The sequence below is a fragment of the Chitinophaga sp. YR627 genome (genome assembly GCF_900114995.1).
Lineage (GTDB): Bacteria > Bacteroidota > Bacteroidia > Chitinophagales > Chitinophagaceae > Chitinophaga.
In genome coordinates this window covers 1-57,671 of the sequence record NZ_FOUX01000008.1, presented here as the reverse complement: position 1 = coordinate 57,671, position 57,671 = coordinate 1, and the positions used below count along the sequence as shown (strand labels likewise).

45 protein-coding genes (1 of these 45 running past the window's edge) are annotated in these 57,671 nt (G+C 45.9%); 16 read left to right on the top strand and 29 right to left on the bottom strand.

Annotated elements, in window-relative coordinates; genetic code table 11:
• The 5 genes in view from BMZ72_RS34355 to BMZ72_RS34335 are tightly spaced (at most 36 nt apart) and all read left to right on the top strand, a layout consistent with a single transcriptional unit that may run on beyond the window.
• A protein-coding gene (locus tag BMZ72_RS34355) for a RagB/SusD family nutrient uptake outer membrane protein (RefSeq protein WP_089815762.1) crosses the window boundary here: on the top strand, window positions 1-1,846 show its 3' portion. It extends 71 nt beyond the left edge of the window; only the last 1,846 of its 1,917 coding nucleotides appear in the window; its start codon lies beyond the left edge, outside the window; the stop codon is at window positions 1,844-1,846.
• 36 nt (window positions 1,847-1,882) lie between these two features.
• Window positions 1,883-3,142: a DUF4959 domain-containing protein gene (locus BMZ72_RS34350; RefSeq protein ID WP_089815759.1), complete on the top strand. Its 1,260-nt coding sequence runs from the start codon at window positions 1,883-1,885 to the stop codon at window positions 3,140-3,142.
• Between the two features lie 18 nt (window positions 3,143-3,160).
• Window positions 3,161-4,381 (top strand): DUF4998 domain-containing protein, encoded by a 1,221-nt coding sequence (locus tag BMZ72_RS34345; RefSeq protein ID WP_089815757.1) that lies wholly within the window; start codon window positions 3,161-3,163, stop codon window positions 4,379-4,381.
• Window positions 4,382-4,394: 13 nt separating this feature from the next.
• The gene (locus BMZ72_RS34340; protein WP_089815755.1) at window positions 4,395-6,728 is read left to right on the top strand and encodes a glycoside hydrolase family 95 protein; all 2,334 of its coding nucleotides are present in this window, start codon (window positions 4,395-4,397) and stop codon (window positions 6,726-6,728) included.
• A 26-nt stretch (window positions 6,729-6,754) separates the two neighbouring features.
• A complete protein-coding gene (locus BMZ72_RS34335; RefSeq protein ID WP_089815753.1) occupies window positions 6,755-7,540 on the top strand; it encodes an SDR family NAD(P)-dependent oxidoreductase in 786 nt (261 codons plus the stop codon).
• An 11-nt stretch (window positions 7,541-7,551) separates the two neighbouring features.
• Here the strand turns inward: BMZ72_RS34335 and BMZ72_RS34330 are convergent, their stop codons facing one another.
• From BMZ72_RS34330 to BMZ72_RS34280, 11 genes are all read right to left on the bottom strand, one after another.
• On the bottom strand, window positions 7,552-8,457 hold the full coding sequence (locus BMZ72_RS34330; protein WP_089815752.1) for a DUF3626 domain-containing protein: 906 nt from the start codon (window positions 8,455-8,457) through the stop codon (window positions 7,552-7,554).
• A gap of 255 nt (window positions 8,458-8,712) precedes the next feature.
• Window positions 8,713-9,033: a hypothetical protein gene (locus tag BMZ72_RS34325; RefSeq protein WP_089815749.1), complete on the bottom strand. Its 321-nt coding sequence runs from the start codon at window positions 9,031-9,033 to the stop codon at window positions 8,713-8,715.
• Between the two features lie 98 nt (window positions 9,034-9,131).
• Window positions 9,132-9,563: a c-type cytochrome gene (locus BMZ72_RS34320; RefSeq protein ID WP_089815747.1), complete on the bottom strand. Its 432-nt coding sequence runs from the start codon at window positions 9,561-9,563 to the stop codon at window positions 9,132-9,134.
• A gap of 69 nt (window positions 9,564-9,632) precedes the next feature.
• On the bottom strand, window positions 9,633-10,646 hold the full coding sequence (locus BMZ72_RS34315; RefSeq protein WP_089815745.1) for a DUF4421 domain-containing protein: 1,014 nt from the start codon (window positions 10,644-10,646) through the stop codon (window positions 9,633-9,635).
• 1 nt (window position 10,647) lies between these two features.
• A complete protein-coding gene (locus tag BMZ72_RS34310; RefSeq protein WP_089815743.1) occupies window positions 10,648-12,006 on the bottom strand; it encodes an alpha-L-fucosidase in 1,359 nt (452 codons plus the stop codon).
• 184 nt (window positions 12,007-12,190) lie between these two features.
• Window positions 12,191-13,480, bottom strand: coding sequence for a RagB/SusD family nutrient uptake outer membrane protein (locus BMZ72_RS34305; RefSeq protein WP_089815741.1), 1,290 nt, complete (start codon window positions 13,478-13,480; stop codon window positions 12,191-12,193).
• Window positions 13,481-13,499: 19 nt separating this feature from the next.
• On the bottom strand, window positions 13,500-16,622 hold the full coding sequence (locus BMZ72_RS34300) for a SusC/RagA family TonB-linked outer membrane protein (RefSeq protein ID WP_089815739.1): 3,123 nt from the start codon (window positions 16,620-16,622) through the stop codon (window positions 13,500-13,502).
• 167 nt (window positions 16,623-16,789) lie between these two features.
• Entirely contained in the window at window positions 16,790-17,536 is a 747-nt protein-coding gene (locus BMZ72_RS34295) for a DeoR/GlpR family DNA-binding transcription regulator (RefSeq protein WP_089816064.1), read from the bottom strand.
• 117 nt (window positions 17,537-17,653) lie between these two features.
• Window positions 17,654-18,847, bottom strand: a complete 1,194-nt coding sequence (locus tag BMZ72_RS34290; RefSeq protein WP_089815737.1) for an anhydro-N-acetylmuramic acid kinase — start codon at window positions 18,845-18,847, stop codon at window positions 17,654-17,656.
• A 5-nt stretch (window positions 18,848-18,852) separates the two neighbouring features.
• Entirely contained in the window at window positions 18,853-19,653 is an 801-nt protein-coding gene (murQ, locus tag BMZ72_RS34285) for an N-acetylmuramic acid 6-phosphate etherase (protein ID WP_089815736.1), read from the bottom strand.
• Between the two features lie 24 nt (window positions 19,654-19,677).
• Entirely contained in the window at window positions 19,678-21,159 is a 1,482-nt protein-coding gene (locus tag BMZ72_RS34280) for a sodium:solute symporter (RefSeq protein WP_089815734.1), read from the bottom strand.
• A 155-nt stretch (window positions 21,160-21,314) separates the two neighbouring features.
• Here BMZ72_RS34280 and BMZ72_RS34275 point away from each other — a divergent pair, with 155 nt between their 5' ends.
• Window positions 21,315-23,762 carry a glycoside hydrolase family 9 protein gene (locus BMZ72_RS34275; RefSeq protein WP_089815732.1) on the top strand — a complete coding sequence of 816 codons (2,448 nt, stop codon included), beginning with the start codon at window positions 21,315-21,317 and terminating at the stop codon, window positions 23,760-23,762.
• Here the strand turns inward: BMZ72_RS34275 and BMZ72_RS34270 are convergent.
• Both BMZ72_RS34270 and proB read right to left on the bottom strand, forming a co-directional pair.
• The gene (locus BMZ72_RS34270) at window positions 23,755-25,002 is read right to left on the bottom strand and encodes a glutamate-5-semialdehyde dehydrogenase (RefSeq protein WP_089815730.1); all 1,248 of its coding nucleotides are present in this window, start codon (window positions 25,000-25,002) and stop codon (window positions 23,755-23,757) included. The genes BMZ72_RS34275 and BMZ72_RS34270 overlap by 8 nt on opposite strands.
• Before the next feature lie 24 nt (window positions 25,003-25,026).
• Window positions 25,027-26,061 (bottom strand): glutamate 5-kinase, encoded by a 1,035-nt coding sequence (gene proB, locus BMZ72_RS34265; protein WP_089815728.1) that lies wholly within the window; start codon window positions 26,059-26,061, stop codon window positions 25,027-25,029.
• Between the two features lie 151 nt (window positions 26,062-26,212).
• On the opposite strand from proB, the gene BMZ72_RS34260 reads away from it, so the two are divergent.
• From BMZ72_RS34260 to BMZ72_RS34235, 6 genes are all read left to right on the top strand, one after another.
• A complete protein-coding gene (locus tag BMZ72_RS34260) occupies window positions 26,213-28,522 on the top strand; it encodes a GH92 family glycosyl hydrolase (protein ID WP_089815726.1) in 2,310 nt (769 codons plus the stop codon).
• Window positions 28,523-28,621: 99 nt separating this feature from the next.
• On the top strand, window positions 28,622-29,134 hold the full coding sequence (locus tag BMZ72_RS34255) for a hypothetical protein (protein ID WP_089815725.1): 513 nt from the start codon (window positions 28,622-28,624) through the stop codon (window positions 29,132-29,134).
• 750 nt (window positions 29,135-29,884) lie between these two features.
• Entirely contained in the window at window positions 29,885-30,343 is a 459-nt protein-coding gene (locus tag BMZ72_RS34250) for a hypothetical protein (RefSeq protein WP_089815723.1), read from the top strand.
• A gap of 219 nt (window positions 30,344-30,562) precedes the next feature.
• A complete protein-coding gene (locus BMZ72_RS34245; RefSeq protein WP_089815721.1) occupies window positions 30,563-31,198 on the top strand; it encodes a hypothetical protein in 636 nt (211 codons plus the stop codon).
• A gap of 53 nt (window positions 31,199-31,251) precedes the next feature.
• Window positions 31,252-32,004, top strand: coding sequence for a sensor histidine kinase (locus BMZ72_RS34240; RefSeq protein WP_177223022.1), 753 nt, complete (start codon window positions 31,252-31,254; stop codon window positions 32,002-32,004).
• Complete coding sequence (locus tag BMZ72_RS34235) at window positions 31,976-32,653, top strand: response regulator transcription factor (protein ID WP_012794385.1); 678 nt, start codon at window positions 31,976-31,978, stop codon at window positions 32,651-32,653. The genes BMZ72_RS34240 and BMZ72_RS34235 overlap by 29 nt, the downstream gene beginning before the upstream one ends.
• Here the strand turns inward: BMZ72_RS34235 and BMZ72_RS34230 are convergent.
• From BMZ72_RS34230 to kduI, 6 genes are all read right to left on the bottom strand, one after another.
• A complete protein-coding gene (locus BMZ72_RS34230) occupies window positions 32,650-33,906 on the bottom strand; it encodes a DUF2264 domain-containing protein (protein WP_089815717.1) in 1,257 nt (418 codons plus the stop codon). The genes BMZ72_RS34235 and BMZ72_RS34230 overlap by 4 nt on opposite strands.
• Entirely contained in the window at window positions 33,906-35,105 is a 1,200-nt protein-coding gene (locus BMZ72_RS34225) for a glycoside hydrolase family 88 protein (protein ID WP_089815715.1), read from the bottom strand. Before BMZ72_RS34225 ends, BMZ72_RS34230 begins: the two co-directional genes overlap by 1 nt.
• A gap of 120 nt (window positions 35,106-35,225) precedes the next feature.
• Window positions 35,226-36,293 carry a LacI family DNA-binding transcriptional regulator gene (locus tag BMZ72_RS34220; RefSeq protein ID WP_089815713.1) on the bottom strand — a complete coding sequence of 356 codons (1,068 nt, stop codon included), beginning with the start codon at window positions 36,291-36,293 and terminating at the stop codon, window positions 35,226-35,228.
• A 22-nt stretch (window positions 36,294-36,315) separates the two neighbouring features.
• Complete coding sequence (locus BMZ72_RS34215; protein WP_177223044.1) at window positions 36,316-37,080, bottom strand: SDR family oxidoreductase; 765 nt, start codon at window positions 37,078-37,080, stop codon at window positions 36,316-36,318.
• 22 nt (window positions 37,081-37,102) lie between these two features.
• Window positions 37,103-38,242: a DUF4861 family protein gene (locus tag BMZ72_RS34210; protein WP_089815709.1), complete on the bottom strand. Its 1,140-nt coding sequence runs from the start codon at window positions 38,240-38,242 to the stop codon at window positions 37,103-37,105.
• 6 nt (window positions 38,243-38,248) lie between these two features.
• On the bottom strand, window positions 38,249-39,085 hold the full coding sequence (gene kduI / locus BMZ72_RS34205) for a 5-dehydro-4-deoxy-D-glucuronate isomerase (RefSeq protein WP_089815707.1): 837 nt from the start codon (window positions 39,083-39,085) through the stop codon (window positions 38,249-38,251).
• Between the two features lie 274 nt (window positions 39,086-39,359).
• Here kduI and BMZ72_RS34200 point away from each other — a divergent pair, with 274 nt between their 5' ends.
• A complete protein-coding gene (locus BMZ72_RS34200; RefSeq protein WP_089815705.1) occupies window positions 39,360-41,006 on the top strand; it encodes a UxaA family hydrolase in 1,647 nt (548 codons plus the stop codon).
• A 160-nt stretch (window positions 41,007-41,166) separates the two neighbouring features.
• Here the strand turns inward: BMZ72_RS34200 and BMZ72_RS34195 are convergent, their stop codons facing one another.
• From BMZ72_RS34195 to BMZ72_RS34175, 5 genes are all read right to left on the bottom strand, one after another.
• Entirely contained in the window at window positions 41,167-42,522 is a 1,356-nt protein-coding gene (locus tag BMZ72_RS34195; RefSeq protein WP_177223021.1) for an MFS transporter, read from the bottom strand.
• Window positions 42,523-42,715: 193 nt separating this feature from the next.
• Complete coding sequence (locus BMZ72_RS34190) at window positions 42,716-43,378, bottom strand: beta/alpha barrel domain-containing protein (protein ID WP_089815701.1); 663 nt, start codon at window positions 43,376-43,378, stop codon at window positions 42,716-42,718.
• Window positions 43,379-43,380: 2 nt separating this feature from the next.
• The gene (locus BMZ72_RS34185; protein WP_012794395.1) at window positions 43,381-44,379 is read right to left on the bottom strand and encodes a sugar kinase; all 999 of its coding nucleotides are present in this window, start codon (window positions 44,377-44,379) and stop codon (window positions 43,381-43,383) included.
• 12 nt (window positions 44,380-44,391) lie between these two features.
• Window positions 44,392-45,786: a glucuronate isomerase gene (gene uxaC / locus BMZ72_RS34180; protein ID WP_089815699.1), complete on the bottom strand. Its 1,395-nt coding sequence runs from the start codon at window positions 45,784-45,786 to the stop codon at window positions 44,392-44,394.
• A gap of 15 nt (window positions 45,787-45,801) precedes the next feature.
• The gene (locus tag BMZ72_RS34175; RefSeq protein ID WP_089815697.1) at window positions 45,802-47,307 is read right to left on the bottom strand and encodes a tagaturonate reductase; all 1,506 of its coding nucleotides are present in this window, start codon (window positions 47,305-47,307) and stop codon (window positions 45,802-45,804) included.
• A 180-nt stretch (window positions 47,308-47,487) separates the two neighbouring features.
• Here BMZ72_RS34175 and mnmA point away from each other — a divergent pair, with 180 nt between their 5' ends.
• The gene (mnmA, locus tag BMZ72_RS34170; protein ID WP_089815695.1) at window positions 47,488-48,588 is read left to right on the top strand and encodes a tRNA 2-thiouridine(34) synthase MnmA; all 1,101 of its coding nucleotides are present in this window, start codon (window positions 47,488-47,490) and stop codon (window positions 48,586-48,588) included.
• A gap of 276 nt (window positions 48,589-48,864) precedes the next feature.
• Here mnmA and BMZ72_RS34165 read toward each other — a convergent pair whose 3' ends face one another.
• Window positions 48,865-49,185, bottom strand: a complete 321-nt coding sequence (locus BMZ72_RS34165; protein ID WP_143087860.1) for a hypothetical protein — start codon at window positions 49,183-49,185, stop codon at window positions 48,865-48,867.
• A 24-nt stretch (window positions 49,186-49,209) separates the two neighbouring features.
• Between BMZ72_RS34165 and BMZ72_RS34160 the strand changes: the two genes are divergently transcribed.
• Window positions 49,210-49,551 (top strand): DUF1801 domain-containing protein, encoded by a 342-nt coding sequence (locus tag BMZ72_RS34160; protein WP_089815691.1) that lies wholly within the window; start codon window positions 49,210-49,212, stop codon window positions 49,549-49,551.
• A gap of 9 nt (window positions 49,552-49,560) precedes the next feature.
• Here BMZ72_RS34160 and BMZ72_RS34155 read toward each other — a convergent pair whose 3' ends face one another.
• The 4 genes from BMZ72_RS34155 to BMZ72_RS34140 form a co-directional block, all read right to left on the bottom strand.
• Complete coding sequence (locus BMZ72_RS34155; protein WP_143087859.1) at window positions 49,561-50,451, bottom strand: hypothetical protein; 891 nt, start codon at window positions 50,449-50,451, stop codon at window positions 49,561-49,563.
• A gap of 17 nt (window positions 50,452-50,468) precedes the next feature.
• Window positions 50,469-51,629, bottom strand: a complete 1,161-nt coding sequence (locus BMZ72_RS34150) for an RsmB/NOP family class I SAM-dependent RNA methyltransferase (RefSeq protein ID WP_089815688.1) — start codon at window positions 51,627-51,629, stop codon at window positions 50,469-50,471.
• A gap of 106 nt (window positions 51,630-51,735) precedes the next feature.
• Window positions 51,736-53,313, bottom strand: coding sequence for a 2-oxoglutarate dehydrogenase complex dihydrolipoyllysine-residue succinyltransferase (odhB, locus tag BMZ72_RS34145; protein WP_089815686.1), 1,578 nt, complete (start codon window positions 53,311-53,313; stop codon window positions 51,736-51,738).
• Between the two features lie 67 nt (window positions 53,314-53,380).
• The gene (locus tag BMZ72_RS34140) at window positions 53,381-56,131 is read right to left on the bottom strand and encodes a 2-oxoglutarate dehydrogenase E1 component (protein ID WP_089815684.1); all 2,751 of its coding nucleotides are present in this window, start codon (window positions 56,129-56,131) and stop codon (window positions 53,381-53,383) included.
• 316 nt (window positions 56,132-56,447) lie between these two features.
• Between BMZ72_RS34140 and rpsT the strand changes: the two genes are divergently transcribed.
• The gene (gene rpsT, locus BMZ72_RS34135) at window positions 56,448-56,702 is read left to right on the top strand and encodes a 30S ribosomal protein S20 (protein ID WP_089815682.1); all 255 of its coding nucleotides are present in this window, start codon (window positions 56,448-56,450) and stop codon (window positions 56,700-56,702) included.
• Window positions 56,703-57,671 lie beyond the last annotated feature (969 nt).

The window sequence follows — 57,671 nt, the reverse complement described above, 5'->3', positions numbered from 1 at the left end:
CCTGGACGTAGTACCTGACGATGTTGCTACGCTGGAAAGTGCGTTCGCTAACGCGAATGAAACCCAGGCTTACTTATTCGGATGTTATGCGACCATGCAGGCGCTGACCGATATACGCCGTAATGCCGGCTTTACTACTTCCGGTGAAGTTATGTTCCCTTATCCATTACAGGACCAGACCACACTCGGTGGTGGCGGTGGAGATGCCGGCTTCAGTATCATGCGCGGCATACAGAACAGCGCCAATCCGCTTTTAAACTACTGGGATGGATATAACATGGGACTGAATATGTGGCAGGCCATCCGTAAATGCAATATATTCCTGGAAAATGTACACATCCCGCTTGATCTGCCTGAATTTCAAAGAAAGAGATGGGCAGCAGAAGCAAAATTCCTGAAGGCCTATTTTCACTACTGGCTGATCAGGATGTATGGTCCTATTCCTATCGTAGACGTTAACTTACCGGTGAATGCTTCTATCGAAGATGTAAGGATCAAACAACAACCGGTAGACTCCTGCTTCAGTTATGTTGTACGCTTACTGGATGAAGCGATCGTTGATCTTCCACCAGTGATACAGAACCTTGCTGCTGAACAGGGACGTATCAGTGCCACGATCGCAAAGGCTGTAAAAGCGGAAGTACTGGCAACAGCTGCCAGTCCGCTGTTCAATGGCAACCGTGACTATGTAGCCATGAAAAGAAAAGACGGTACGCTCCTCTTCTCACAGGCATACGACGAAAGCAAATGGACACTGGCGGCGACCGCCTGCCGGGAAGCTATTGATGCCGCAGCAGCTGCGGGTGCCAACCTGTACCAGCTGAGACTGAGCGGAGGTATTGTGCATATGTCAGACGAAACACGCAGAATGCTCACCATACAGGGTGCTTTTGTAGATAGCTGGAATCCTGAACAGATCTGGACACTGAACCCACAGTTTGGCTGGCAGTATATGGCTTCTCCGAGAGTCACTGCTGATGCTGCTGCGAATGTGTTTGCCGTATACTCCAACTTCTCTGTGCCTATCGGTCAGTCAGAGCTCTTCTACAGTAAAAATGGTGTTCCTATCAGCGAAGACAGGACTTTTGACTATAAGAACCGTTATAAATTACAGGCAGGCGATGACTCACATGCATATTATATCAAAAAAGGCTATACTACAGTAAAAGGTAACTTCAACCGCGAGCCCCGTTACTATGCAGATGTTGCATTTGATGGTAGCGTATGGTTTGGTTCCGGTAACCTCGATGATAATAATCCGAACTATGTGAATGCCGTTAACGGATTCGCAGCACCACCTGACCAGCTGCGTTACAATGCGACCGGCTACTGGGCGAAGAAACTGGTACCGTATCAGACGACCTTCGGACAGACCAGCGTACAACAGAACTACTCCTGGCCATTCATGCGCCTCACCGGCCTCTGGCTCTTATATGCAGAGTGTCTGAATGAAGTGAACGGACCAGGCGGTGATGCACTCCAGTGGATCGATAAGGTAAGAGAAAGAGCGGGATTGAAAGGCGTAGCGGAATCATGGTCACAGTATTCTACCAGTCCGAATAAGTACAATACCAAAGATGGATTACGTGGTATCATTCACCAGGAAAGAAGAATTGAAACCGCATTCGAAGGTCAGGCAGGATGGGATCTACGCAGATGGAAAGAATTACAGAATGTACTGAGTACGCCACTGCAGGGATGGAATGTGTTCAACAGAACAACGGAAGGTTACTATCAGCTGAGAATTGCACAGCAGACTGTTTTCGGTGTAAGGAACTATCTCTATCCTATTCAGGACTATGACCTGCTCACGAATCCGAACCTGGTACAGACCCTTTACTGGTAAAGCTTCGCATCTATTGATCAACACAACATTCACGGTATGAAATTTAAAATGCGTCATATACAACAGCTCCTGCTGTTATTCTTTATATCAGGCTTACTGCCTTTCTCCTGTAAGGAGATTGACGGTTACAACGAAATCGTATCTACTGACATGACCAGGCCTGATCCTGTCAAAGATGTAAAAGTGGTAAACTTTAATGGAGGCGCCTATATCACCTATACGTTGCCTAAATCATCCAATATCCTGTATGTACAGGCTACTTACAAGATCAATGATAAGGTGAGCAGGGAAACCAAATCCTCTTATTATTCCGACAGTGTTACCGTCAGCGGCTTTGCAAAGAGCCAGGACTATGACGTGGAATTACGGGTCGTAAGCCGGGCACAGGTATCGTCTGAACCGGTAAGTGTAAAAGTACATCCGGATACACCACCCTATCTGTTATCACGTCCTACTGTCACCATGCGCCAGGATTTTGGCGGTGTACAGATAGACGCGATCAACAAAGCGAAAGCCAATCTGGGGATCATTGTTATTGCACCGGACCAGACCAGCAAGTATCAGATCATCGCGCAGAACTATACGGATAAAGATACCATCTCGTTCAGTCTGCACGGATATGATACTATTCCACAGAAATTCGGTGTGTATGTAACTGACCAGTGGGGTAATATCTCTGATACACTGCTTTCCACTATTACACCTGTTTATGAGGCGCAAATGGACAAATCGCAGTTCCGTAGCTATCAGCTGGGTACAGACGCCAGAACAGGCTTCGGATGGTCAATAGAGAACCTCTGGAATAACAATACAGGCTCTCCTGGTTATCACACCGAACAACCAATACAACCCCTGGTATGGCCGGCAGTGATCACATTTGACATGGGCAAGGCTGCACGACTGAGCCGGTATACCATCTGGAACAGAGGTATAGATGGAAGTGGTACCTGGTTATGGCAGGCCGGCGCACCAAGGACATGGGTATTATGGGGACGTGAGGACAGTCCGGAAGATGAAACAATGCCGGATGAAAATCACCTGCCACCGGTAGGCGGCATGACGCCAAAAGGCTGGATCAATATGGGTTTCTTTACGGCGCCTGACAAACCATCCGGCTTACCAAACCCACAGTATTCCAATGCGGACCTTCAGTTCTGGAATGCAGGCTTCAGTTACAATTTCTCGCTGAACCTGCCTAAAGTGAGGTACCTGCGTTTCGAATGTGTTTCCAACATGGCGCAGACCAACAACTTCTTTAACGTTACCGAACTGTCATTCTGGGGCGATCCGAGATAACCTTCAAAAAAGCAAACAATGAAACGATATAAAATAGCGAATATATGTCTGCTCGGCGGTTTACTCACCGTCCTCGGATGCAGCAAGAAACCTACGGACTACCGTGAATTCCTGAATGGGGAAGAATTAGTGTATCCCGGTAAAGTAGCCAATCCACAGTCGATGCCGGGTAACGGAAGAATACAGCTGATATGGCAGCCAAGCCCTGATCAGAGTATCGTACAATACAGGGTTTTCTGGAACAACAGTGCGGATTCACTTACCATTCCGGCATCCACACACAACACCGTAGACACGGTAAAATGTACGATCCCTGGCCTGTCAGAATACGTATATTCCTTTACGGTTTATTCATATGATGCAAAAGGCAATCGTTCCGTAGCAACGGAGATCAGCAATGCAAGAGTGTATGGTTCGGTATATACCGCTACGCTCAATAACAGACTGACAGATGCAGACAATCCTTTCACGGTGAATGAAGACAATTCAGTAACACTGCGTTTCGTTACACCTGATACGATCAACATTAATACAACGCTGAAGTATACGAATCAGAGCAACCAGGAAGTCAGCAAATCACTGGCGCCTGCCGACAATATGCTCACACTGACCGACTATAAATTTGGCACACCTGTTCTATATCAATCTTCCTATATTCCTGTATCAAATGCACTGGATACATTCTATACACTGCGTGCTGACACCTTCCCTACTATATTCAGACTGGTGCAGTGCGACAAGAGTCTGTTCAGGGAGCGTGACATGTGGGGAGATATGGGGATCTACCAGTCAGATACCAGGGTCAGCAGACTGTGGGATGGTTCTGTCGGACCACAGGGATATCCGAATATCTTCCACGCGGATGGAAACGGATCACTGCCAAGAACACTCAGCTTTGATATGGGAAAAATCTACAACAATCTGGGTGTGATCGAGGAAACGGGAAGAGATTGCTGTAATAATCCTGATCAGTTTGAAGTATGGGGTATTGCAGATATCGACAATGCGATCCCTGAAATGAATCCGAATGAATCAGGCTGGAAAGATGCCATGGTCAATAAAGGATGGACACTGTTGAAGGAAGTCATCAGAACAGACAACGGCAACAACGCCTACAAAACAAACCTGGTCGACAATCCTCCACCAATACGTTATATCCGTATCAGGTTCCTCCATAATGCTAACGGAGAGACAAGTTATGTGAACCTGTCGGAAATTACCTTCTGGAACAAAGAATAAGCACGATAAACTGATGAAGATCTTAAAGAAACACGTTATTACCGCTATTGTCATGATGATGCCTGTTGCCCTCAAAGCGCAGCAAAATTCACTTACACTGAAATACGACAAACCGGCGGCCGTTTGGGAAGAAACAGTACCACTTGGCAATGGACGACTGGGCATGATGCCGGATGGCGGCATTCAGACAGAGAAAGTAGTACTGAATGACATTACCTTATGGTCAGGCGCTCCGCAGGACGCCAATAATTACGAAGCTTACAAGCAATTACCTAAAATCCAGGAATTGCTGAAAGCAGGCCGTAATGACGAGGCACAGTCGCTGATGGACAAAGACTTTATCTGTACCGGTAAAGGCTCAGGAGACGTCCCATTTGGCTGTTATCAGACATTGGGAGAACTACAGATCCAGTTTGCCTATGACAAGGCAGACAAAGTAGCAACAACTGTCTATGAAAGGAAATTATCCCTGCAACAGGCGATTGCTTCCTGTAGTTATAAGGTAAATAACGTGACCTATAACAGAGAGTACTTCACCAGTTTTGGCGATGACCTGTCTTTTATCCGGCTCACTGCCAGTCAGGCTGGCAAGCTGAATTTGCGTATTACCATGAGCCGTCCGGAAAAAGCAGCTACCCGTACAGAAAATGGGGAGCTGTTGCTGTACGGCCAGCTGGATAGTGGTAACGATACCAAAGGCATGCAATACCAGGCGAATGTAAAAGCGCAGCTGAAAGGCGGTACGATCACAACGGAAGAACATGCGCTGGTGATCAAAAATGCGACTGAAGTGATCCTGTATGTAGCAGCCGGTACTGATTTTCATAAAAATGATTTCAAAAAACAGATCAGCACCGTGCTGGCGACAGCTGCGAAAAAGCCTTATGAAGCGCAGAAACAGGCGCATATCCGTAATTACACAAAACTATTTAACAGGGTACAGGTTGATCTTGGTAAAGGAACTGCCAGTACACTAACGACAGACAAAAGACTGGCAGCATTTTATAACAACGCCGCGGCTGACAATGAGTTACCCGTACTCTTTTATCAGTTTGGCCGTTATCTCACTATTTGCAGTACCAGGAAAGGGTTACTGCCACCAAATTTACAGGGCCTGTGGGCCAACCAGGTACACACTCCCTGGAACGGTGACTACCATCTTGATGTCAATGTACAGATGAACCACTGGCCGGTAGAAGTATCTAACCTTTCTGAACTGAACCTGCCACTGGCAGACCTCGTAAAAGGACTGGTAGAACCGGGTCAGCGTACGGCAAAAGCATATTACAACGCACCAGGATGGGTAGCCCATGTTATTACAAACGTATGGGGCTTTACCGAACCAGGTGAAAGTGCCTCCTGGGGTGCGACTAAGTCAGGCTCCGGCTGGCTGTGTAATAACCTTTGGGAACACTACGCCTTCACCAACGATAAAAAATATCTGGCAGATATCTACCCCGTACTCAAGGGCTCTGCGGAATTTTATAACAGTCTGCTGATAAAAGATGAGAAAACCGGCTGGCTGGTTATGTCGCCTTCTTCTTCACCGGAGAATGCATTCTATCTGCCGAATGGTAAACATGCCAGCATCTGCATCGGCGCTACTATTGACAACCAGATCGTACGTGACCTGTTCAACAATATTATCACCGCATCTACTGAACTTGGCATCGATGCTGACTTCAGAAAAGAACTGCAGCAAAAGGTAACCCTGCTACCTCCTCCGGGCGTTATTTCACCGGATGGCAGGATCATGGAATGGCTGGAAGATTATAAAGAAACAGAGCCACAGCACAGACACATCTCCCATCTCTGGGGATTGTACCCTGCTTCCCTGATCTCCGCAGAAAATACACCTGAACTGGCAGCTGCAGCAAAGAAAACCCTGGAAGTAAGAGGAGATGATGGTCCTAGCTGGACGATCGCCTATAAACTGCTGTTCTGGGCGAGATTACAGGATGGCAACCGCTCTTTCAAACTGCTGAAAGAACTGCTCAAACCAACCGCCAGAACTGATATCAACTATGGTGCAGGTGGCGGCGTATACCAGAATATGTTATCTGCCGGTCCGCCGTTCCAGATAGATGGCAACTTCGGCGCAACAGCAGGTATCGCAGAGATGCTGATACAAAGCCACGCCGGATTTATCAACATACTGCCTTCTATTCCTGATCAGTGGAAAGCAACGGGATCTGTGAAAGGATTAAAAGCCAGGGGCAACTTTACAGTAGACTTTGCATGGAAAGATGGTAAGGTAACGTCTTACCGGATCATTTCTCCTAACCCACGCAAGGTGAAAGTAAAGGTCAATGGTGAAATAAAAGAAATCACAGCCATTAAAGGCTGATCATATCCTATACCCTCATTCATTATATGCAACTCCTGACCGGTAAAATAATCTTACTGACGGGCGGCTCATCCGGTATCGGATTTGAGTGTGCCCGGAAATATGCAGAAGCAGGCGCCATCGTTGTGATCATATCCAACGATGCGCCTGCCCTCGCATCGGCCATCAATATATTAGGTCATCCACATCATGCCATCTTCGCAGACATCTCACAATCGGCAGACGTTGAAGCTGCCATCCATGAAACACTGGAGAAGTATGGCAGCATAGACGTTATCCACAATAATGCCGGCATTGCTCATCCTTCCACACCATTACACGAGACCAGTGAATCAGAATGGGACCAGGTGATGAACATCAATCTGAAAAGCATCTATCTGACCACCCGGCATGGCATTTCGGCTCTGAAGGCAAGCAGGGGATGTATTATCAATACCAGTAGTCTGGTGGCCGAAATCGGGCAGGAAAATCATGCTGCGTACACAGCCAGTAAAGGTGCGATCAACACCCTTACCAAATCCATGGCACTCGACTATGCTCCTTTTCAGATCCGTGTCAATGCGGTAGCCCCAGCCGGTGTATGGACACCCATGTTACGGGAATGGGGTAAACACCAGCCCAATGCACAGGGATTTGAACAGTATATGAATGATATACATCTGCTGGGGTATTGTCCGGAAGGAGATGTTATTGCGGATGCGTGTGTATTTCTGGCGTCGGATAAGGCGCGGTTTATTACCGGGCATGTGATGAATGTGAGCGGAGGTGCGGAGTTAGGATATAGAGCCGCGATGCAGGCGGTATCAGACTAACAGGAATATTATTAAATAAACTGCACCGGTATTCCAAACTGCCTTCCAAACTTTGTGAAATATTCTCTGTACGGACGTGCATCCCGCTTACCACCATCCGACATAGATACGTTAGACACATACATACGTTTCACATCTCTGTTAAACAGGATCGGAGAATGTATCTGTGCCTCCACATAATCCAGTAGTCCGACCATATCAGCACCCGCAATCTGATTTCCTGTTGCGGCTTTATAAAGTGCCTTCAGGGTATTCTCCCGCATGTGAAGGATAATACGATCCGGATGTGCATAATTCGCCAGTTTATCTGCTGCCTGTACATCCTGTCTGTAGTTAAATGAATCCCGATCAAGCAGTGTACAATTCAGTTTAACATGATCTTTCAATACCATAAACGAAGCACCATAATCTCCCGCCGCTCCATGCTTGTTATTCTTGAAATTAACGGCGGCATACCGCGGACGCATACCGGAGGCAAATGAGGGGTTATTACCTGTCAGCTGACTGCCAAATTGCTTAATCCGGTCTATCACACTGCGCTCATTATCTTTCATTCCCAGCTTTCCCTTGGCATTTGAATAGTCAAATAATCTTTCTTCTGCCAGTTTACGTTCGGTCATATACCCAGGCCGTTGCGGTGTTTCAAAAGCATTTAGTAACCGGGTGGCAGGAGTAGTGTTATTATAAAACTTATCCACAGAAAAATTCACTGTCAGCTCTGCATCCCTGAGCCTGTTGACCATCTGGGTATATACATTTTCAGCCTGTGTAGGCGGCACCTTTAATACTGTTATTACACGCATAAGCCCCTGGAGGCCATCCAGTTTGGCGGTGGAGGCGATATCCTTTCCTGTCATAGAAGCCACATCTACTCCTGCCAGTCTGGCGAGAGCTTCTTCACGTTCCTTTGGTGTCATATTGAGATCAGTTAAGACTGATACAAAAGTCTTCCATTATCGGGGACAGGCCAATCCCCTATTCCGGTGAGCGGGCTCCCTTATATCGGGGATATGCTCCATCAGGATAGGCATCCTATATACTTAAAACATGAGGAATACGTGGACTTAATGCGAAGTAGACAGATCAGCTATCCGATCCATATGCGCTACTACCAGCAAAGAAAAGGGGCCAATGACGTCGTCACGGCCCCTTTTTATAAAAGACTTTTCAGGTTATTTGCTGTCTAACTGATACTTCGGCATCACCAGCAGCCTTACAATAGTATGCGCTGACAGGGATAAAACAACCACCATTCCCAGAATCAGTAACTGCTTACCGGGCGTGTCAAATACGTCCAGTATCGAGGAGGTATTGGTGCCTGCGAATAACATCGCCATCAGGAAAACCAATGCCCCACAGACCCAAAGGGTGAGGTGTGAATAGAAATACCGTTTTTTCTGATAACCTTTTTTTCCAAATGATGTAAACAGTAATAAAACGTGGGCAATAAAGAAAAGCAGTGCCAGAATAGCAAGGGAGTTAAAAGCAATCATGGTCTTACATTTAAGTTGTGTTCTGTAATAGTTAATACGACAATAGGTAGATGTATCTACCTAAAGATATTGCTTTTAACAATTCCTCCCAAACCCTTTTAATGCTGCTGATGAGGCGCTTCTTCTCCACCTGCTGGCTTCGATGCCGGTTCTTTTTGTCCGTTATGGCAGGTATAACAGGTAACGGTCATGACCTGCATACCTTTCTCATCCTTACCGGATTTAAAGTACTTCTTATTGATACGGAAGGTCATTTTCAGCATTTCACGGGCAGTTTCCTTTTCTTCCTTTGCATCGCTGGCGAAGTCCATTTTCTGCGGATTGTCAGGCAGTTTAGCATGGCAATAGTCGCATTTTACGCCTAAAGCCTTATTATAGCTGCGCATCTCTTTCATCAGATCGTCATGGCTGATGTTCTTTGGTAATACTTTCAGGTTTTTTGCCTTTTCCTCCGGAGGTGTGGATAAAGAGCATAATGTAGCTGCCAGCAGCAGGGCCAGCGGTACCAGGTAGGTCCGTTTGAATTGCATAAATGTAATAGTTAAGCTTCCTAAATCAGGCAAGGAACTTACAAAATTTCCCGATACTTATACAATTTATTACAAGAGTCCCATTATTTTATGTTTAAGGCTGGGAAAACGGTATCCAACGGTAAGGGAGAAATCGCTGTTCTGCAGATGCAGGTGTGCGGCGGGCAGGTGGTCCCGTGCGTAGTCATGGCTGGCGCTGAGGTAGCTAAAGAAATGGTCTCCATTGTATCCGCAGTTGATCCTGCCGATCGCGCTATATACAAGACTGATCTCTTTGGGGTTGAAACGGTTATCATATAGCGGATACTGACCACCGGCGCCTACCAGTAAGGTCGGACTGACTGACCATCCTCCTTCCATTACAATATTGCAGGAATAGCCTACATACCCGATAGCAGATACCCAGGCAGGTTGTGGTTTTACCAGTTCATAGACCATGGAATCCTTTGCTTCATCACCAATGAGATTGGCTTTTGCAAAGCTGAATTGCTGGTACTTCGGACTAACCATAAACAACCAGCTACCAGCAGTTTGCCGCTGCAGGCTGCTATAGAAGTTAGCCGCGCTATAGGAGAAATGCTTTGGATTGGTGAAAAGGTAAAAGTTGGCTTCGTATCTGCGGTAACGGATATTCTCAAAGGTAACCGGCGGATCCCTTCTGCGGCCCCGTACCTCAAAAAGCATCCCGTCTACCCGCTGAAATCCCAGCTCTACGCCCAAGCGGTATCCAAACTGTGAAACCTGAAGATTCCGGTTGCGCAATCCGGTGGTCCTGTCGGCCAGGCTGGTATAGGGCAATGTAAAGTCGTAGAAAAGAGAAAGATACTTGTAGTTCAGATTGAAACCGGTATAGCCGGCATTGTTCGCCAGTAAACGGAAATACTCCCGCGGCGTTTTTTTCGTCTGGAAAATAAAACTGCTACCGGAGTAGCCACCATACAGCTGTATGTTATTATCCTTTTTGAAAGGTTTCACCCATGCAGTGTCCCGGGTATTCTGGGCGTACAAACAGCCTGCTCCTATAATTTGTATAAGCAGGAACAGGCTGAAGTGCAGTTGTAGGTTTAGTAAAAAGCGTTTCATTTCATCTCAAAGTCAGCTCAATCACTGGTATCTCCACCGGAGGCTTTTTCAAAGGCATCGTGAGTACTAGATCATTGCTGCCCTGATTTTCCTTTCCAAGATACTTTATTTCTGAATTATCATGCAGGAATTGCACATATTTAACTTTTTGATTAAATCCTGGCAGGACCAGTTTATTGAGTGGCCATGACAACAGATGTACATATAATTTGCGGGTGGTTGGATTATAGGTCAGCATCGTTCCATTGGGTGCCTGGAACTCTTCCGGCGCCTGTGTACAGCCGTAGATCGACGCACTGTTCACCGCCATCCAATCTCCTATTGCCCCCAATGCATCCTTTGCACGGTAGTCAAACAGTCCGCGGGCAGTAGGCCCTACGTTCAGTAACAGATTCCCCCCTTTGCTCACAGAGCCGATCAGCAGCTGCAATAATTGAGATGGGCTCTTCCAGCTGTCTTCATCCCGATAATATCCCCAGGAACCGGAGAAGGTCTGACAGGTCTCCCAGGCTACCTTTTTGCCATTTACAGTTGGCCATTCGGCTACCTGCGTCTGTTCAGGCGTGACAAAGTCAAAACCATCCTCATAATCATTCAGGTCAAGGCGGTTATCCACAATGATCCCCGGTTGCAGTTTATGCATCATTTTCATCAGGTCCAGAGAACCCCAGTCATCACGGCCTTTCCCATTCTTACCAGGATAGGAAAAGTCCAGCCACATGATATCTATCTTACCATATTTCGTGAGCAGTTCCTTGATCTGATTGTACATATATTCGCGGTACCTGCTCATGTCCTTTCCCTGATTCAGTCTGGCGTAAGCGGTATCGCTGTCGCCAGCTGGCTGCTGCGGATGGTGCCTGTCTATCGTAAAATCAGGATGATGCCAGTCCAGCAGAGAATAGTAAAAACCCACCTTCAGGCCTTCCGCCCTGAAAGCATCCACCCATTCCTTTATCAGGTCACGCTTTGCCTGGGTATTAATGGCTTTATAGTCAGTGTACTTTGAGTCAAACAGACAGAATCCTTCGTGGTGTTTACTCGTAATAACGGCATACTTCATACCGGCGGCTTTGGCCATTTTGGCCCACTCCTTCGGATTATACAAATCCGGGTTGAACTGGTCAAAATACTTTTCATAATCTTCGTTGGTCAGCTGTTCCCTTTTCTTGACCCACTCATGCCGGGCCGGTAAAGCATACAGTCCCCAGTGAATGAACATGCCAAAACGGTCATTGGTCCACCAGGCCATTCTTTTCTGCTGGTCGCCGGGTTTTTCAAAACCAATCTTTTTCTGTGAAAAGGTTAACGGGCAATAACATAACAAAGCCGCCAGCAGCAATAGGTAATGTTTTCTCATAACGGAATTAACGGTTTTAAAGGAAAGTAATCTTCACCTGTAATGGATACGGGGTCGCGTACCCGGATTTGTAAAATAATAAACTCTGGCGAAAACACAAGGGGCTGACCGGCATAGATTCCGGTCAGCCCCTGTGAAAATTAAAAATTAAGAATTAGGAGTTAAGAATTGGTTAGCCTGATTATTAGAATGCGGGATCAGGAGGGATATTAGTGTTGTCATTCCTCTCCACAAACGGAAACGGCAACCAGGAACGTTTGCGCTCAGCAACTGGTCTGTTGAACCGGCGCTGGTCTTCCAGTTCCATACCGCTCATGAACAATTCAATGTGACGGTGTTTATAAATTTGTGTCAGCAGTTCATCTTTGTTAGCCGCATTGACGCCTGGCAGGTCTGCTCCTACGCCAAATGCATCAGCACCCGGTTGCTTGGTCACGACCTTATTCAGTTCTGTAAGACCATCACCTACCTGGTCCTTACGGGCGTAACACTCTGCTTTGATCAGCGTCATCTCACCTGGCAGGAATACCGGAATACCTTGCGTCAAAGTCGTATAAAAGCCTTTTACACGGAATTTAGGGTTCGTACCTATACCAACATAGAACGATACACGTTTATCGGCTAAATCAGGCTGTAAACCTACCGGAAGACCCATTGCTGAATCGACCACCTGGTAGATATTATTGGTAGTGGTTACCAGTGTGAAGATCGGATTGGTGATCACCGTATTATAGTTAAAGACAGAGGTACCACTCACTTTGTTGGCTGCAGCCAGTGCGGTATCATAATCACCGGCAAAAAGCGAATAACGGGCCTTTAATGCATTAAGTGTGTTGACGATATTAACACCGCCTGGAATATTTCCTCTGAATGCTGCGCTGATAGTGTCCTGTGCCAGTGCATTCAGCGCACCGTTGATCACACGCACCGCTTTCCTGTAGCCTTGCTGACTGGTAATAAAAGGCACATTGGTACCTGTCGTATCCGGTACATTTGTCCAGAACATGGACATATTACCGATCGCCAGTGCTTTAAACAAAGATGCATACGCAATCACACCACATCTGTAATTAACGTCCGGGATAATCGCATTCGCATTGTTCAAAACCCTGTCTGCATCAAAAATGATCTTATTGGATACCGACCACATACCTGTCACTACAGCATTCGTATTTTGCAGACTTGCACCACCTGCAAATAATTGTCCCTCATCAGCATTACCTGCATTCACTACATATGTCTCTCCGGTAAGTAAACTACCGGTTGTGATTGAAGTATACAGGATGCTTGTTCTGTTGGCCGTATACCAGTTCTGCAAACCGACTGTCAGGTCAGCCAGCGCATTCGGCGAACTGATAGCCTGATCATAAGATGGACCTGAGGGGTCCGCATATTCCTTTTTACAGGAGGCAGCAGTTAACAGTAGCACTCCTGCCAAAAAAGAACGGCTATATTTACTGAAATACATTTTCATAATTCTTCGTTTTGATGGTTTAGAATCTGGCGCGCAGTGCAACATTATATGTTCTCGGAGCTGGTACGCTACCAAAATCAATACCGCGCAATACAGTGCTCTGACCTGCCGCATTCACTTCCGGATCATATCCTTTGTAATTATCCCATGAATGCAGGTTACGGCCACCCACGCTTACTGTCAGATCGCTCAGACCTTTGATCTTACCGATATTATAACTGAGCGATACCTCTCTCAGTTTTACAAAAGAACCATCATCCACTCTCCATTCCTGAACGTTGTAGTTACCGGCAATGAATCCACGTGGCAATAATCCCAGGTCTTCCTGTTCCGCCACTTTACCATTATCCACACCCTGTCTTGTTCTGAAGTCGGCATTGAATACATCTACACCCTGTACGAAATCAACCTGTGTATGCAGACTGAATTTTTTATAGGTGAAGTCGTTTGTGAGTGTGCCGGTCCAGTCTGGATTAGGATCACCTATTTTCCTTTGTAAAGCGGTTACACCGGTAGTTGGTGGCAGACCTGTGTTAGGATCTCTTGCCGGTGTATAGGAGAATGGCGTATTCTGTACACCCGCTTCTGTTACAGGAATGCCTCTGGAGTTCTTCAACTGATTACCGTTTCCATCGCGCGCAAAGAAAGTACCGTAGAAGAATCCTATTGGTTCATTATTGGCAATTGCTACCGGAGCACCACTCACTGTTGAATAAAGGATGATAGACTGTCCGATATCGATCGCCTTGTTCCTGTTACGGTTAAAGATCGCTGTCATATCCCAGTTAAAGCTCTTTGTTTTCACAGGCACAACATTCAACACTACTTCTATCCCTTTATTAGAAAGCGTTCCGATATTATCCAGGCGGGTACTATACCCCTGTGTTGGTGCTATCGCACGTGCAATCAACAGGTCTTTAACCTTTTTAGTATAATAGTTCACAGAAAGGTTGATGCGATTGTTCGCAAAAGCCATGTCTGTACCAAACTCCAGTTCTTCCTGCCTTTCAGGCTTGATATCAGGATTAGTGTAAGTGGTTGGAGATGTAAAGGAAGCAGCCCCTATAAATGCCATTGCTTTATAAGTGTTAAACCGCCCATAAGCAGGAATGCCTGTCAGGTTACCAGACTGACCATAAGCAGCCCTGAGTTTAAACAGATTCCACCAGTTAGATACACTCAGATCTTTCCAGTAATCCGTACCTGACAATACATAGCTACCACTCAATTTGGTATAGATCTGATTACGTTCATCCTGACCAAATACAGAAGAACCATCACGTCTTAATGCACCAGTTACAAACAGCTGATCACGGTATTTGAAGTTCTGCTGAATGAACTGACCAGAGATAGACAGTTTAGTACGTTCATCTGTACCAGGTATCAGCGTAGCTGCACCACTTACGGTCTGTACAAATGGCGGTAAACCTCTACCCTGTTGCAGCGAGTAATGCACATTCTGATACTGCAGAGAATATCCTACCTGCGTTACAGATGACAGATCATTTGTGATCTGCGCATTATAAGTGGCATTGATATCGTGGTTGATCAGGAAAGAATTATTTACACCGGTACTAGCATAACCGTTCTGTGTAGGATCCAGTGTGGCGCCGCCTCCGAAGAAGGCAAGGCTTACATTATAGGCGAAAGGAGGAATAAAGGTAGTACCGTCCTGGCTATAGTTATCAATACCCATGTGATAATCTATTGTCAGGTTCTTGAACGGCGTCAGTTTTAAACCTGCACCAGTAATAATTCTGCTGGTCTGTTGCTGTTGTTTAAAATCTTCTATAATAGAAACCGGGTTTACACGACCACGCTCTCCGACTGCCACCAGGTTACCCAGTGCATTTCTCTGCTGCAGATCGTAATAGTTACCAATGATGGTCACTGCATTTGTTGGAGAGAAGAAGGAGTTACCATCTGGTTTTTCGTTTGTCTTGCTGTAGATATAGTTTACAGAAGCGTTAAAGCTTAGCCATTTGTTCAGTTCCTGATCCAGGTTCAGCCGGAAGCTGTAACGATTGAAATCTGTATTTCTTATAATACCCTGGTTATAGAGATAGCCAGCGGATGCATAGTATCTCGTTTTATTTTGTCCACCAGCAACGGATACGTTATTATCTGTACCAACACCGGTACGGAAAATGTAATCCTGGTAGTCATAACGCTGAACAGACGTAGTCCTGACGATTGTATCGGTCAGAATGGTTTGTGTGGAGATATCCGGCGTACCACCAAACTTCACCGGCGCCTGGTTCACATCCAGTTTCTTACGCAATTCGTTTACATTGAAGCTGGTAGAAAAATTCACCACAGGTGCACCACCTGTGCCCTTCTTTGTAAAGATCTGCACAACACCGGCGTTCGCCCTGGAACCATAGATCGCAGCAGCTGCTGCACCATTCAGTACTTCTATACGCTCGATATCGGCGGGGTTGATATCCACCATACGGTTCTGTCCCACATTACCGGCAAAACTACCACCAGCATAAGATGCATCAGCGTTGGTTACACGCGTAGTAGAGTTATCGATAATAACACCGTCTATGATGTACAGCGGCTCAGTGGAACCGCTGATGGTACTGATACCACGCAGTTTTACGGACATACCACCGGCAGGATCTCCGGAGTTCTGTGTGATCTGTGCACCAGCTGTTTTACCTTGCAGAGCGGTGAGTACATTGGCTGTAGCGCCTTTACTCAACTCGTCTGCCTTGACACTGCTGACATAACTACCTAACTGTTTACGGGTGGTACCGATAGATGCACCGGTGATCACCACTTCATCCAGTTTGGATACAGACGTAGCCAGCTGTTGGTTCAGTGTATAGGAACTGGCGCTGCCAATCTCCACATTCCCTTCTTTCTGTGCAAATCCGATACCTGTAAATACGAGTGTGTAACTACCAGGTTTCAGATCGGCATTGATGGTATAGTTACCGTCCACCGATGTGGTTGCACCCAGTTTTGTCCCCCTGATGGCTACCGTGATACCGGGCAGCGATGCACCCGTTTCATCTGTTACCTTACCGGACAGCTTTACCTGTGCGAAAGCAGCGACGGCGGTAAAGCACTGCAGGACCAGCAAAAGCAGCAGATACCTGCATCTGGCAAGCCGGAATAATTGATACATTCTCATAACTAATTTTTAATAGTAAAGCGATAAATAAAGGCATGACTATCCCTTGTTCTTCAGAGGAATATTGCCTTGAATAACTGATTGATTACAGGTTGGCTGATAAGCGCATTTACGTTATTACAAATAGTGCTGGTGACGTTACCAGCGTAAACTTTATGGCTGTTTTATTATAAAATCTGAATACCCTTTTTCTTATAAGGCTGCAATTTTTTTGAATCGGGTGGCAGCTCCGTAATTAATACATCGATCTCTTCTGCATCACAGATCTTTAATTGTTCTGATGTGTCGATCTTTTCTGAAATGGATAATACTACTACCTTCTTGGCAGTGCTGATCATAGCGCGTTTTACCTGTACGACGTCCCAGTCATTGTCTGTCAGTCCATCTTCCGCGTCTATTGCATTATTCCCCAGAAAGCACAGATCCGCTTTGATCATTTTTATCTTTGAAATCGCTTCTCCCCCTACGGTGATCTTAGATCCTTTGGATAATTTATCCCCTATTACAATTACCTCTATGTTCGGATGATTCGCATATTCAAAAGCAGCAGGCAGGCTAACGGTAATAAAAGTAGCCTGCAGATCTCTCGGCAGTACCCGCGCCAGTTCGGCTATAGTAGTACCACCTGTAGTTAATACAAACATGCCGTCATGTATAAGCTGAACGGCTTTTAATGCAATGGTCTTTTTATCTTCTACAGCATATACATCCTGGGATGCAATGCCCTGATGAAATGAATTCGATAACGCGCCGCCATGTACTTTGATGATCTTTCCCTCCAGCGCCAACTCTGCAAGATCACGACGGATGGTATCTTCTGATACCTGTATTTGTTCGCTGAGATGGGAAGACAACACCTTGTTATGCAGGTTTACCTGGTGAAGTATATAAGCGAGGCGTTCTTCCTTTAACATCAGGCGATCAATTTGGTTGAATATAACATTGAATTTCTGCAAAAAAACGCAGAAAACAAAATATAAACCCGCATTTTTTCGCTTCTTTAATGCAGGTTTCTATAAAACGATGCAGGTTTATGCAGGAAATGAAATTTTCCCCATCGTAACAGCAGGCATTCCGGGCTTACCAAAGTTAATCCCCTCCCCTGCAATGGCTTCATTGGCCAGTATTGCAAATAACACTGCCTCTTTTGCATCTCCGGCGATACCCAGTTCTCCGGTAGTACGTAACTGTAATCTGGGCAAACGTTCCTTTATCCATCCCATCAGTAATGGATTATGCGCACCGCCGCCGCTGGCATATACTGCATAATCACGGTCGTCGTGTAACACACTTTTCAATGCATCCGTAATCGTATCTGCACTGAAACGGGTCAGTGTAGCCAGCATATCATAAGGAGATATCTCATTCGCGCCACTTTGCTGTTGCGCATGGTACACATAAGCTTTACTGAACAATTCAGGTCCTGTTGTACGGGGAAAAGGTTCTTTAAAGAAGGAATTATTCTTCAGGGATGATAACAAACCTTCATGCACAGTACCCTGCTTTGCAAACAATGCATCCTTATCATATTCCACCTGGAAATACTCCCTTGCAAAGGCATCCAGTAAGGTATTACCCGGCCCTGTATCTGTTACAAAAACACCAGATGCAGTCAGATCTCCAGGTAAAAAAGTAAAATTAGCAATCCCTCCCATGTTCAACATCACCCTGTCTTCTCCTTTTTTTGAAAACAGACAATAATCTCCGTACAAAGCCAGTGGCGCACCTTCTCCACCTGCGGCAATATGCTTCTGCCGGAAATCGCTTAAGGTGATGATTCCTGTCTTTACAGCAATATGATCTCCATCGACGATCTGTAGGGTAGCATTCGGGAAGCCCGGCAACTGGTGTAATATCTTCGGACTGTGATACACCGTCTGCCCATGCGATGCGATCAGGTCTACATCCTGCGGGGCTATCTGCCATTTGGACAAACACTCCAATATCCACTTTGCATGCAGATCAGCCAGCCAGGGATTCAGCAGACAAAGCTGCTGAAAAGGAATTGTGTCTTTTGCGAACACTTTCCTGATCTCCTCTTTTACCGCTATCGGATAAGGTACCGTATCAAACTGTTCCAGTTTAACACGTGTATCCATTCCGCTGCCGCTGATAGCGCATAATGCCACGTCCAGTCCGTCGAGAGAAGTGCCTGACATTAGTCCGATAATACGTCTAACCGGCTTTTCTGCAATTGTAAATAGTTGCCGAAGGTTGCTGTTCATGCTATTTATTTTCTGCTTTCAATGGCCGCTCTTACACTGCCTTTTTCTTCGATCAGCTGACGGGCGGTGGCCTCATCTACGTTCAGTTCGCTCATCACCATCCGCGTAGCGCGATCCACCAGTTTATGATTGCTCAGCTGCATATCTACCATCTTATTACCCTTTACTCTGCCCAATTGGATCATCACAGATGTAGAGATCATATTCAGTATAAGCTTCTGTGCGGTACCCGATTTCATACGGGTGCTGCCTGTCAGGAACTCCGCCCCTACTTCTGCTTCTACAGGATATTCCGCGGCGGCTGCCAGTGGACTCCCCACATTACAGGTTACGCAACCGGTGATAATACCTCTCTCCCGCATTGCCTTCACACCACCAATCACATAAGGGGTGGTCCCGGATGCAGCGATACCAATCACTACATCCTTTTCATTAATGTGATAATTGTCCAGGTCTTTTGCGGCCTGTTGTGTATCATCTTCTGCAAACTCTACTGCCTTCCGGATGGCGGTATCACCCCCTGCGATAATGCCGATCACCATTTCGTGCGGCACACCAAATGTCGGCGGACATTCAGATGCATCCAGAATACCCAATCGACCGCTGGTACCTGCTCCTATATAAAACAGGCGGCCGCCCTGTTTCATCTTTTCAACCGTTGCCGTAACCAGTAATTCTATCTGTGGAATTGCTTTTGTCACTGCCAGCGGAACCGTGATATCTTCACTATTGATCCCTTCCAACAGGGCGCGAACACTCATCTTCTCCAGATCATTAAAATGGGAAGACATTTCTGTAGTAAGCATAGCGTTAACTTTAAAATTTATGGATCAGGATACCAGACCTCTTTTTTGAAAATCTTTCGAGCACAGCCACAAACCAATGAACATGAGCAAGCCATTGATGATGAGTAATTCCAGACCTATTTTATAACCGCCGAAGATACGCTGCTGGAAGTACTCCAGACCGAAGCACAATATTGGTGCAGCAACCGCTATCTGCGGTACCATATCGTCATTGACCGTTCGTTTTGTCAGAATGCCAAATGCAAATAAACCAAGTAAAGGTCCATATGTATAAGAAGCTACTTTGAGGATGACAGAGATCATGCTGGAGCTGTCAATCTCCTTAAATATCAGCACGACTACCATAAATATAGCCGTGAATCCAAGATGCACTATCCGTCTGATATTCTTTTTCTGCTGTTCTGATCTCGGTCTGCCAGTTTGCAGATTCAATATATCGATACAGAAAGAAGAAGTCAATGCAGTGATCGCACCATCCGCGCTTGGGAACAGTGCAGAGATCAGGGCGATGATAAAGATGATTGAAATGGCCGGTGGCATATAGCGCGCATCCAGTGCAAGTGTCGGGAATAACTTATCTGCGGATGCCGTTACGTTGATCTGCTCTGCAAAGAGGTATAACAGTCCGCCGAGGAAAAGGAAAAGGATAATCACGATCACGAATATCACACTCAGGGTCATCACATTTTTCTGCGCATCTACCAGTCGTTTTACGGAGATATTCTTCTGCATCATTTCCTGATCCATGCCCGTCATAGTGATGGTAATAAACGCACCACCCAGCACCTGCTTCAGAAAGAAGTGCGGACTATTCGGGTCCCAGAAGAAGATCTGAGACATCCCTTTGTTACTCATTGCCTGCAGACTTGTACCCACACTCAGGTCCAGATGATTCAGGATATAGATGATACAGATCACCAGGCCAGACAGCATACAGGTTGTCTGTAAGGTATCCGTATACACGATCGTCTTTACCCCTCCTTCAAAAGTATACAGCAGGATCATCATCAGAATGATCAGTGTGGTAAGCCAGAAAGGAACGGTGAACTGATTGCCGAATGTTTCCTGCAACAGATTCTGCAAAATATTTACAACGAGATATAAACGTGCGGTCGCTCCCAGTGTCCTGGATAATATAAAGAAGGAGGCACCTGTTTTATATGACCGGACACCGAAACGTGTATTGAAGTAATTATAAATAGAAGTCAACTGAAGCCGGTAATACAAGGGCAGTAATACAAAAGCGATCACTACATACCCCAGCATATTACCAAAGGCTACCTGTAGATAAGAGAAGGCAGTTTTCCCCACATCTCCGGGCACGCTTACAAAGGTCACCCCGCTCAGAGAGGTACCGATCATACCAAAGGCTACCAGCATCCAGTTACTGTTACGGTTGCCTATAAAGAAGGATTCATTATTGGAATTTCTGCCGGTATACCAGGCTACAACTAATAGTATAAAGAAATACGCAATGACGATCGAGAACAAGAGGCCTGCTGTCATACCCGGGAATTATTATTTCAGTTGATAAAAACCTGCACAAAAACGCACATTCACGTTTTAAATATAAACACAAAAACGCAAAATAAATAGCATTTGTATGCAGAAAAACGAATTAATTTATATTTTCACAGTACTTCAACCAAAACCGCGTGTATATGAAAAAGCTGCTCCTGCTGGTATTGTCCGCATTTATCAGCCTTCCCGTTCTTGCGGACCTGATACGTATCAATCAACTTGGATATGCGCCCCTGGGCAGCAAGGTTGCGGTTTGGTGCAGTAAAGAACAAGATACATTAAAATATTTTGAACTGGTCAACGCCGCTACAGGCAAAGTTGTGTATAAAGGAAAGGCAGGCAGGGCCGCAGGCGCTTATGGTCCTTTCAGCCAAACTGCCCGACTGGACTTCTCTTCTTTTACCTCGCCCGGACAGTACTATCTGCAAACTGCAAAAGCAACATCTCCGGCATTCCTCATCAGCGATACTGCTTATAAAGGAGCTGCTGACTTTTGTCTGCGATATATGCGTCAGCAACGTAGCGGTTTCAATCCTTTTCTGAAAGACTCCTGTCATACGCACGACGGCTTTCCGGTATACGGCCCGGATACAGCATTTATCCCTGTTTCCGGTGGCTGGCATGACGCCTCTGACTATCTGCAATATGTCACTACTTCTGCCAACGCGACCTGGCACCTGCTGGCTGCCTGGCGCGACTTCCCCGGCGTATTTTCAGACTCATTACAGGCAAACGGTCTGCCAGGCGGCAATGGTATAGCTGATGTGCTAGATGAGGCAAAATGGGGGCTGGATTGGCTCATTAAAATGAATCCCCGGGACGACAGGATGTATAACCAGATAGGTGATGACAGGGACCATCAGGGAATGCGTATTCCAAAGCAGGATACCAATTTTTATGGCCGCGGACTGGAACGACCTGTATATTTCTGTACCGGCGAACCACAAGGGCTCCTGAAGTATAAAAACCGGACTACCGGTACTGCATCCACCGCCGGAAAATTCAGCAGCTGTTTTGCCCTTGGGCAACAGTTATTCACAAACATCCATGCCGGCTATGCAGATACCCTCGGTCATAAAGCCAGGGCTGCCTATGCTTTCGGAATGGCCAAACCGGGTGTTTGTCAGACGGCGCCGGGGCGTTCCCCCTATTTTTATGAAGAAGATAACTGGACAGATGACATGGAACTGGCAGCCGCTTCTCTGGGAAAAGCCTACCTTCCCCATGCACTCGACTTTGCCCGCCAGGAACCAGTCACGCCCTGGTTAGGGAAAGACACTGCCCGCCATTATCAATGGTATCCTTTCATCAATCAGGGCCATGCAGAACTGGCCAGACAAATAAAAGGTCCGCAAAAAGATACCCTGATCCGCTATTACCGGGAAGGGATAGAACGGGTCTGGCAGAAAGCCTCGAAGAATGCATTTTACAGGGGCATTCCATTCATCTGGTGCAGCAATAATCTCACCGTCGCTTTTGCCATACAGTGTTACTGGTACCGGGAACTGAGCGGTGACAATACTTATCTTCAACTGGAACAGGCCTGTTTTGACTGGATCTTCGGATGTAATCCCTGGGGCACTGCTATGGTGTATGGATTGCCTGCTCATGGAGATACCCCAACGGATCCTCATTCTTCTTTTACACACCTTAAACAGTATCCTATTGATGGCGGACTGGTAGATGGTCCGGTATATACGAATATCTTCAAAAACCTGATCGGGATTCAGTTACAGGATGCAGACGAATATGCGGAATTCCAGAGCGATCTGGCCGTATACCATGATGATTATGGCGATTACAGCACCAACGAACCAACTATGGATGGTACTGCTGTGCTTATCTATCTGCTGGCAGCCCAGGAGCATGCCGCCAGAGAAAAAGGTTATACAGTTACACAGGGAGGCATCACCAGGATGGATAGTACGCATAAGGAAATTGCACTGGTCTTTACAGCAGATGAATTCGGAGAGGGGCTATCCGCCATCACACAAACTTTACAACAGGAAAAGGTCAAAGGTTCTTTTTTCTTTACTGGTAATTTTTATCGCCAGTCGAAGTTTAAAACGGGTATTCAGCGATTATATAGGGAAGGGCATTATCTCGGTCCGCACTCAGATAAACACCTTTTGTATTGCGACTGGCAAAAGCGGGATAGTCTGTTGATAACACAGCAACAATTCACGGAAGATATCCACAATAACCTGGTCGCCATGCGGCAACTGGGTATCGATACCGACAAGGTCAACTGCTTCATCCCGCCATATGAATGGTGGAATGACAGCATCGCTAAATGGTCTGCAAACCTAGGCTTACAGATTGTCTGCTTCACACCGGGTACCGGTAGTAATGCAGATTATACATATCCTGAAATGGGAAAAACCTACAAAAGCAGTGAAACGATCATTCAGTCTGTAAAGACTTTTGAGCAGCAGCGGACGGGAAAACTGAATGGAGTTATACTGCTGATCCATGCAGGTACAGATCCCCGGAGAAGGGATAAACTGTACCTGCATTTACAACAGCTGATTAAGTATCTTAAACAAAAAGGATATCGATTTAAAAGGGTCGATGATTGTACTATCTGACCTGTCCGTCACCTCTGACGAACCATTTCTCTGTCACCAGTTTCTCCAGCGCAAAAGGTCCGCGTGCATGCAGCTTCTGGGTAGAGATACCAATTTCAGCACCTAATCCGAATATGCCACCGTCTGTAAATCTGGTGGAAGCATTCACATATACGGCTGCAGCATCCACTTCATTCAGGAAACGTTCGCTGAGTGTGGTATTCTGTGATATAATAGCTTCAGAGTGTTTGGATGAATATTCCTGTATGTGTTGCAGGGCTTCCTCTAGTCCATCTACCACTTTCACCGAACATTTAAAATCCAGGAATTCCCGTCCGAAATCAGCAGGCGTAGCCTTGATCAGGTAAGGATATTCCAGGGCTTCCAACAGGTTAAAAGACAGTTCATCTGCAAAGATCTCTACATCATAATCCTGTAAGGAATTAGCGAGCAAACGCAGTAAATCAGGCGCTACATCTTTATCTACCAGCACCGTATCCAGCGCATTACACACGGAAGGGCGGGATACTTTTGCGTTGGTGATAATAGCGCTGGCCTTCTTCAGGTCTGCGGTCTTTTCCACATAAGTATGACAAACCCCTGCTCCTGTTTCGATAACAGGTACTTTGGAATTTGCGCGTACATAGTCGATCAGCTGCTGTGACCCGCGCGGGATAATGATATCAATATATTTAACCGCTGTCAGCATTTCACCGATTAACGCTCTGTCTACCGGCAATAACTGTACTGCATTGGGATCGGCATTAAACTCCTTTAGTACCTGCTGTATCAGGTCAACCAGGATAATATTCGTATGGAATGCGTCTGTACCGCCACGTAACACGGCCACATTCCCTGATCTGATACAGAGTGCCGCTACATCCAGTGTAACGTTCGGTCTTGATTCATATATAACTCCTACCACGCCAAGGGGCACTGTACGTTTCTGTACCTGTAAGCCATTGTCCAGGGTTCGTTCCACCAGTAGCTGGTTGGCCGGGTCCTGCAGACCGGCTATATCGTTCAGACTATCCACCAGTTGTTTAATGCGGGCAGTATTTAATAATAAACGGTCTTTTTTGGGGTCCTGATCAGACATCTTATCCAGGTCCTTTTTATTCTCCGCAACGATTGCATCGGTATTTGCTTCCACTACAGTGGAAAGCTTCCGCAGCAATTCCTGCTTTTGCGCATCAGGCAGTGTCTTGAGTGAAGGGGTGGCTGCCTGCGCCTTCTCCAGTAAAGGTTGTATAGATTCCATCTTCTGGTTTTTTATCACAATTGTTTATAACAACACGATGTCATCAGCATGTGCGATCTCGAGATTCTGCACCTTGCCCTCATCTGACAAAAGATCAGAGGACACTTTCGCACGCGCTACTGCAATAACATTATGTTCCTCATCGACGATCTCAAAGACCTCTCCGCCTTCAAATCTCTCCAGCACGGTCAGGACGCCTACTGCCAGCAAACTACGTCTTTTCTGCAGAGCTGCGAGCGCACCCTCGTCCACCAGCACACGGCCGGTTACGAGACTACCGCTGGCCAGCCATTTCTTACGGGCAGGCATACTACATTCCTGCGGCAGACATAAAGTACCCGTGTTACCCGCGATAGCATTCAGGATCCCATCTGTAGTATGGATACCGAATATCACTACTTTAATACCCATCCGGGTGGCCAGGCGGGCAAAAGTGAGCTTGGATACCATACCTCCCAGTCCGAGGTTGGACTTTTTGGTGTCTGCCAGTGACAGGATCGACTCATCGATCGCATCTATCTTGGGAACGACCTTCCCTTCCCTGTCAAGGACGCCTCCTACGGAAGTGCTGAACAGCAGCATACTGGCGCCGAAACCAACTGCTATCAGGGTGGCCAGTTCGTCGTTATCTGAAAATTTCAGTTCCAGGTCACTCACCACGTCATTCTCATTAGCCACGGGGATCACGCCACTGGCCCATAATTCCTCATATGTCTTCTTTAGCTGCAGGAACTGGGCCCTGTTGCTGAAATGCCTGCGTTCACAAAGACTCTGGGCGATGGCGATGTCATACGGCGAGAAGTAACGGGCATATTTGCTTAGCAGCAAGGGGTTACCTATCGCCGCTGCTGCCTTACGTTCGCTCATCGTACCCCCGTAATTCTTCAGGTACTTCTTACCTGCAGCTACGGCTCCTGATGACACTAATACGATATTGTATTCATCCTTAAGATCGGCCACCTGCCTGGCTATTGAAGCCACTATTGTTTCATCCAGCTCCCCGTTTTCATGTGTAATGGAAGCTGTCCCAAATTTTATTACTAATATCGGTTTTGTCACTGCTCGCTGAATTTGCCGACAAAATATTGAAAATGCCTCATTTTTTCATTATTTACATTTCATTTAAACTCTTTTACCCGGCTGTGACAAGTCGTTTACCCCGGAACTTTTATTTTGCGGGGTTATCTAATCGCTAAAATACACATTGACAATGGGCGCACGTTTGGCTACTCGTCTTTCATTATTCACTGCATTATCATTATGCACGCAGCTTTCCCTGCAGGCCCAGGACAAAAACCTGGTGCAGTATGTTAAACCTATTATCGGTACGGAGAAGATGGGACATACCTATCCCGGCGCCACTGTCCCATTCGGAATGGTGCAACTGAGCCCGGAAACAGATACCCTTCCGTATGAAATGAACGGCCGTTATAACCCGGACGTTTATAAATACTGCGCAGGATACCAGTATGTAGATAAAACCATTACAGGTTTCAGCCATACGCACTTCAGCGGTACCGGTCACTCTGATCTGGGAGATTTCCTGATCATGCCGACTACCGGTAAACTGCTGCTGAACCCTGGTACAGCGACAAATCCGGAAACAGGTTACCGCTCTACCTTCTCTCACGATAACGAAGTAGCTGAAGCAGACTACTATAAAGTAAAACTCGATAAATATAACATCACTGCTGAACTGACCACCACCAACCGTGTAGGCTTTCATCAGTATACTTTCACCGAAGCGACAGACCAGGCGCATATCATCCTGGATCTGATGGCAGGTATCTATAACTATGGCAACAAGAATGTATGGACATTCGTAAGAGTTGAAAACGATACCCTGATCACTGGTTATCGTCAGACTAACGGATGGGCGCGTACGAGGACAGAATATTTTGCCATGTCCTTCTCCAAACCGATCTCTCAGTATGGTCATCAGAACTATGCAAATGATGTATACAAAGGCTTCTGGCGCAAGTTTGACGTAGCACATAATTTCCCTGAAATGGCTGGCCGTCAGATCAGAGCCTGGTTTGATTTCAAAGTACAGGCAGGTGAAAAGATCAAGATCAAGTTTGCGCTGTCTCCGGTAAGCACCGAGGGAGCACTGGCAAACCTCCGTGCAGAAATACCAGGATGGGATTTCGACAAGGTAAAACAGGATGGTCAGGCACAATGGAACAAAGAACTGCATAAAGTGACCGCTCAGCTGAACAGCAACGACGAGATGATCAACTTCTATACAGCGATGTACCACGCCTTCCTCAGCCCTACTACTTACATGGACATTGATGGTAGCTACCGTGGCCTGGATCAGAATAACCACAAAGCAGAAGGCTTTACCAACTATACCACTTTCTCCCTGTGGGATACCTACAGAGCATTGCATCCGTTATTCAACGTTATCCAGCCTAAGCGTAACGCTGATATGGTACAGTCTCTGCTTGCACACTACGATCAGAGCGTACAGCATATGCTGCCGGTATGGTCACATTATGCCAATGAAAACTGGTGTATGATCGGTTATCACAGCGTATCCCTGATAGCAGATGCTATTATCAAAGGCAATGCACCTTTCGATCAGGAAAAAGCACTGGAAGCCTGTGTAACAACAGCAAGACACCGTAGTTATGATGGCATCGGTTATTACATCGACAAAGGTTATGTACCAGAAGATAAGAGCGGCGCATCAGTATCTAAAACACTGGAATATGCATATGATGACTGGTGTATCGCACAGATTGCGAAGAAACTGGGCAAGCAGGATATCTATGATGAATTTATCAAACGCTCTCAGAACTACAGCAATGTATACGATGCCAGCATCGGTTACATGCGTCCACGTCTGAATGACGGTACTTTCCGTGTGGCCTTCGATCCGCTGAAAACCGACAATCAGGGCTTCATCGAAGGAAATGCATGGAACTATAGTCTGTATGTACCGCAATACCCTGCTCAGCTGATTGAACTAAACGGTGGAAAAAAGCGTTTCTCTAAACACCTGGATTCCCTGTTCACCATGCACCTGCCTGATGAATTCTTTGCAGAGACAGAAGACATCACCCGTGATGGTATCATTGGTAACTACGTACATGGTAATGAGCCATCTCACCACGTAGCATACCTGTACAACTGGACCGGAGAAGCATGGAAAACACAGGAAAGAGTGCGTATGATCCTAAAGAAAATGTATCATCCAGGTGCTGATGGTCTGGGTGGAAACGATGACTGCGGACAAATGAGTGCATGGTACATCTTTACGTCCCTGGGCTTCTACCCTGTATGTCCGGGATCAGATGAGTACATCCTGGGTAGCCCTGCAGTAAAAGAAGCAAGTATTCAGCTGGAAAATGGTAAGACGTTTACAGTTGAAGCGATCAATCAGAGCGACAAAAACGTATATGTACAGAAAGTGACCCTGAATGGTCAACCTGTAACAAAAAATGCTATCAGTCATGCTGATATCATGAATGGAGGCCGTTTGGTATTCCAGATGGGTGCTAAGCCAAAGAAATAGTCGCTCCCCGCATAAAAGGAAAGGGACGGATGAGAGGAAATGCCTCTTGTCCGTCCCTTTTACTTTTTTGTGTAAATTTATAAGTACTAACCCATACATATGAAAGCGATACCACCCTCTTACAGCTTCAGGTTCCACAACCTGGGCATTGGTGAAATACAGCTTGGAAAAAAGCCGGAACATATTCCGGGCATGTTACCTTTTCCCTCTTATAACTGCAAAAACCGCTTCCGCGTTTATCCGGATCCTGCTCATTATCATGCCTTTACCGGCAATGCCAGGGGTACGATTGAACGGGATGACACCGGTATTGACCTGCAATACCTGTTTGCCGGCATTAACGAAGGCGGGTTCATAAACCGCATTTTTTTGTATCCGCAGGAGGCCAACGAACAACTGGCATGGCGATTGAGTCAGTTGTACGGAGAGCCCTCCACCGGTCAGGCCGCGGCAGGCACAAAAAATGCCTGGATTACAGACAGCGAAACGGAGATAACATTGTTCAGTCCAGCAGATGATAAAACAGCAGATACGGTCATAGCTTTTCGCTTCTTTCATGATCTTCCTGCATTGAAAGAGTATATCATTGAAGGCAACACGAAGTTGAAATAATACAAAAGAAAAGGCCTGCTAAAAAGCAGGCCAGTTATGGTACTTTGGGGGGGACAATACAATTAGGGTTTTCAAAGGGTACAATATTTTAAATCAGCATTCAGGCTTAATTGCCTTCTCAATATTAGAGAAAATAAAGTTGATCTGACCTTCATCGAGAACGTAAACGGAGAATGCAAGACACATCCTTAAGTTACCTGTTATAACACGCAAAAAAACCACGGTATAGCAAAACGCCTGTGACTCATACCAATAGCGCATTTTAACGCGATAAATAACTGATAAACAGTCTTTCCATTAGAGGTAAGTGGGGATAAAAAACCGGCAATGAATCAAAAGGAAATGTAGATTTACGCAAATACAAACTGCGTGAATCACGGTCATTATATAACCGATGTTTCCCGGTGAGAAATCAGCCATTTTTCAATTGTTATATAATAAGGGGAAGATTCTGAACGAAAGCACACAGAAAAAGCAGTAGTTACATGTGATTTTTTTTCACCACCGGTATTATGCGGTAAAAATATACCGATATTCACGCAGTTTTAACTTCATGTTCACACAAAAAAGGAGCATAAATACACGGATTTTATATTATATAAAACTATATATGATCTGATTAGATAGTAATTATAAATTTCTCATGTTTGTAATGTTATGATAATCATAAACTTACAGTAAAACCCCTATGCTTTTAAACCTAGTTTTAGGTTGTTAACGAGATTCAATAAACCTAAAAATACATATCTTATGTCAGCCGCAAAAATCATGAAAGCAGGTCAGTTCGTAGATAACAAGCACGTCTCAATGTTACGCGAAAACTATAGAGAAAACAGATGGAGAGCTAATTCTGAGCGACTTGGAAAGCCTGATTCTCTGAGCGTATGGTACAGCCTGGACGAGCTGAAGCAATATATCGAGACTGCTGAAGCGGCTGGTGCAGATGGCATCAGGGTTTATTTCGGGGCATACCCATCTGTTTTTCCGGAGAACGTATTACTTCAGGACAGGCAGACGATAGTTTTTGTTGCTACGCAGCAGAAAGCCGGTCAGACCGGTAAAACCGAAAATAAAGACATGTATGTTTCTACACCAGACGGACCTGAGATAATCGCGTTCAACTTCGGATTGCCTTGTCCGCCTTATTGTACAGGCGATCAAAGCAGAACTGGTCACAAAATTGCTGAGCTTCAGCTTTCCAAAATTTAATGTTTCCCCATCCACATAAATCATGTTCTAAAACTGCCGGATATTACCATCCGGCAGTTTTTTTAATAAGGAGGAAATTATCTTTTCTGCACTTTTACTAATTTACCAGTCGCATACAAGTCATTCATAACAGTTCAAAACATTTGCCACCAATATTCTATGTCCTGCGTACATACATATATGCTCGTGTTTTCTCATACGTCTCTATACCAGTTACCTATGCATGTATTAATCATTATTATCTGTTTTATCACAGCATTGCTGGCTAAACTGCAGAAAGACCCTCCACGGTACCTGAACTCATTCATTGTATATATACTGGTAACTATTATTGTGGAAGTAGTCGCCTGGTGGTATAGTATCCATAATAAACGAAACCTGATCTTCTATAACCTATATGCCATCATCAACTTTACATACCTGATCTTCCTGCTCCGATCTTTTATGACAAATGCGAGACTTGTCAGTGTAATGGGTGTTTTGATGTTTGCATATCCGGTATTGGCGCTTATTAACCTGTTCCTGATTCAGGGAACTAATACTATTTTCAATACTTATACGTTTCTATCCGGCTGCGTTATAGTAGTAACAGCCAGTGTCTGCTACTTTTATGAACGTATTAAATATCCCGGACCGCATAGCCTGCTGAAGGAGCCTGCCTTCTGGGTATCCACCGGCCTGCTCTTCTTTTATACCTGCAGTCCGCCACTGACAGGAGTAGTAAATGCCATATCATTAATGCCCTTTTATAACTTAAAGACACTTTATTTCATCAACCTTATGGTAAATATTATCCTATATTTATTGTTCAGCATTTCGTTTATATGCAATCTGATTTTCAGGAGGTATTCCTAGTCATTTTTACGTCCCTCTTCCTGCTTGTTTTGCTGGTGGGCTTTATCGTTATTATGTTAATACTGAATCAGAAAAGCAGGCAGGCACAGGCGCAGGAACTCAACCTGATGAAAGAAAGGTATGAACAGGAACTATTAAAATCACAACTGGAAATCCAGGAAAATGTATTTGGACACCTTTCCCAGGAAATACATGATAATATCGGGCAGTCGCTCACCTTTGTAGCACTTTCCCTGTTAACCGTACCAGTTGAAAATAACAGTGAGGCACATGAATATATAGAAGAAAGCAGAAAGGCTTTACAGAAAGCTATCACAGAATTAAGAGATCTTTCCCGCAGTTTACATACAGACCGCGTTACCGAAATCGGTCTTGCCAACTCTATCGACTTCGAGCTGGAGAGACTGAAAAGGACCAATTTGTACGAAACTTCTTTTAATTTTGCCGACGTAAGGAACCTGCTGGACCATCAGACTGAGATTATACTTTTCCGCATTGTACAGGAAATGCTCAATAACATTGTCAAACATGCAAAAGCCACTAAGGTAGAAGTCCGGCTTTCCCATAAAACAGATATCATCATTCTGGAAATCAAGGATAATGGTGTCGGCTTCGATCCCGAAGCACTGTTTGCAAGACAGGAAAGATTGAAAGGCCTTGGATTAATGAACATTAAAAAACGGGCCTCCCTGATAGGAGGCACATTCCATATCAATAGTGCGAAAAATAGCGGAACAGCCATTCGGATCACTATACCCATAAACAAAGAGTCATTACATGAGCATAACCAGGAAAGCGAAATATAGTGTTGCCATTGCCGATGACCATGTGCTGGTAAGAAAAGCGCTTGGCAGGCTGATTAATACTTTTACTGATTACTTCATCCTCTTTGAAGCCAGCAACGGCGAAGAAGTGATCAAGATCATCAATAACCGTGAGTTACAGTTGCCGGATATACTCATACTCGACGTTAACATGCCAGGCATGAACGGTTACGAAACCGCTGCCTGGATCAATAACCATTTCCCTCAGATCAAAGTACTCGCGCTCTCTATGCTCAATGATGAGTCAGTCATCATCAAAATGCTGAAATCAGGTGCAAAAGGTTATATCATGAAAAATGTAGAACCGGATGATCTCAAAGAAGCATTTGATTCTATTATAAAGAAAGACTTTTATCTGCCTGATTATATCTCCGGGAAAGTCATTTCCGGTTTGCAGAAAGACGTATTATCGCTCAGTGAGAAGATCGAACTGACACCAAAAGAAAAGACATTTCTGCAATTCCTCTGTACTGAGCTCTCCTACAAGGAAATTGCCCAGAAAATGTTTGTCAGTCCGCGTACCATTGATGATTATAAAAGCAGTCTGTGTGACAAACTGAAGGTAAAGACGCGTGTGGGACTCGTGATCTTTGGTATCAGATACGGCCTGATAGACATCAACACCGATTAAAGCGCATGATCTCTTTTTACTGCCTTACCCGACCATGCTTTTTGGGACGTCCACTCCTCCGGAGCTGCTGTCCAGAAAGTGTGGTCCGCCGGCAGGCCCAATGCTAAAAACCCTGTCGTACACAGGTACAAACTACCTGTAGAAGTATAGACATCCGCTATCTCCGGTTGATGTCCGCAAAAGCCCAGCTGTAACCAGCCCTTCTTATCAAACGTACCCGCTGCTTCAAATATCCGTTTCATTACTGCCGTTAGTGCCGCTCTTACCTGACCTGGCGTCAGTGTGGCCGGTAACTGTTCGTGTAATGCCAGCTGTACCAATGGCTGAAAAACGGCATTACGATAGGTCATAGAGCGCCCTACGACCGGGAATGTGCCTTCCGGTGAGATCTGCCGTTCCTGTATCTCTCCGTAACGCTGCATCCGGCTGATCGACTGCTCATAATCTTTTACCGGCGCCTTGCGGGCATCTGACAGGACCTTCAATATATCTGTCAGCATCGGCTGGATCACAAAACCATTATAGTAGTCAAAGTGGAAATCCGCCCCATCTCCATACATGCCATCTCCCTTATACCATTCCTGGTGTTTTTTTATGGCATAATCCACACGCATACCGTCCCATTCCTCTCCAAACAACAATAATGCAGCCTCTATGATACCGGCAAATAACAACCAGTTATTATATCCCGGCCGTATGCTCCGCAAACTTTTAAAGCCCGCTACGATCTGTTGTTTCACCGTATCGGGTAAGGGCTGCCATAACTGTTTAGGTGCGCGGATAAATGCATGCGCGAGAAATGCGCCATCCACCAGTGGCTGTCCATCAAACTGTCCGGTAAAATTCATCTGATCCGGCCCACCTGGTTGCACCGCCTGCGCAGTTCCCTTCAATGCGTATTCAATAAAACGAGCCCTTATTTTGCCTTCCGCTGTTCCATCTGCACCCAGTTCCAGCCAGGGTGCAATACCGGCCATAGTCCGTCCGAAAGCCTCCAGATAAGTCACTTTTTCCACTGGCTTATTATATCCTGGCGCAACCTCGAGCGGCATCTGCTGACGCAACTGTCCCATACTCAGCGATTTCATCACTGGTTCTGCAATACGGGTCAGCAACTGCACCCAGTATTCACGGTCCGCCTGTACAGCAGCACTTCCTGCCGGCATACGCTCTGCCAGCAGGAAGTGTCCTGATTTTACCACCCCTGCCATACCGGCCAGGGGAACAGCTTTTATAAAATGACGTCTGTGCATTATTTAGCCCATTGCTTGTATCGTAATAAAGCTTCTACAAAGTAATAGTCTGCATAGGTCAGTGGTACATCCACTTCTGATTTATGCGGAATAGAACCTACACTATGCATCAGGATAAAGTTGTTGTTCTCTCCTTCTTTCGCCAGGTAAGCCGGACTAGCTAAACTCTCCAGCATTTTCTCTGCTGCATTCCAGTAACGGGTAGCAGTTGCTCCTTTTGTGTAACGGCTCAGTTCCAGTAATGCAGACGCAGCTACTGCTCCTGCTGAAGCATCTCTCGGTGCATTCGGAATGCCAGGTGCGTCATAGTCCCAGTAAGGGATCAGATCTTCCGGCATACGTGGATGATTCAGGATATAATCAGCGATATGCTGCGCCTGTGCCAGATAAGCTTTGTCTTTGGTATCACGGTACATCATGGTGTAACCATAGAGTCCCCATGCCTGTCCACGGGACCAGGCAGATGTATCATTCGCACCCTGTGCGGTATTTCTTGCCAGTACTGCACCAGTGGTACTATCATAACCAATTACGTGGTAAGAACTGTAGTCTTTCCTGTAATGATGTTTTATAGTTGTATTCGCATGCGTACGTGCAATGTGGTCAAACGAAGGATCCTTGCTGACACGGGTAGCCCAGTTCAGCAGTTCCAGGTTCATCATGTTATCAATGATCACCGGGAATTCCCATTTGCCATGATCCCATGATTTGATACAACCTACTTTCGGATTGAACCTGGTAGACAGTGAACGCGCACTTGTCAGCAGTACTTCCTTATACTTCGGATCTTTAGTGATACGATACGCATTACCGGCGCTGCAATACAACATAAACCCAAGGTCATGCGTCCCCTTGTTATTCTTCTCAACCTCCACCTGTGCTGTACGTTTCAGTGCTTCCTGCTTCAGGGTATTGTCTTTGGAATATTCATACAGATACCACAGTGTGCCGGGGTAAAAACCTGCTGTCCACCAATTTGTCTTTGCCGTCACAAAACTGCCGTCTTCATTATTGGTTGTACGTGGTAATACGTCGTCAGGTACATGCTGCATCATCAGTTTATACTGACGTACGGCGAGGTCCAGCGTTTTGTCAGCGGTAGCAATGAGTTCCTTTTTGCGGTTGCTCTGCTGAGCATACCCTGTTGTAATGGCGCCTGTTAGCAGGCATGCACAGAATAGGAGTGATAGTTTTTTCATCTCGTGTAATTTTATTACCCGCACTACAAATTGTACGGTGATTGACCAATTATTTTTACGCAATCGTTTGCATGTATGTATAAAAGAAAAGCAGGGCTGTTTATTAACAGCAACCCTGCCTTATTTTACTTTCTTTTTACCAACTTTTTTTGCTGTAGTCTCAGCTGCTGCCGAAGATGCACGCTCTATCAGTTCGATAGGTACGATCTCTTCCGAATAACGCTGTGGCGTAGATGCCGGCTGTTGCATCAGATCGAGTAATGCAGCTGCGACACGCTCTCCCATCAATGCCGGGAACTGATCTACTGATGTAATGGTAGGCGTAATAATTTCCGCACGCGGATCATTGGAATAACCCACTATTTTAATATCCTCCGGCACGCGCAGATTCAGCTTGCGACAATGCTCCAGGATAGTGATCGCTGTTGTATCGTTTGCGGCGAATACACCATCAGGCCAGGGCTTTTTGGCAAAGATCTTTTCACATGTCTGTTGCGCATTCTCTTTCGTCAGTTCCTGGTAGAACACGCGCGATTTCTGAAATGGTATCTTATGTTTACGCAGGGCATTCTTATAACCCGCCACGCGATCTACATAAAGACTACAGGTCAGTGGTCCGGAGATATGCACAATATCTTTACATCCTTTTTCTATCAGGTGTTCTGTTACAGTATATCCTCCGAGATAATCATCTCCCCTTACCACTTTCGCCTGATAATCCTTTGGCACACGGTCAAAGAATACCAGGGGAATATTGTTATCCTTGAAGATATCAAAGTGAGAGAAGTCCGTTGTATATAAAGTACTGGAAACTGCCAGTGCATCGATCCTGGTGGAGTATAATGTCTCCGCCAGCGCAATCTCCTGTTCCAGCGAATCATTCGACTGACAGATCAGCACATGATAGCCATGTTCATACAGTTTATTCTGAATAACGGTACTGATCGTGGCAGGAAAGAACATAGAAATACGCGGTACCACCAGTCCGATGGTCCGGCTCTTGCTGTTACGCAAACCAGCTGCCATTGCATTGGGGCGATACCCCAGCTTATTCGCCATCTTCTTCACCTTTTCCTTTGTCTTGACACTGATATTCGGATGATTATTCAGCGCACGGGAAACGGTAGATATGGAGAGTTTCAGCTCTTCCGCAATGTCAACGATTGTCTTTTCAGTTCTTTTGCTCATAGATCAGTATATAGGTGCTGTTTTAACGCCCCATCCATCCTCCGTCAACAGTCAGTATCGTGCCATGGATATAGTCAGCAGCAGCAGATGCCAGGAACACAACCGGTCCTTTAAAATCGGCTGGTTCTCCCCATCTGCCGGCTGGGATACGCTCCAGTATGGAAGCGCTTCGTTTTTCGTCTGCACGTAATGCAGCTGTATTGTCAGTAGCGATATATCCCGGTGCAATTGCATTCACATTGATCCCCTTACCTGCCCATTCATTGGCAAATGCCTTTACCAGCGAACCTACGGCTCCTTTACTGGCGGCATATCCGGGCACATTGATACCTCCCTGGAAGGTGAGTAGCGATGCTGTAAAGATAATCTTTCCGCTGCCTCGTTCGATCATTCCTTTCCCGATTTCACGGGTAAGAATAAACTGCGCATTCAGATTGATATTGATCACTTCATCCCAGTATTCGTCAGGATGTTCTGCCGCCGGTTTTCTGAGAATCGTACCGGCATTATTCACCAGAATATCCACTACGGGATGTTTTGTATGCACTTCCTTTACAAAGGCGTAAAGCGCTTCCCGGTTGCCCAGATCACACTGGTAGCCATAGAATTGCCGGCCTGTCGCCTTCACTGCTTTTTCCACTTCACTCCCTTCTTTTTCCAGTGATGCAGATACACCTATAACATCTGCGCCCGCTTCCGCCAGCGCCACCGCCATGCCCATACCAATACCTCTTTTACATCCTGTTACCAGAGCGGTCTTACCTGTCAGATCAAAAGATTGTAAGATCATAAATAGCCATACAGTTTTACTAGTTGATGTTAATTTCCAGTGGAGCCGCCTGTTTAGCGGCAAATGTCTGCAGATATGCAAACCATGCTGTCGCACTGGTATAATGCCCTGCCTTATTCCATGCAGCGCCGAAGTAATATACAAACGGCTCTTTTCCGCTGGCATTTGCTGTTGCCAGCAGATGCTGATCGGTTACTTTCATATGTCCCTTCTGCACTGGTATAACCAGTCCAAGACCTGTAATACCATCAGCGCCATGTTCCGGTTCCCAGTATCCTAACACGCCTGTCTTTTCATCCAGGAGTAAGGTACCAGGGTCGGCACGTTTTACGATACCTGCTGCTACCGGCAGACTATCTCTTTGCTGTAACGTATACGATACACTCATTTTATTCAACTGTGCACCAGCATCCAGGGAGATTGTTTTCACTACGGCAACCGTTTTGCCATCTACCTGCCAGGGTTCGTAGCCCAGCTGAAAAGTACAGCGTAACGGACCACTATCCAGCACTTTCCATGTCCTGTAGTTCTTTGGGAAATAGAGAGAGTCATGCAGATAAGGTGCAATATCCCCACCGCCCAGGGTCATCCCTACATGGTAGTAATCCAGTCCCTGTCCGTTATCATGGTGATAGTCGTTTGTCTTGTACCATCTGTTCAATACCAGTTCAGGCGTACGTTTTGTCCAGACATCAATACCATGCGCATTTTCTGCCGGGAAGTTCTCCAGGGCTGCACCATACATACGGAAAGCGATCCGGTCATTCTCCCAGGCAAAATCATCTTTGCGCTCGGGTACGTAACGTGCGTAGGTACGCGGTTTTACAACTGCCGGCCGACCAGCAACCGCCGTTACAATAACACTGTTATTAGCCGGTACACTTACCTGTACCAACAGCAACTGTGGCTGAGGAGAACCCTCATAAGCGATCTGATAAGGCACTTCCTTTCCTGTCTGTTTATTCACCAGTTTAAAGGCGCCTGTCAGACGACCAAGCTTTGCATAAGGTATTTCAACAATCTCCTCCGTACGGGCGATCGCAGAAGTGTTTTTGATGGTAATGCTTACCGGAGCAGCTTTCCCATTATCCGTGGAATTGGCCAGCAAGGCGGAATGCCATACTCCTGCTGCCATTAACAGTAATAATATCCGCTTCATAAATGACTATTTGAGATCAGGTATTGCGCATACGTCCATATCCCCATAATCCAGGTTTTCGCCTGCCATACCCCAGATGAAAGTGTAGTTGCTGGTGCCGGCGCCGGAGTGAACAGACCAGGGCGGAGAGATTACCGCCTGCTCGTTCTGCATCCAGATATGCCGGGTTTCCTGTGGCTGGCCCCAGAAATGACAAACGGACTGCCCCTGTGGCACTTCAAAATAGAAATAGACTTCCATACGTCTGTCATGTGTATGTGCAGGCATGGTGTTCCATACGCTGCCGGGCTTGAGTTCTGTCATCCCCATCTGTAACTGGCAGGTAGGTAATACAGTGCTGACAAGTAATTTATTGATCGTACGGTGATTAGACGTTTCCATTGCGCCCAACGTCACGACTTCCGCATCTTTACGGGTAACATGGCGGCTTGGATATTCATGATGTGCGGGTGTTGAATTCAGGTAGAACTTCGCCGGTGCTGCACTGTCTTTGCTGCTGAAAGACACTTCCTTCTTCCCCTTGCCTACATACAGCGCTTCCTTGAAGCCGATCTCAAAGGTTTCACCATCCACCGTTACCACACCAGCACCACCTACGTTGATGATACCCAACTCTCTCCTTTCCAGGAAATAAGCCGCCTTAAACTGGTCAGGGGCCGTCAGTTGCAATGGTTTTGTAACCGGGAAAATACCACCTGTGACAAAGCGGTCATAGTGACTATATACCAGTTTAATCTCATCCTGTACGAACAGCTGTTCAATCAAAAGTTCCTTTCTGGTCTGGGCTGTATTCCAGCTCAGAACCTCCGCCGGACTGGAGGCGTACCTGGTTTCTGCAGTCATATTACGACATATTAGGTTTTGGAAATGATAATAAATTATGGGGATGCTTGTATCAGTGCACCTTTTTCATAACCTGGATGAAAGATACCGCTTAATGCGGAAAATTGCAAACGTTTGCATAAAATACCGGCAAACCCGGAACTGCTAAACTTCTATCGCTAAAATGTTTTAGCAAACAATGATACTATCCTGACCGTTTCAAAGGCAAAATCTTATCAAGGATTAAGATTTTAGTATTAACAGCGGGTAGGGTTATTTCATACTTTAGCTTATTATGAACACTTTTCTACAAATACATCCCGACGATAATGTACTTGTCGCCCTGCAGGACCTCCCACAGGGTACAGAAGTCGGTTTTAATGGTTCCACAATTACTTTACTCAAGGAAGTTCCGGCTAAGCATAAATTCATGATCACCGACATACAAACCGGCGATCCTATTACTATGTACGGTGTACTCGTTGGTAAAGCGAATGCGCCTATCCTCAAAGGTGAACTCATCACCACCGTCAATATCCAGCACGATGCAAACGCTTTTCACGAAAAAGAAGGTAGTGTAGAATGGCAAAAACCTGACGTCAGCAAATGGAAAGACCGCACCTTTATGGGCTATCCGCGTAAAGACGGACAGGTAGGTACACGTAACTACTGGTTAGTGATCCCCATGGTATTCTGCGAAAACCGTAATGTGAGCGTGATCAAAACCGCTTTCGAAAAAGGACTGGGCTTCGCTCCTACCGAAGTGTACAATGAGCAGGTGCAGGACCTGGTATCATTATACAAAAGCGGCGATCTAAATGCTATCAAAACTTATAAGGCAACGCCTGTAACGGATAACACCAAACGTAACACCGTTTTCTCTAATATCGATGGGGTGAAATTCCTCATGCACGAAGGCGGTTGTGGTGGCACACGTCAGGACTCAGACGCGCTCTGTGCACTGCTTGCTGGTTATATCCACCATCCAAACGTAGCTGGTGCAACAGTGTTAAGTCTGGGCTGTCAGCACGCACAGGTATCTATCCTGAAAGACGCGCTGCAGAAACTGAACCCGGCATTCGATAAACCTGTACTGGTGTTCGAACAACAGAAAAGTTCCTCAGAATTTGATATGCTGTCCGACGCCATCAGAGACACCTTCATGGCCCTGATCGAAGCAGATAAACAGCCTCGTCAGCCAAGTCCGCTGTCTAAACTGGTGATCGGTCTGGAATGCGGTGGTTCTGACGGATTCTCCGGCATCTCCGCCAACCCTGCAGTTGGTCATACTTCCGACCTGATCGTTGCATTAGGTGGCGCTTCCATCCTCTCCGAGTTCCCTGAACTTTGTGGTGTGGAACAGGAACTGATCAACCGTTGTGTAGAAAAAGATACTTCTGATAAATTCATCCGCATTATGCGGGCATACGAAAGTCAGGCGGAATCTGTAGGCTCCGGCTTCTACATGAATCCATCTCCGGGCAATATCAAAGATGGTCTCATTACCGATGCGATCAAGTCAGCAGGCGCTGCTAAAAAAGGCGGTATCTCTCCTGTAGTAGATGTACTCGACTATACCGAATACGTTACCAAACCAGGTCTGAATCTCCTCTGCACCCCTGGTAATGACGTGGAATCCACTTCCGCTGAAGTAGGCTCCGGCGCAAACGTAGTACTCTTCACAACTGGTCTGGGTACGCCTACCGGCAACCCGATCGCTCCTGTCCTGAAACTGGCTACCAATACCAAACTGGCGAAGCGTATGCCGGATATCATCGATATCAACACCGGTACGATCATCAGTGGGGAAAAGTCTATTGAAGAAATGGGTGAAGAGATCCTGGAATACGTTATCCAGACTGCCAGCGGAGAAGTAAAAACCAAAGCGGAACTGCTGAACCAGGATGATTTTATTCCATGGAAACGCGGCGTTAGTCTTTAGCCTTTGGCTAAAGACTAATTAGGAATTAAATACTAATAGACATTCTCATAAATAAAATGGGCTCCCTGTCAATTGACCAGGAGCCCATTTTATTTATTGTCTGATGCTTGAGAGCGAATTCTTAATTCTTAATTCCTAATTGGCTTTAGCGCCTCCGGCGCTAAAGCTTCACCTGTTCCATTTTCGGTGCAAACAGGTGCATGATCAGCCACGCCAGCAGATACATCGATCCGCTTATCAGGAAGAGGATATTATACCCCGTACCAATGTTTCCCTGCTCTTTATAATAGTCCAGCAGGAAGCCCGCGAATATCGGGAACAGGCTACCGCCAATAGAACCCGCCATACCACCGATACCTACCACAGAACTTACCGCATGTTTAGGGAACATATCTGATGCTGTTGTGAATATATTGGCAGACCATGCCTGGTGTGCGGCAGCCGCTAAACTGATCAGTCCTACCACTACCCATATATTATTTGTACTCTTTGCAAACATGATCGGCACCACACAGATCGCAAATAACAGCATGGAGGTTTTACGTGCCCTGAATACCGGCCAGCCTTTGTTGATCAGCCAGGAGGAAAGATATCCACCACCAATACTACCCACCGTAGTGGCTGTATAGATCACGAATAACTGTAAGTTGGGTTTCTTGAAATCAAGGTTGAAGGTAGTAGCAAAGTAAGAAGGTAACCAGAACAGAAAGAACCACCAGATAGGATCCGTCAGCAGTTTACCAAATACAAACGCCCATGTCTGTCTCACACCCAGCAGTTTCGTCCAGCTGACACTCTTCTTTTCAGGTGGTGTACTGGCGGCTGCTACAGCAGCAGGTGTAACAGGTTTTACGCCATCAGGAATTTCTCCGTCTGCCACTGTATGTGCTACATCATCACTATGGATATAATCAAATTCCGCCTGTGTCAGTTTCTTATGACGGGCAGGGATCTCATACATGAAGACCCAGAATACCAGCCACGCAAAACCGATAATACCAGTCCATATAAAGGCATGTTGCCAACCGTAGGTACCCGCCAGCCAGGGAACTACTATAGGCGCTATTACGGCCCCTATATTCGCACCGGAATTGAATATACCGGTTGCCAGTGCACGTTCCTTTTTAGGGAACCATTCTGCTACTGTTTTGATCGCTACAGGAAAGTTGCCGGATTCACCCAGTCCCAGTAATACACGTGCTATACCAAAACCCATGGTCGTCTTGGCCAGCGCATGTCCCATCGCAGCAAAACTCCATACCACAATGGACAAAATATAGCCCATCTTGGTACCGATCTTATCGACCAGACGACCAAATACCAGCAAACCAACCGCATAAGCAGCTGAAAATGCAGACATCATTCCGCCAAAATCCTTCTCTGTCCATTCAAACTGGTCTGATAATATAGGCTTTAACAAACCAATCACCTGTCGGTCTATATAGTTGATAGTCGTAGCAAAAAAGAGCAATGCACAAATGCTCCAGCGATATTTGCCAATTTTAGTGGAATCCATGCCTTTCATTTTGGAATTTATAAAGTGTTATCAATTTACAACACTCTGTCGAATAATGCAAACGTTTGCATATAATATTGCCTGCTATACAATTTGCATATGCAGACTTTATTACAAACGTTGATAAATGATTACTAATTAAAGTTGAGACCTTATTTCCGGCGGCTGCTCAAAGCACCGCCCGGCACTACTATTACGCTACTTCCTGGATCAGTTTCACCAGCGCTGTTAACTGTACTTTCAGCGCTGCCCAGTCCTTCTTATCGATCAGCTCCTTATTCAGCAGGTTGGAGCCCATACCCACACACACTACGCCCGCATCCAGCCAGGATTTGATACTCTCTTTGGTCGGTTCTACTCCACCGGTCGGCATAAACTTCATCTTCGGAAACAAAGGTTTGATCGCCTTCACAAAACCAGGTCCTAATACGTTTCCGGGAAACAGTTTGGTTAACGGTGCTTCATATTTCTCTGCAATAGCAATTTCTGATGGTGTCATACAACCGGGTATCCACACAATATTCTCTTCCCGGCAACTTTCGGCTACACTGGCATCGATGATCGGACTTACAATAAAATCCGCTCCCTGACGTGCAAATGCCTTTACATCTTCCGCTACTTTGATCGTACCGATACCCAGGTACATATCAGGCATGGACAGTATTTTATGTTCGCGCATCGCGGTAAAGTTGCGCTTCGCATTTTCACCACGGTTGGTAAACTCAAACACGCGGATACCCGCATCATAGCAGGCCTGTAATACCTGTATACATACGGCGGCATCATCATGATAAAATACCGGTATTGCTTTACTACGTTCAAATGCTGCAATGATCTCTGCTGCTGGTACTGCCATGTCTATATCAGTTTTAAGATGTCTGCTTTATCAGTTAAATTAAAATCTCCTTTCAGGAATAATTTGGACCATGCTGCTGCGGCTGCAAATGAGATGGTCTGCTGCGCATCCATTCCACTCACCTGTCCATGTATCAGGCCTGCCATGAAACTATCTCCACTTCCCACACGATCCACCACTTCATTGGTTTCATACTGCTTTGATACTTTCAGTTCGCCGCCCTCATACCAGGTAGCATAATACAGGTTATGTGTAAATGCATTGGAAAACCGGAATGTAAATGCCACCTGTTTACAACGCGGGAACTTCTCTGTAATTTCTTTTGCTACGGATGCAGCTTCTGCCAGATAAGTCTCTTTCGTCGCCGTTTCCAGTGCCACTGTATTTAATGCGGTATCCAGCATCTGATGTGCGGCCCAGATATTTCCCATTACCACATCGCAATACTGCACCAGTTCCGGCATGACTGCGAAAGGTTGTTTTCCGTATTGCCACAGCTTACTGCGATAGTTCAGATCTGTGGATATCTTCAGGCCTTTTCTTGATGCGGCTTCCAGTACTTCTTTACAAATTGCTGCCGTATTTTCATTCAATGCAGGCGTCAATGCGCTCCAGTGGAACCATTCAGCGTCTCCCAGCAGACTATCCCAATCCACTGTACCGGGTTCCAGCTGACTAAAGGAAGAATATTTTCTATCATACACTACCCCTGCATTCTTCAGATCAGTGCCCTGTTCCAGGTAATAAATACCGATACGGTCACCACCTTTCAGCATACGGTCTGTCGCTACCCCCAGCGATTCCAGCTGCTCCAGCACCTGCGTGGCAATACCATTATCAGGCGCTTTACTGATATAAGACACCGGTGTACCCCAGCGTGCAAGTGCCGCGGCCACATTGGCTTCTGCACCACCTACATACAGGGCTGCGCTGTGATTGTTCCACTCCGGTGACAGGCGCAATAATATCTCTCCAAACGAAATAACTTTAACTGGCTTCATGCTTTGTAGGGTCTAAAATCCGAAATACGATCTGGCATTGTTATAACTGATGTCCTGCACCATTTTGCCCAGCCATTTAATATCTGCCGGCAGCTCTCCGTTCTCGACATCATTACCGATGAGGTTACACAAAATACGGCGAAAATATTCATGGCGGGAATAAGAAAGAAAACTTCTTGAATCTGTCAGCATCCCTACAAATCTGCTCAGTAATCCCATGTTACTCAACGTATTGATCTGCTTTTCCATACCATCTTTCTGGTCGAGGAACCACCAGCCGGAACCAAACTGCATCTTACCTGGTACAGTGCCATCCTGGAAATTTCCGATCATTGTTGCGAATACTTCATTATACGCAGGATTAAGATTGTATACCACTGTCTTCGCCAGTTTATCCACCTTATCCAGTCTGTCGAAAAACACAGACATTGCCTGTGCCACCTGCCAGTCGCCGATAGAATCCACACCGGCATCTGCGCCTATGCGGCTCAGCAAACGGCTGTTATTATTCCTGATCGCACCAATATGGAACTGTTGTACCCATCCGCGCTCATGATGCCATTCGCAGATAAAATGTAAGGTACCTGCTTTAAATGCATCTGCTTCTTCCGGCGTCAGCGCCTGTCCTTTCCGCAGTTTCGCGTAAGTAACATTCAGGCCTTCCTCCGTAAAACTACCTGCATAAAATGTACTCAGTCCGTGGTCTGCCAGACGGCCACCATGTTCATGAAAGTAATCATGCCGGTTACGCAGGGCAGCTATAAACTGTGCATAAGTATCTGTATTCATCCCGGCTGCCGCACCCAGCTTATCTGCATAAGCATTGAAACCTGCTACGTCTTCCACGCCGATCGCCTTATCTGGTCTGAAAGTAGGCAGTACGCGTACTTTAAAACCAGACTGACTGATAATTTTATGATATTCTAATGTATCACAGGGATCATCTGTGGTACACAATGTGTCAACTTTAAAATGCTGTAACAACGCCTGGGTAGTCCATTGCGGCAGCTGTTCCTGACAATGCTGATAGATGGATTCCGCACTGTTACCATCCAGCTGCTGCTTTACGCCGAATGGATTCAGCAGCTCCATATGCGTCCAGTGGTATAGTGGATTACGCATCGTATAAGGCACCGTTTCCGCCCATCGTTTAAACTTGGTATAATCATCCGCCGAACCGGTAATATCCTCTTCTGCGACCCCGTTTGCACGCATAGCGCGCCATTTATAGTGGTCGCCTTTCAGCCACATCGCAGTCAGATTTTCAAACTGACGGTTACTGGCTATTTCATCAGGAGGCAGGTGATTATGATAGTCGATGACAGGCATCTCTTTGGCATAATCGTGGAATAACTGTCTGGCTGTTTCTGTCTGCAACAGAAAGTCAGCATCTAAGAATTGTTTCATAAACGTTCTGGTTCCTTATAATACTTTACTGTAGCTGTCTGCATACGACTTTACCCCCTCCTGCAACATGCCCTGCAAATGTGCAGTTACGGCATCTGCAAATCCCGGTATCTGTGAAAGGTCGGCTTCCCACAAACGCTGATCTGCACTGATGGCCTGTACCATCTTCGCGATAGCGTCTCCCCCTCTGCCGGTTACCTGTGACCAGTACTCCGCAAAGATGGCGATATTATCATCTGTAATGGTATAGTATTCTTCGTTCCGCTGTCCGGAGTATTGTCCGTTATCCAACTTTTCCGGACGCAGGAACAGCAGCATCGCCGCAAATCCCAGACACATACTGGCCGGCAATGTCTGGAACTTCTCATGATAACGCACGATCGTCTTCACATTCCTGGCATTCATCTTCATACTTTCCTGGAAGGTAATACTCAGCAGTTTATGTGCAATATTCGGATTGGCAAAACGATCCAGTACGTCTTCTGCGAATGCAGGTGCCTGCGGACAAATATCCTTTATCGTCGGTAAGATCTCTTCCAGTATAACGGTACGGAAAAAGGCGCGCATATTGGCATCTTCCATACATTCCAGTACGATGTTCAGACCGCTCAGGTATCCCAGCGGTACGGATATCGTATGACTTCCATTCAGGATACGCAGTTTCTGTTCACGGAATGGGGTGATATCCTTTGCGATCAGCATCCTGCTGTCCGTCTGATGGAAACCCAGGAGACCTTTCACCCTTTCATCCCCCTCAATTGCCCATAACAGGTAAGGCTCCGTATCTATCCACAATCCATCTGTATAACCTGCTTTTTCTTCCAGTGCGGCCAGTTCCTTTGGTTTACCCGGAACGATCCTGTCCACCAGGGAGCTGCAAAAATGGTTATCTTCCGCTATCCATTGCAGGAAAGCAGCTGGTAGCCGGTTATAAGCGGCCAGTTTCAGCACAATTTCCTTTAGCAGCTGGCCGTTATTGACCACCAGTTCTGTCGGTACGATGACAAAACCGGTATGAGAGGCGCCCTTAAAGTACTGGAAACGCTCCCAGAGTACTGCCAGTAGTTTTCCGGGGAATGAGGAAGGTACGCCGTCTATTTTCTCCTCCACATATTGTATACCTACCTCTGTTGTATTCGATATAATGGTTTGCAATGCCGGTTGCCGTACAGCCTGTAATACCAATTCCCAATCTGCATTCGATTGCAGAACCCGGCTAATAGAAGCATTGATCAGTACCTGATTCACCAGTTCTCCCTGTGAAACGCCCTTTATATTGGTTGTGAACAGGTTATCCTGTTGGCTGAATTCGGTTGTATCGCCTCCGGTGGACTTCACCACTACGATCCTTCCCTGATAAACGCCCTGTTTATTGGCTTTATCCACCAGATAATCCACCAGGCCCCTCAGCAAAACACCGGTCCCGAACTGTAAAATTCTTTCTGGAAACTCGAAATAGCCCTCTGACACCCCCAACTCCGGATGCTTCAATACATGAGCCTTATTTAAAATAGGTAACATATTAGGTTTTTTAATAAACGCAGAACTCTGATGACTAAATATAAAACGAATCCCTGATAGTCCATAACCATTACTCAATACTCCCAAAAGATTTCCTCTTTCCGATTCGTGTCATAATATCCCCCTCAGGGAGGTGTCTCGACTAATTTCTGTAATTTTGCGCACTTAATATTATTAACAATGAGCAGACATGGTAAAGTTCTGGTAGCAATGAGCGGCGGTATAGATAGTACCGTTACCGCCCTGATGCTGCATGAACAAGGGTATGAAGTGGTGGGTATCACCATGAAAACCTGGGACTACGCATCTGCCGGCTCCAGCAAGAAAGAAACCGGGTGCTGTAACCTGGATTCCTTTAATGATGCCCGTGCAGCCGCCGTACACCACGGTTTTCCGCACTTCGTGCTCGATATCAGAGACGAGTTCGGGGATTTTGTTATTAATAACTTTGTTGACGAATACATAGCAGGCCGCACACCAAATCCTTGCGTTCTGTGCAATACCCATATTAAATGGCGTGCGCTGATGAAGCGTGCCGACGCCATGGACTGTGCCTTTATTGCAACAGGACACTACGCTCAGATCAGAGAGCAGGATGGCCGCCACATACTCAGCAAAGGTATTGATGACCTGAAAGATCAGAGCTACGTATTATGGGGCTTACAGCAGGATGTGCTGGCCCGTACAATACTTCCTTTAGGACAATACCGTAAGACCGAGATCCGCCAGATGGCGTTTGACTTCGGTTATCCGGAACTGGCGAAAAAAGCAGAGAGCTATGAAATTTGCTTTGTGCCTGACAATGACTACCGCGGATTCCTGAAACGCAAAGTAGATGGTTTAGAAGAACAGGTGAACGGTGGTAACTTCGTACTCAGAGATGGTACGATCGTTGGCCATCATAAAGGTTACCCTTTCTATACTATCGGTCAGCGTAAAGGTCTGGATATTGCATTAGGCCGTCCGGTGTTTGTCACAGAGATTATACCTGAAACGAATACCGTTGTATTGGGTAATGAAGATGAGCTGAACAGAAATGAAATGACTGTTGCTGGTCTGAACATGATCAAATACGATTATATTCCTGAAGGGATGGAAGCGATCACGAAGATCCGTTATAAGGATAAAGGTGCGTTGAGCAATCTGTATAATGTGGATGGTAAGGTGCAGGTGAACTTCTATGAACATGTGAAGGGAATTGCACCAGGGCAGTCTGCTGTTTTCTATGAAGGCGATGATGTGATTGCAGGTGGTATCATTCAGAGAGCTGTGACGCTTTAATGCGTTAACTATAATTTAGGAGCCTGTCCGCTGTATGGTGGACAGGCTTTTTTATTTAGTTATTCAAACTGTATACAACTGCTACTTTAATTGTGTGGGATTTCTACCGGCAAAGGCAGTATGGGCTGGATGGCTGTAGTTCTTTGAAGTTCCTGTGGATGAGACATTGGAGACTGGTTTGGGCGGTGGGGGTGGATTAAACCCCTGGGTCATAGGCCCGGCAGACTTCAAACAACTAAGGCCAGCCAGCTCCATCTGCCTTTGCCTTACTTACAGTCAGCTGCCTGGGATAGTGTCGTTATCACCTTCAATGCTTTTCAACGCATCTCCAAATGCATCCCTTAATTGCATCACACTTTCCTTCTTGTCTTCCCATGTTTTAGAATTAACGACTAGTTGATCTGCTGCGAATATTGATAATTTCAATTTTCTTATCAGAAGCGCGGTAGCCTCCATTTGGGAAAAACCAGCTTCCCTCATTTTGAATAATACTATATCGATATCGAATGGGGATCCTATGCGGGCAGCTTCAAAAACCACTTCCATCTCTTTTGTGATTAATTCTTCCATTGAATGAAATCTCAAAATAGGTTTCATAATTTTAACTTTAATAAATACCCCATGAACGCATTAGAGAACTTCTATGAACAACAGCAGGAACCTGATAAAAGCTGCCTGCTGGCCTTACGGAGCATTATCCTTGATCAGCATAAAGACATTACGGCTACATGGAAATACGGTATGCCAGTATTTTGCTATAAAGGCAAAATGTTATGCTATCTGTGGATACATAAAAAGCATAAAGTGCCTTATCTGGGTATCGTAAAAGGGAAAGATTTCGATGAACCTTTTCTCATACAGGAAGCCCGTGCACGCATGAAGATCATGTTACTGGATCCTAATGAAGATCTTCCTTTGCAGACGATAGAAAAGATTATTCAGAAAGCAATTACCCTGTATTGAACGGCAAACTTAATTATACACGATCTTCCTTGTCGTCACCGCCTTCCAGCCCTTGCCCAGCTGCTCCTCCGTCTTATTGGTCCAGTTACCTTTACTATCATAGACGTACGCAGTATTAAAGCTGGCCTTCAGATTTACGCTATCTGCTTTGGTTGCTATATTTTCCTTTCTATGATACTGTTTCCATACAATGCCTTTACCTTTTTCATTGTACTGTAAAGACAATTTATAGTTGACCGTATCAGATTCCAGTTCCACTCTTTCCATTAACTGACACGCAGGATTATATTGCTCGATGATTGTCTTCCATGGCATTTCCACAGGCATAATATATCTGGATACTTCCAGTGGACCATCCTTTTCAGCAATCGTGATCAACTCTTTCCTGTCTCCCGGCTGACGCGTGATCCAGATAGAGTCTCCTTTTGGACTGTATTTGTATTTACTGCTGCTTTCGATACTGTAGAAACGATTCACTTTTTCGATACGTCTGCCCCTGGCATCGTATCTGAATTTATCGGTGTTATAGGTACTGTGATTATCGGAGTAGATCAGCGCCTGTATCCTGCCGGCTGTATCATAGCGGATCGTCAGTGTATCATGACGCATCCTGCGTGTAGCCACTGCTATCTGGTGCAGACGACCATCATGAAACAGGTATTCCCGGGAAATCGTATCCTTATAGGTATAATCGCTTGCTTTGGTTTCGGTATAAGTCTTCTCTGAAATGTGCTCAACATCTCCTTCCAGTTGTTCCGGACGGAAAACAGTGGTAATATCTTCATCGAGGAGTTGTGCAGTGACCACTGCAACTCTGTCCTTTTTTTCTACTGTTACTTTAGATGTGGTTGATGATTTACATGCTGCCAGTACCAGCAACAAACATAACGATCTTCTCATAGGGCAATTTAAGCGTTTTATTGCTTTATCAGTTTCACGGCAAACATAGAGTCCGCCCGATGTTCATAACCGGCTATTACGCCTCCTTCCTGCTGTTTAAGGCCACTTTCTTTCTCAAGGAACGAAACAACTTCTTCATTCTCCTGCCGGAATACGGAACAGGTGATATACACCAGCGTTCCTCCCGGTTTCAGTAAGTGTACAATATTCGCAGCAATCTTTTGTTGCAGCTGCTGGTATTCTGTAATCTGTTTTTCGGTAAAGAAGGACATATTTTCCGGCGTACGTCCCCAGGTACCGGAACCGGAACAGGGTGCATCCAGTATGATATGATCGAAAAGACGGTCTCTGATGGCAGATGAAGCAACCGGCGCGGTCAGGTCCATCACAATACTTTCATATTGCCGGATACCGGCTTCCTTAAAGCGCTGATGCAGGTTCTGAATGATACTGGCTCTTACATCGCTTACCAGTAGTTTGACAGCCGGCTGTTTATCTAATAAGAGAATAGATTTTCCGCCACTCGCTGCACAACTATCCCACCACTGCTCTCCTGCTTTTGGTGTGAATAAAGCGCCTGCTTTCTGCGAAGAGGCATCCTGTATCTCATACCAGCTTTTATCAGTGATCACCGTATCTATTTTCGTGCTGTTGGGCAATGCGATCGTATCCTCCCCGATAGCGGTATGAGGAATACCGGCCTTTTCCAGCTGACGCAGGATAGCGGATTGTCTGTTATGCCTTGTTCTGATAAACAGGTCCGGTTGTATAAAAAAGGAACGGTTGAAGGCGATGCTGTCAATACCTGCTGATAATGCAGCCGTGAATGGGAATACGGTGGTAGTATCTGTGATCCCAAGAAAAGCCAGCTTATCTGCAACCGGCAGACTTACTTTTTCATTCAGGTCCTGACGGAAAAACTGTAAGAGATCACTGCTTTCTTTTTCACAGAGGAATGTGCCCAGCAGAATTCTCTCTGCCATACTCTTTTCCTGCTGCCACAACTGGCCCAGGCGGTAGTACTGGTATACCAGCTGGGAGATCTGACGACGGTCACGACTCCCCATGTAAGGATGCTGTTTAAAGAATCCTTTCAGGAAGTGATGTAAAGGCAGACTCCCATCATAACTCACGATGATCTTTTCTGCGGAGGCGATATAATTTTCCCAGCGGGTCATATTTGGAGGATGCGGAGGTATCAAAAAGCGAAACGCTTAACGCGATTGGCAATAAGGCAATCAGGCGTTAAGCGTTTCGCATTATGCGTTCCGCGTTTAGCGTTAATTAGAGTTTCAGTAATGCTTTCAGTGGATCCTTACCGAACAGTAACTGCTCAGGGCTTTCCAGCATTTCTTTCACACGTACCAGGAAGCTTACAGACTCACGGCCATCGATGATACGGTGGTCATAGCTGAGTGCCAGGTACATCATCGGACGGATCACTACCTGTCCGTTAACAGCCATCGGGCGTTCCTGGATTTTGTGCATACCCAGAATAGCAGACTGCGGAATGTTGATGATCGGAGTACTCATCAGGGAACCGAATACACCACCGTTGGTGATGGTGAAGGTACCTCCGGTCATTTCATCCATGGTGAGTTTGTTGTCACGGGCTTTGGTAGCCAGTTCTACAACTTTTTTCTCGATCTGCGCCATATCCAGGCTTTCTGCGTTGCGGATCACCGGTACCACCAGCCCTTTCGGTGCAGATACTGCGATAGACACATCACAGTAGTCGTGGAATACCAGTTCTTCGCCATCGATATATGCATTCACAGAAGGGAATTCCTTCAGTGCGAAACAAACCGCTTTGGTGAAGAAGCTCATGAAGCCCAGGTTCACCTCGTGTTGTTTCTTGAAGATCTCTTTGTATTTAGCACGCAGTTCCATGATAGCTGTCATGTCTACCTCGTTGAAGGTAGTCAGCATCGCGGTGGTGTTTTTCGCTTCTACCAGACGGCGGGAAACGGTCTTACGCAGGTTGCTCATTTTCTCGCGGCGTTCTCCACGGGTGAACATTTCCTGACCGATTGCCACACCCGGGTTCTGCAGCGCAGCAAAAACATCATCTTTCATGATCTTGCCATGAGCGCCCGTACCCTTGATAGAGGACGGATCTACGTGTTTGTCAGCGATCACTGCAGCTGCTACCGGACTTGCTTTCACATCGTTCGGGATAGCGGTTACAGGCGCCTGTTGTGCCTGTGGAGTTGCGGCCTGTGGTGTCGCAGCCGGAGCAGCTGCTGCCGCCGGTTGTGCTTTACCTGCAGGACGTCCTACACTGGTATCTATTTTAGCGATAGGATCACCTACCTTTAATACATCTCCTTCTTTACCTAAAGTCTGTAATGCACCAGCTTCTTCTGCGTTCAGTTCAAAAGTAGCTTTTTCAGATTCCAGTTCGCAGATCACTTCATCGCGTTCTACAAACTCTCCGTCCTTCTTCAGCCACTTGATCAGTGTCACTTCGCTGATGGATTCACCCACAGTAGGCACTTTCATCTCAATCGTTCCTTTGTTCACCGCTGGTGCTGCAGGTGCTTCTGCCGCTGGTGCCGGTGTCTCTGCTACCGGAGCTGGCGCTGCAGGTGCAGCAGCTGGTGCTGATCCTCCTGCCGGAGCCGCAGCATCCGTATCAATTGAACAAGCAATATCGCCTACTTTTAAAGTAGCGCCTTCAGGAGCCAGTATTTTCAGGACACCTGCTTTTTCTGCATTCAGTTCAAAGGTGGCTTTTTCAGATTCCATTTCACAGATCACCTCATCCTGCTGTACATAATCTCCGTCTTTCTTCAACCACTTTGCAATTGTTACCTCGCTAATAGATTCTCCTACCGTAGGAACTTTGATTTCGATAGCCATATTTCTAATTTCTGTGTGCAATCAATGTTTAAAAGTGAAAACGCGCTTCACTTGATTCTCAATTCGTCTAAATGTTAAATGCAGTTTCGATGATCTCCAGCTGCTCTCTTGCGTGAACTTTCGCAAATCCTGTTGCAGTAGCTGCACTTGGATTACGGCTGATCACACCGTAGTTGATCTGTTTCAGGTTCATCTGGAGATAAGATGCAGCACCCATATTCAGCGGCTCTTCCTGTACCCAGAACCATGTAGCAGCTTTGTACTTCTGGTTCAGTGCTTCCAGTTGTGTAACCGGCAGCGGATACAGTTGCTCCAGTCTTACGATGGCAACATCTTTTCTGTTTTCCTTCTGCTGTTTTTCGCTCAGATCGAAATACATCTTACCTGTACACAGCAATACTTTCTTCACTTTAGACGGATCATCCACAAATTCATCATCCAGTACTTCTTTAAATCCACCCTCAGTGAACGCTGAGATCGGTGAATAAGAACCTACGTGCCTTAAGTTAGCTTTCGGTGTGAAGTTGATCAACGGCTTACGGAACTGCCATGTCAGCTGACGACGCAGCGCATGGAAGAAGTTAGCCGATGTGGTGATATTTGTAACGATCATATTGTATTCAGCACATGCCTGCAGGAATCTCTCCGGACGGGCATTGGAGTGGTCAGGTCCACCACCTTCGTAACCGTGTGGCAGTAACATCACCAGACCATTCTGTGTTGTCCATTTCTGTTCTGCACTGCTTACATACTGGTCGATCACAGTCTGCGCACCGTTGGCGAAGTCACCATATTGCGCTTCCCACAGTACCAGTGTGTTCGGATTAGCCATTGCATAACCATATTCAAAACCCAGTACCGCAAACTCACTCAGCAGGGAGTTGTAAATACGGAACTGACCTTGTTTATCCTGCAATGAACCCAGTCTGCTGTAAGTAGCGTTAGTGTTCTCGTCAAACAGAATAGCGTGACGGTGGGAGAAAGTACCTCTCTTCACGTCTTCACCGCTCATACGCACGTCTTTGCCTTCAGCCAGCAGACTTGCATACGCCAGCAGCTCACCGGTTGCCCAGTCCAGCTTACCTTCTGTTTCGAACAGTTTTATTTTATCCTGTAACAGTTTTTCCACTTTACGTAATGGCACAAACTCTTTTGGCCATTCCATCAGTTTACCGAACAGGCGTTTTACTTCTTCTTCCTTAATGGCAGTTATTGGAGACTGCTCAAAATCTTCCGGCTGAGACTTGCGCAATGCAGCCCACCATTCTTCAGGTTTCTGGTAATTGTAAGGCAGCGGATTCTGTCTTACTTCATCCAGGCGCTCCTGCAGATCAGCCCAGAAGCTCTTTTCCATTTCCTTCGCCAGTTCCTGTACTTCCACTTCACCTGCCTGCAGCAGTTTCTGAGTGTACACTTCACGTGGATTAGGATGTTTATCGATCAGTGCATAGAGGCTTGGCTGGGTGAACTTAGGTTCGTCACCTTCGTTATGGCCATGCTTACGATAGCACAGTAAGTCGATGAAAATATCAGAGTTGAATTCCTGTCTGTAACGGGCAGCGATTTCAGCTACTTTCGCCACTGCTTCCGCATCATCGCCATTCACATGGAATACAGGCGCCTGTACGGTTGAAGCAATACTGGTACAATAGTCAGAAGAACGTGCATCGTCAAAGTCGGTAGTGAAACCGATCTGGTTATTGATCACCAGGTGCATAGTACCACCCGTGTAATAACCTTTCAGGTTGCTCATCTGAATGAGCTCATATATTACACCCTGTCCTGCTACCGCGGCATCACCGTGGATCAGGATAGGCAGTATTTTATCATAGTCGCTGCCATAGATAACGTCCGCTTTACTGCGGGCGAAACCTGTTACCAGCGGATCAACCACTTCCAGGTGGGAAGGGTTAGGTAACAGCTGCAGATTTACGTTTTTACCAGATGGTGTGGTCACGATGGAACGGAAACCCAGGTGGTATTTCACGTCACCGCTACCCATAGTCAGGTCTGGTACTGCATGACCTTCAAACTCGTTGAAGATCTGCTCATACGTTTTACCGAGGATATTAGCCAATACGCTCAGACGACCGCGGTGCGCCATACCGATCACGGCTTCCTGTACACCTGCGTCAGCAGCAGTGTTGATAATAGTGTCCAGGGCAGGAATGGTGTTTTCACCACCTTCCAGACCAAAACGTTTCTGACCGATATATTTCGTGTGAAGGAATTTTTCAAACATCACACCCTGGTTCAGTTTCAGCAGGATGCGTTTTTTGCTTTCCAGGGTAGTTGGCTGCTGGAATGTGGTTTCCATTTCTTTCTGTAACCACTCAACTTTCTTCGCGTCGTTGATGTATGTGAATTCCAGTCCGACTGCCGCAGCATATACCTGCTTCAGACGGTTCACGATATTTTCCAGGGAGGTCTTACCCAATCCCAGGACCTGACCGGCATAGAATTCTGTTTTCAGATCTGCCTCACCAAGGCCGTAAAAAGAAATATCCAGGTTGGCTTGCCTATCCTTCCTTTCACGGATAGGATTCGTCTTAGAGATCAGATGCCCCTTTTTACGGTAGGCCTGTATCAGTCTGTAAACATTGAGTTCCTTTGTTAACTGATCACTGCTAACCGGTAAACCGGCGCCCGCCGCTCCCGGCGCTCCTGCCTTTCCATTAACGTTATTTACCGCAAAGTCAAATCCTTCAAAAAACTTGCTCCATTCCGGGTCTACTGCGCCAGGGTCTTTACGGTAATCCTGGTATAAAGATTCAATGTAGGCAGGATGTGAGTTGGTAACAAATGAGAAGTCCTTCATTTACAACGAGTTTTGCTAAAGCTTCGATTCAAATTGCTATTCTGTTGAATGCCCCTTATATAATATATGGGATTGCAAATATCGTTGCTTTTTTGTGAAAGAAAAACGGAAAAATCGGGAAGGTTTAAAGCTTAATCGGAAACACTTACACTGCAATTCTTATATTACCCGATTTTTAACTGATTTTAACGAGTTTTAACTAAATTTGCAGGCACTCAGCAAGGGATATGATCAAATATTCAGGGTAATTTCCTTTTTATTTGTTTTCTATAGAAGTAATTCCTACCTTTGCTGTCCGAAACTTGAAATTTAAACAATGGCAAACCATAAAGCAACGAAAAAAGACGTACGTCAGAGCAGAAAACGGAATGAGCGTAACCGTTACTACGGTAAAACTACCCGTAATGCTATCCGTGATCTGAAGAAATTGACTGAAAAAGCGGCTGCTGACGAGAAGTTGTCTGATGTGATCTCTATGATCGACAAGTTGGCTAAACGTAATGTTATTCATAAAAATAAAGCAGCCAACCTGAAGAGCAAACTTTCTAAGAAAGTAAACGCTATCGCGTAAGCGCTTTAGTCTGAAAATAATTGATACAACAGGCTCTTCCTGCAACCAGGAAGGGCTTTTTGTTGTACCTATATAAATGATGTGAAGGATTCCAACACCCTCTCATTGGTAACAGGCATGCCGATATCCGGGTATTCAGCTGAATGATTCTCAGCAGGGTATCTGCATGCAGCCCAGCTCCACCTGCCCTTCAGCGCATCTTCATCCCCAATTACCTGCCTGTCACCCTGCATTCCCCTCACAATTAATCAGGCGTGTAAAATTATCATCAACAGGATAGCTGTATCAAGTCCACCGTTGGTCCACCTTGCCTTCTGCTCATCTTCATTCCAACGACGCCTCACAATCGACTGATATACATTTATTTGCCATTATATTACCTTAATCTCCTCTCCGTGTTCCACGAAGGTTCCACAGTTGTTTCACACGATGTTCCACAAATGGTTCCACGCATGTTCCACACAAGCACAACAATAGTTTCACGATTGTTCCACAAAGGTTCCACGGATAAAAATTGTTTCCGGCAAATACCCCCTACAGGCATCCATCTGTCATAGCAACATGAAAGTACCCGTCACTGCCCAAAAGTGCATCTTATCCACAAGTTGACTAATCACATAAAACCATAATAAACAACACATTACCACTATCAAATCCCTCTTAGTGACAATATTTTCTAAACCACCTCCATACCGCCCTGCTTTTACCAGCTATTCCCTCATTTAGTTGTCCCTATAACATCGCTCCAGTATAGATGCGTCGTGTATGCGTCGTATATGCGCCGTGTATACGTCGTGTCAAAGCTATATTTTGCCCAATAAGGGGCATTTACGCCAAACCACTCCAATGAACGCTCTTTTTACCTTCAGTCAGATTGTCTTGTCCTGATATAGGTTTACGGTTTTGGTGAGATAATCCGTTTGAATTTTACAATATTAAAATATAATCCTGGAGAAGTTTTTTTTGCTG

Excerpts from the sequence above, each read along its gene's own strand:
- BMZ72_RS34350 (WP_089815759.1), top strand. The coding sequence starts at position 1,883 with ATGAAATTTAAAATGCGTCATATACAACAGCTCCTGCTGTTATTCTTT.
- BMZ72_RS34345 (WP_089815757.1), top strand. The coding sequence starts at position 3,161 with ATGAAACGATATAAAATAGCGAATATATGTCTGCTCGGCGGTTTACTC.
- BMZ72_RS34340 (WP_089815755.1), top strand. The coding sequence starts at position 4,395 with ATGAAGATCTTAAAGAAACACGTTATTACCGCTATTGTCATGATGATG.
- BMZ72_RS34335 (WP_089815753.1), top strand. The coding sequence starts at position 6,755 with ATGCAACTCCTGACCGGTAAAATAATCTTACTGACGGGCGGCTCATCC.
- BMZ72_RS34330 (WP_089815752.1), bottom strand. The coding sequence starts at position 8,457 with ATGACACCAAAGGAACGTGAAGAAGCTCTCGCCAGACTGGCAGGAGTA.
- BMZ72_RS34325 (WP_089815749.1), bottom strand. The coding sequence starts at position 9,033 with ATGATTGCTTTTAACTCCCTTGCTATTCTGGCACTGCTTTTCTTTATT.
- BMZ72_RS34320 (WP_089815747.1), bottom strand. The coding sequence starts at position 9,563 with ATGCAATTCAAACGGACCTACCTGGTACCGCTGGCCCTGCTGCTGGCA.
- BMZ72_RS34315 (WP_089815745.1), bottom strand. The coding sequence starts at position 10,646 with ATGAAACGCTTTTTACTAAACCTACAACTGCACTTCAGCCTGTTCCTG.
- BMZ72_RS34310 (WP_089815743.1), bottom strand. The coding sequence starts at position 12,006 with ATGAGAAAACATTACCTATTGCTGCTGGCGGCTTTGTTATGTTATTGC.
- BMZ72_RS34305 (WP_089815741.1), bottom strand. The coding sequence starts at position 13,480 with ATGAAAATGTATTTCAGTAAATATAGCCGTTCTTTTTTGGCAGGAGTG.
- BMZ72_RS34300 (WP_089815739.1), bottom strand. The coding sequence starts at position 16,622 with ATGAGAATGTATCAATTATTCCGGCTTGCCAGATGCAGGTATCTGCTG.
- BMZ72_RS34295 (WP_089816064.1), bottom strand. The coding sequence starts at position 17,536 with ATGTTAAAGGAAGAACGCCTCGCTTATATACTTCACCAGGTAAACCTG.
- BMZ72_RS34290 (WP_089815737.1), bottom strand. The coding sequence starts at position 18,847 with ATGAACAGCAACCTTCGGCAACTATTTACAATTGCAGAAAAGCCGGTT.
- murQ (WP_089815736.1), bottom strand. The coding sequence starts at position 19,653 with ATGCTTACTACAGAAATGTCTTCCCATTTTAATGATCTGGAGAAGATG.
- BMZ72_RS34280 (WP_089815734.1), bottom strand. The coding sequence starts at position 21,159 with ATGACAGCAGGCCTCTTGTTCTCGATCGTCATTGCGTATTTCTTTATA.
- BMZ72_RS34275 (WP_089815732.1), top strand. The coding sequence starts at position 21,315 with ATGAAAAAGCTGCTCCTGCTGGTATTGTCCGCATTTATCAGCCTTCCC.
- BMZ72_RS34270 (WP_089815730.1), bottom strand. The coding sequence starts at position 25,002 with ATGGAATCTATACAACCTTTACTGGAGAAGGCGCAGGCAGCCACCCCT.
- BMZ72_RS34260 (WP_089815726.1), top strand. The coding sequence starts at position 26,213 with ATGGGCGCACGTTTGGCTACTCGTCTTTCATTATTCACTGCATTATCA.
- BMZ72_RS34255 (WP_089815725.1), top strand. The coding sequence starts at position 28,622 with ATGAAAGCGATACCACCCTCTTACAGCTTCAGGTTCCACAACCTGGGC.
- BMZ72_RS34250 (WP_089815723.1), top strand. The coding sequence starts at position 29,885 with ATGTCAGCCGCAAAAATCATGAAAGCAGGTCAGTTCGTAGATAACAAG.
- BMZ72_RS34245 (WP_089815721.1), top strand. The coding sequence starts at position 30,563 with ATGCATGTATTAATCATTATTATCTGTTTTATCACAGCATTGCTGGCT.
- BMZ72_RS34240 (WP_177223022.1), top strand. The coding sequence starts at position 31,252 with ATGTTAATACTGAATCAGAAAAGCAGGCAGGCACAGGCGCAGGAACTC.
- BMZ72_RS34235 (WP_012794385.1), top strand. The coding sequence starts at position 31,976 with ATGAGCATAACCAGGAAAGCGAAATATAGTGTTGCCATTGCCGATGAC.
- BMZ72_RS34230 (WP_089815717.1), bottom strand. The coding sequence starts at position 33,906 with ATGCACAGACGTCATTTTATAAAAGCTGTTCCCCTGGCCGGTATGGCA.
- BMZ72_RS34225 (WP_089815715.1), bottom strand. The coding sequence starts at position 35,105 with ATGAAAAAACTATCACTCCTATTCTGTGCATGCCTGCTAACAGGCGCC.
- BMZ72_RS34220 (WP_089815713.1), bottom strand. The coding sequence starts at position 36,293 with ATGAGCAAAAGAACTGAAAAGACAATCGTTGACATTGCGGAAGAGCTG.
- BMZ72_RS34210 (WP_089815709.1), bottom strand. The coding sequence starts at position 38,242 with ATGAAGCGGATATTATTACTGTTAATGGCAGCAGGAGTATGGCATTCC.
- kduI (WP_089815707.1), bottom strand. The coding sequence starts at position 39,085 with ATGACTGCAGAAACCAGGTACGCCTCCAGTCCGGCGGAGGTTCTGAGC.
- BMZ72_RS34200 (WP_089815705.1), top strand. The coding sequence starts at position 39,360 with ATGAACACTTTTCTACAAATACATCCCGACGATAATGTACTTGTCGCC.
- BMZ72_RS34195 (WP_177223021.1), bottom strand. The coding sequence starts at position 42,522 with ATGGATTCCACTAAAATTGGCAAATATCGCTGGAGCATTTGTGCATTG.
- BMZ72_RS34190 (WP_089815701.1), bottom strand. The coding sequence starts at position 43,378 with ATGGCAGTACCAGCAGCAGAGATCATTGCAGCATTTGAACGTAGTAAA.
- BMZ72_RS34185 (WP_012794395.1), bottom strand. The coding sequence starts at position 44,379 with ATGAAGCCAGTTAAAGTTATTTCGTTTGGAGAGATATTATTGCGCCTG.
- uxaC (WP_089815699.1), bottom strand. The coding sequence starts at position 45,786 with ATGAAACAATTCTTAGATGCTGACTTTCTGTTGCAGACAGAAACAGCC.
- BMZ72_RS34175 (WP_089815697.1), bottom strand. The coding sequence starts at position 47,307 with ATGTTACCTATTTTAAATAAGGCTCATGTATTGAAGCATCCGGAGTTG.
- mnmA (WP_089815695.1), top strand. The coding sequence starts at position 47,488 with ATGAGCAGACATGGTAAAGTTCTGGTAGCAATGAGCGGCGGTATAGAT.
- BMZ72_RS34165 (WP_143087860.1), bottom strand. The coding sequence starts at position 49,185 with ATGAAACCTATTTTGAGATTTCATTCAATGGAAGAATTAATCACAAAA.
- BMZ72_RS34160 (WP_089815691.1), top strand. The coding sequence starts at position 49,210 with ATGAACGCATTAGAGAACTTCTATGAACAACAGCAGGAACCTGATAAA.
- BMZ72_RS34155 (WP_143087859.1), bottom strand. The coding sequence starts at position 50,451 with ATGAGAAGATCGTTATGTTTGTTGCTGGTACTGGCAGCATGTAAATCA.
- BMZ72_RS34150 (WP_089815688.1), bottom strand. The coding sequence starts at position 51,629 with ATGACCCGCTGGGAAAATTATATCGCCTCCGCAGAAAAGATCATCGTG.
- odhB (WP_089815686.1), bottom strand. The coding sequence starts at position 53,313 with ATGGCTATCGAAATCAAAGTTCCTACGGTAGGAGAATCTATTAGCGAG.
- BMZ72_RS34140 (WP_089815684.1), bottom strand. The coding sequence starts at position 56,131 with ATGAAGGACTTCTCATTTGTTACCAACTCACATCCTGCCTACATTGAA.
- rpsT (WP_089815682.1), top strand. The coding sequence starts at position 56,448 with ATGGCAAACCATAAAGCAACGAAAAAAGACGTACGTCAGAGCAGAAAA.